Genomic DNA, 57,671 nt, shown 5'->3' on the forward strand with positions numbered 1-57,671 from the left:
CGCGATTTCGATCATTACGATCCGATTTGCGACCATCTTCTGGTGATCGACCATAGCCGCGGCGAAGGTGCCGATGGTGTTGTTGGCACCTATCGTTTGCTGCGCCAGTCTGTTGCCAATAAAAATGGCGGCTTTTACAGTGCAGATGAATATCAGATCGACTCGATGCTTTCGACGATCAAGTCGGGCGAGATCATGGAACTGGGCCGCTCCTGTGTTGAGGAAGGCTATCGCACGATGCCAACCTTGCAACTGTTGTGGCAAGGCATCGCCAAATACGTGTTTGAACATGATATCAAACTGATGTTTGGCTGTGCATCGTTTCACGGTACCGACCCTGATGCCTTTAGCGATGTTCTGACCTATTTGCATCATCATCACCTTGCCCCGGAAGCCATGCGTCCGCGTGCGGTTGCCGAGCGGTATGAAAGCATGGCGCGCGCCAGCATTGACGGGATTGATGCCCGCCAGGCCCTGCGCGACCTGCCGCCGCTGATCAAGGGATATTTGCGTTTGGGCGGCTATGTTGGCGACGGTGCGGTGGTGGACCATCAGTTTAACACCACCGATATCTGCATCGTCCTGCCGACCGAAAAAGTAACCGAGCGTTATTACAAGCATTATGAACGGACCGCGAGGGTATCGTGAGCTGCTATCCCTGTGCTGCCATCAGGCTGCTGATCTATGCATTGCTGACATTGACGCTGCTGCCGGTTCAAATGGTGGCGGTTGCCCTGCGTTTGAAGCTGGCGGATGACCTGCCACGATTTTATCATGGCCTGTGTCTGAAAATCATGCATATCGATGTGCAATATTCAGGTGAGCCGTTACTGGAAGGTGGCGGGATCATTGTTGCCAATCATGCGTCCTATCTTGATATTCCTGTTTTGGGCGCGATGACCAAGGGCAGTTTTATTGCCAAAAAGGAAGTGGCGAACTGGCCGGTCTTTGGTCTTTTGGCAAAGTTGCAGCGTTGCACCTTTATTGAACGTCGCCCGGTTCGGGCCCGCGAGCAAACCATCGAGATCAGTCAGCGGCTGGCCAACGGGCACAAGCTGATTTTGTTTCCCGAAGGAACCAGCAATGACGGCAACCGTGTTTTGCCGTTTAAGTCGACCCTGTTTGGTGTGGCTGAAACAGTTTTGCCCGATGGATCGCAGGTAAAAGTGCAGCCGGTTTCAATTGCGGCCACCCGCCTTGACGGTGCGCCAATGGGCCGGGATTTGCGGGCATTTTATTCGTGGTACGGGGATATGGACTTGGCGCCGCATTTGTGGCAGTTTCTCGCCCTCGGCAAGGTTACGGTGGAAGTAGTTGTTCATCCGCCAATGACGCTGGCACAGGCAGGATCGCGCAAGGATATGTCCCGTATTTGCGAGTCGCTGGTTGTTCAGGGGCATCAGGCTGCATTAACGGGCGCCAAGCAGGGTGCCGGTGTGTCGCTTCCTGACACCAGGCGGTCAGGTGATTTGATTGGATGTACCCCGTTGGCGGTTGTTTTTGAAGATTTTCGCCTGTTTGGCTAGAATTTCCAGCGCATCGCGATGATGGCTTTTTTTCCGTTTCGCCGAAAAACGGGTTGCACGAACGTAAAATTGTGCCACCTGATCTCAGATATCAAAGATGTTCGACAGGCGGTGTGAATTTCACGCCGCTTTCGACGTATGAAACGAGCGGAACGGATCATTAAAGTGAGCGCGACGAAAAAGCTTTTTGTTAAGACCTATGGCTGCCAGATGAATGTCTATGACAGCCAGCGGATGCAGGATGTTCTGGCACCGCTGGGTTATGAGCCGGTCGATGAGGCAGCCGGTGCGGATATGGTTATTCTTAATACCTGCCACATTCGCGAAAAGGCCGCCGAAAAGGTTTTTTCCGATCTGGGCCGGATCCGCAAACATAAAAAAGCCAAGGAAGAAAACGGAATCGATAAAATGATCGTCGCCGTCGCCGGGTGTGTTGCCCAGGCCGAGGGTGCCGAACTGATGCGTCGCGAACCGATTGTCGATATGGTTTTTGGTCCGCAAACCTATCATCGCCTGCCTGAAATGGTGGCGCGCGCCAACCGTGCCATTGGCAATGACCGTATCATTGATACCGACTTCCCGGTTGAGGAAAAGTTCGATCATTTGCCTGCGCAGGTGTCGCAGCAGGGATATTCCGCCTTTATCGCCATTCAGGAAGGGTGTGATAAATTTTGCACCTTTTGTGTGGTGCCTTATACCCGTGGTGCCGAATATTCGCGCCCCGGCATGGATATCATCACTGAAACCCGGCAGATTGTTGCCCATGGCACGCGTGAAATTACCCTTTTGGGCCAAAATGTGAATGCCTATCACGGCGCAGGCCCTGATGGTGATGAATGGACATTAGGCCGGTTGCTGCGCGAATTATCCGACATCGAAGGGCTGGAACGCATCCGTTATATTACATCGCACCCGCGTGATGTGGATGACGATCTGATTTTTGCCCATCGCGATTTGCCCAAGGTGATGCCGTTTTTGCATTTACCGGTTCAGTCCGGCTCTGATCGTGTGTTGCAGGCGATGAATCGCAAGCATGACCGTGAAACCTATTTTGATATTGTCAAACGTCTGCGCACGGCCCAGCCCGACCTGGCATTGTCGTCTGACTTTATTGTCGGTTTTCCTGGTGAGTCGGAAAAAGACTTTGAAGATACGCTGGATCTGGTGCGTCAGGTTGGCTTCATTCAGACCTTCAGCTTTAAATACAGCCCGCGCCCCGGCACCCCGGCATCTGCCATGGAATTGCAGGTTCCCGAGGAAGTAAAGGCCGAGCGTCTGGCCCGGTTGCAAGACTTGCTGGCTGAACAGCAAATGGTTTTTAACCAAAGTTGTGTCGGTCGTGAAATGGATGTGTTGCTGGACCGGACAGGCAAGTTTGAAGGCCAGCTTGTGGGGCGCAGCCCGTACATGCAGCCGGTCCATGTGAGTGGCCTGACCGAGGCAGATTTGGGTCGGATTGTGCGTTTGAAAATTACAGCTGCCAAACCGTTCTCTCTGGCGGGTGAACTGGTTGAAAGTGGCAGTTCGGAAAGGAATGTTGCGTGAGCGCTACCACTGAAAAGGCAAAAAGCCCGATCAAAAAACAAAAACAGACGCCACTTGATACGGATCAGATAGAATTTAACGATAATGCCTTGTCGCAGTTGCTTTATGGGCCCCAGGCGCAAAATTTATTGCGGCTGGCCGAAGGCACGGGCACGGAAATTTCCAGCCGGGGTTCTATCGTTGTTGTGCGCGGCGCGCCGCAAAAGGTTAGCCAGGCAAAGACGGTTCTGTCACAGCTTTATGCGCGGTTGCGCGATCAGGAAATTGACCGGGTTGACGTTGAAACGGTGGATGCCGCCATTCGTTTGTCTGAACCTGATGAAGGCAACCCGTGGGATGATCCGGCGGCCCCGAAAACCGGTATGTTTGGTGGATCGGAACTGGTGATCCAGACCAAAAAGCGCCGGATTTCGCCGCGATCGAAGCGCCAGAAAGATTATGTGAAGGCAATGCTGGAACATGAACTGGTGTTTGGTGTTGGTCCGGCGGGCACAGGCAAGACCTATCTTGCTGTGGCGATGGCTGTGCAGATGTTAACGCAAGGCCAGGTCGACCGGATTGTGTTGTCACGCCCGGCCGTTGAAGCCGGCGAGCATCTGGGCTTTTTGCCAGGTGATTTGAAAGATAAAGTCGATCCTTACCTGCGCCCGCTTTATGACGCGTTGCACGACACCTTGCCGGGTGACGTTGTGATCAAGCGTATGGAACGCGGCGAAATTGAAGTGGCTCCGCTGGCCTTTATGCGGGGGCGTACTCTTTCGCATGCGTTTGTTATTCTTGATGAGGCGCAAAACACCACACCGATGCAGATGAAAATGTTTCTGACCCGGCTGGGCGAAGGTTCGCGGATGGTGGTGACGGGTGACATTACCCAGATCGATTTGCCCTCCGGGGTGAAGTCGGGCCTGCGTGATGCGATGGAAACACTTGATAAGGTTGAAGGTGTTGGCCGGGTTAAGTTTGACCAGCGCGATGTGGTGCGCCATGCCATGGTAACCCGTATTGTGCAGGCCTATGACGAAGCTGATGCCCTGCGTGAACGCATTGGCAAAAGTTATAGCCAGGGGCACGGGGATCGCAAAGTACGAGAGAAAGCCGGTGATGACAGCGCAGCTTGATCTTGACGTTGTGATCGAGGCCGGTGACTGGCGCGATGACGAGCTGGTCGCGATTCGTTCTGCAGTTGAAGCGGCATTAAATGCTGCGGCACATGATGGTGCGCTGTGGGACGAGGATGACGAAAAATCGCTGTTAGATCAGGTGACGGTGATTGAAATCAGCGTTACCTTGTCTGATGATGCCAGTGTGCGTGTGCTTAATCGTGATTATCGGGGCAAGGATGCGCCGACCAATGTGCTGTCGTTTGCGGCACTGGAAAGCGACGAAGGTGCCAGCGAATTTGATCTGGCACCTGATATGCCCTTGATGCTGGGCGACATTATTATCGCCCGGGAAACCTGCCAGCGCGAATCAGACGACCAAAAAAAGCCGCTTTTGCACCATCTGTTACATTTATCGGTGCATGGCACACTTCATCTTGTCGGTTATGACCATATGGTTGATGATGAAGCCGAACATATGGAGCAACTGGAGCGCCATATTCTTGCCGGGATGGGAATAGATGATCCCTATGCCCCAATTGAAGATCAGGATGTCGAAACGGGACAATGAACGACCTCAGTGAACGCGACGAAGACAAGGACAGTATCACGCCCCGCCTTGGTGGGGAGTTACATGAAGAGGCAGATGGTGCCTCGTTTTGGGGGAATGTTGCCTCTGCCATGGGATTGCGCAAAACGCGATCACGCAATGGCGAAGCATCCCTGAGCGATACTTTGGAAGAACTGGCCGAGCGGACCGAGGAAGACGACGAGCCGGTATCTTTGCATGAACGTTCCCTGTTTGAAAATATCATCGCCTTGCGCGATATGACCGCCGAGGATGTGATGATCCCGCGGACAGACATTGTGGCTGTACCCAAAAAAATATCCCTGCCCGATCTGGTGAGTGAAATGGTGACCAAAGCCCATTCACGCCTGCCGGTTTACGGTGATACGCTCGATGATGTTGCCGGGATGGTTCATATCAAGGATGTGCTGGCCTGCCATGCAGCAGGACGGGAATACCGGCTTAGCGCCCTTTTACGACGGGTTCTGTTTGTGTCGCCAGCCATTCGGGTTCTGGATTTACTGTCAGAAATGCGGTTGTCGCGCACGCATATGGCGCTGGTCGTTGATGAATTTGGCGGTATTGATGGTTTGATCACCATCGAGGATCTGGTCGAGGAAATTGTAGGCGAGATCGATGATGAGCATGATGTTGACCAAACGCCGAAATTGATTCGCCTTTCCGATGGCTGTTTTGTTGCCGATGCCCGCTATGAGATTGAAGACCTGGAAGAAAAGCTGGGTTTTGGTCTGCTTGATGATGAAGAAGATGAAGACATTGATACGCTTGGCGGATTGGTGTTTTCCTTGGCGGGTCGGGTTCCGGCCCGTGGCGAGCTGATCGAACATCCGCTGGGGTTGCAGTTTGAAGTTCTTGATGCCGATCCGCGCCGGGTGCGCCGGTTGCGCATTCATTTACATCGTACAGATCCTTCCCTGCCGGGCGGGGAAATTGCGCAGGAAATGCCTAAATGATTGATCGCTTGGCCGGGCGTCTGGCCACCATGGATGGCTGGCCGCGCCGGTTGGTGTGGCTTTTATCGGGGGCGGCAGCCGTTCTGGCTTTGCCGCCTTTGTTTTTTATTCCTGCATTGCCATTGGGCTTTGCCGTTCTGCTTTGGACGCTGGATGGCGTTAAAAGCCGCAAAAGCGCGCTTGCCGCAGGCTGGTGGTTTGGTACCGGGCATTTTGCCGCCGGGTTTTACTGGATCGCGCATGCGTTTCTGGTGCAGCCGGAAATTTATGGCTGGATGATCCCCTTTGCCATTCTGGGCCTTGGCGGGGGGCTGGCGATTTTTCCGATGATTGCAGTCTGGGCCAGCTGGCGGTTGGGCAGCGGGCGGATTTCCCGTGCCTTTTTACTGGCGGCATTCTGGGCAATTGCCGAATTTGCCCGCGGCCATGTGCTAACCGGGTTTCCATGGAACCTGTTGGGCCATGTCTGGGCGATTGATCCGGCTCCGATGCAATTGGCATCCGTGATTGGCGTGTATGGCCTTAGTGCTGTTACAGCACTTTTTGCGACCCTTCCCTCACTTTGGGTAGCCGGGCGCACGGGGCGCTTGGTTTCGATCGGGGGGTTGCTGATTGCGGTGGTTCTGTGGGCGGGGGGGGCTGTGCATTTGGCAGGATTGCCGGCTGCTGATGTTGCGGTTGCCGATGCGCCGGCCGATGCACCGGTCCTGCAAATTGTTCAACCCAACATTCCCCAGTCTGAAAAATGGGATAAATCGCTTCAGGACCAGCATTTTCGTCAGTTGCTTGCCATGTCGCGCCGCCCGGCAGATTTGCCGGCGGGGCGCAAACGGGTTGTTATCTGGCCTGAAACGGCAGCGACCTTTTTTCTTGAAACCGATCCGGGTCGCCGGGCAATGATGGCGGATGTTTTAGCGCCGGGTGATGTGTTGATTACCGGGGCACCGCGCACCTTTCCGCGCGATAGCGATGAATTTCAGGTGTGGAATTCGGTCGAGGTTATTAATGATGAAGGCCGCATTGTTGCCAGCTTCGATAAATTTCATCTGGTGCCGTTTGGGGAATATGTTCCGTTTCGCTCTATCCTGCCATTTCCCAAGCTGACGGCGGGGCGAACCGATTTTTCATCCGGTCATGGTCCGGCAACTTTACATGTAAAAAACTTGCCGCCATTTTCGCCGTTGATATGTTATGAAATTATCTTTCCCGGTGCCGTTACCGATGATCACGACAGGCCGGAATGGTTGCTGAATGTGACCAATGACGGCTGGTTCGGGCATAGTGCCGGTCCCTATCAGCATTTGGCAGCTGCACGTTTTCGGGCAGTGGAGGAAGGGTTACCGTTGGTCCGCGCAGCCTATACGGGCGTATCGGCTGTTTTCGATTCTTATGGCCGAAACCAGAAGTCCCTATCCCTAACCAAACAGGGAATCCTGATATCCCCCCTTTTGGGTGATAAAAACCATACCACAGTATATTATTTGTGGCGCAATATACCATTTTACGGTATTGTGACACTAATCATCGTTCTCGTATTGGGATATCAGCGGTTTCGTAAATCCCCTGGAACGAAAAAATAGTTTACCGGACCGCCCAAAAAGTGTCCCCCATAAGAACAGGGCGGCAGGTCGGAGTGTGAGAAGGACAAGACGATGTCGCCGAAGGATGACAGTGTGATGATTGTAAAGAATACACGCGGTCGTGGCCGTGGCCGTACGGCCACAGGAAAACCGAACCCTGTGGATATCCATGTTGGTGCCCGTGTGCGTTTGCGCCGGACCCTGCTGGGTATGAGCCAGGAAAAGCTGGGTGAGGCCATTGGCCTGACTTTTCAGCAGGTTCAGAAATATGAACGGGGTGCAAACCGTGTGGGTGCATCGCGTCTGTATGATTTGTCCCGTGTACTTGAAGTGCCGGTTTCGTTCTTTTTTGATGATATGCCGGACGAGATTTCAGCGAAATCTGTTCATGAACGCCGCGAAATGTCGGAAAGCCCGGATCCGTTTGATAACGATCCGATGAACCGTCGCGAAACCCTGGAACTGGTGCGGGCTTATTATCGCATCACGGATCCGGTTCAGCGCAAACGTGTTTTTGAACTGGTCAAGGCAATGGGTGTTTTGCCGGCTGCCGATGGCAGTGACAGCAAATAAAAAGTTTAGCGTGACGTAACTACGTCTGGCGACGTTGAAACCTGCAATATTTTGAACGCATTCGGTGCCTGGCCCGAATGCGTTTTTTTGTCCAAGGTATTGCTTTTAGGGAAAAATCAGCCCAGTTTGTGAACAGCATTGTTGGGATGGGACGTTTTTACCGTGCTTTCAGGCGTAAAAGGCTTGGGTCATTTTCCCTGATGGGATATGACATGTTGATGACGTGGACGGATTTGGACCGCTTGCCACCACGCAAAAAAAGGCTAAGTGGGCGCTGATCGATACGTTCGTATCACGGCCCTCCGGTCCAGTTTTTGGAAACTCCCTTTTCACCGGAGAAGGTTTATATGTCTCATAAAGAATATCTCTTCACCAGCGAGTCTGTGTCAGAAGGTCATCCTGACAAGGTTTGTGATCGTATTTCCGACTCGATCGTTGATGCATTTCTGGCCGCCGATCCTGATGCCCGCGTGGCGGTGGAAACCCTGGCGACGACCAATCGTGTCGTTCTGGCGGGTGAAGTTCGTGGTCCGTCCAGTGTCGCCAATGACGAAACCATGATCGAAGCAGCGCGCGAAGCCATTCGGGCGATTGGTTACGATCAGGAAGGTTTCAGCTGGAAAACCGCCGATATTTCGTGCCATGTGCATGAGCAGTCAGTCGATATTGCCCAGGGTGTTGATTCCAAGGACAACAAAGACCTTGGCGCTGGCGACCAGGGCATTATGTTCGGTTATGCCTGTGATGAAACCGACGAATTGATGCCGGCTCCGATCCAGTTTTCACACCGGATTTTGCGCCACATGGCCGAAGACCGCCATTCAGGCAAATCTGACATCTTTGGTCCGGATGCCAAAAGCCAGGTGACCCTGCGTTATGTCGATGGCAAGCCGGTTGGGGCGACATCTGTTGTGGTTTCGACCCAGCATAATGAAGGTTTTAGCCAGGACGATGTGCGTGCAGCCGTGTTGCCTTATATCGCCCAGGCCCTTCCCGAAGGCTGGCTGCCGCCGGAAGATGAAATTTACATCAACCCGACGGGCCGCTTTGTCATTGGCGGACCGGACGGCGATGCCGGTGTAACCGGTCGCAAGATCATTGTGGATACCTATGGCGGGGCTGCCCCGCATGGTGGCGGTGCTTTTTCGGGCAAAGATCCGACGAAGGTTGACCGTTCGGCGGCGTATGCGGCGCGCTATCTGGCGAAAAACGTTGTGGCGGCTGGGCTTGCCAGCAAATGCACATTGCAGGTTGCCTATGCGATTGGCGTGTCAAAGCCGCTGGCACTGTATGTTAACACGCACGAAACCGGTGACGTTGACGAAGTGAAACTGGGCAAGGTTCTGCGTGAATTGATGGACCTGAGCCCGCGTGGCATTCGCGAACACCTTAATCTGTGTGCCCCGATTTACACGCCGACATCGGCTTATGGTCATTTTGGCCGCCAGCCGGAAGAAGGCGGGTTTTTCTCGTGGGAACAGACCGATCTGGTCGGCGAGCTTAAATCGGCCTTTGGTGCGTAAACTTGCCACAGTAGCCGGATAGGTGATTTGCCAAAGTCACCAGACATGTTATGAGGCGGGCGGCCCGGAAAGGCCGCCCGTTTTGCATTTTCAATTGCCAGATAAGTCATGCGTAGCAACAGACCGATTCCAACCCCAGACCGTCCGAATTTTTATGGCCGCCGTGGCAGCCGTCCGCCAAAGGCATCGCGTCAGACGTTGATGGATGATTTGTTGCCAAAACTGGCGATCGACTATCCAGAGCAGGGCGGTGTTGATCCGCAATCATATTTCACCCCGGATCGATCACAATTATGGCTGGAAATCGGTTTTGGGGGCGGCGAACATCTGGCGGGACAGGCCGAAGCCAACCCAGATGTTGGAATTATCGGCTGTGAACCTTATATGGATGGCGTTGGCAGTTTGATCCGGCATATTAGCGACCGTAACTTGCAAAATGTGCGCGTGGTACCCGATGATTCACGCCCGCTTTTGTATAAATTGCGCGATGCCTGTTTTGATCGGGTGTTTTTGCTGTTTCCGGATCCGTGGCCCAAAAAACGCCATGCTGAACGCCGGTTTGTCGGCCCTAAAAACCTGGCGTTGTTGGCGCGTCTGTTAAAGGATGGCGGTGAGTTTCGGGTTGCCAGTGATGATATGCAATATATTTCCTGGACCCTCCAGCATTTGCACAATCACCCCGATTTTGTATGGCTGGCCGAAACCCCGGATGACTGGCGCATTCCGCCAGAGGACTGGGTGAAAACCCGGTATGAGCAAAAAGCGCTACGCCAGGGTAAAAAGTGTAATTATTTGCGCTTTCGTCGTAAAAATCGCGTCTGATACATTCGGACGAAGCGTCCCGTTGGGCCACTTTAATATCACAGCCTTGTGCAAGGCCCTTTGTCATGGACAGAGGGCCTTTTGACTTTTGAGGGCATGTGCGATGTGGATCCGGTTTTGGGGCAATCATTGCCGAAGACTGCGAAAACGGTGGGTTTTTTGTGGAAAAACAACATTCCCGCATAGGCAGGATCAAGTTTTTATTGAGAATGAGTTTCATATGCGATATCTATTTTGTATTGCTGATATGACATTACCGCGTTGTTCCGGATTATAAAGCCGGAACGTTTGAACGTGGGTTCGTTTCAAAGGTCAGGCTTGTGACCCATTGGGATATCAACCAACTGTTTCGACAATATCAGGTGCGTTTGCGGCATTTTGTGCAGAAACGCAAGCTGGCCTGGTACACGGCAGATGACATTGTTCAGGACACGTTCCTGCGTGTTGTGACCACCCCGTCTTTGCCTGATGTTAAATATGCGCAGGCCTATTTGTATCGCACGGCGCAAAATCTAGTGATTGATCATTTCCGTCGCGAACGGATTTTACGCTTTGTTCCTGATTCTGAAAAAAGTCTGGAATTTGTTGCCAGCGATGCTCCCCTGCCCGACCAGATCGCGTGGTCGCGTCAGGAGTTGCGCCAATTACAAAAAACCCTGAATGCCTTGCCGCCCCCCTTGCGCGACGTTTTTATCCTCGCCCGGCTTGAGGGGCAAACCTATGTCGAGATCGGCGAGAAACTGGGTATTCCACCGCAAACAGCCTTTAGTCGCATGGTTCGTGCCTTAACCCTGATTAAGGAAGCGACAGATATGGACGAAAAAAACTGATTTTTTGATCAGATATCAGAGCAATCAGTTCGTCCTATAAAAAGGCCTGCTGCAGTTATGTGTCTGCACGGCAATTTCATGCGTTTATTTTGCAAAACGGAACAGCCAGATAATGGATTCAGGTGGCCCCATCGCGGAAAATCAATATGGGAGCAGTGCAGCCGAACAGGCAATTTACTGGTTCGCGCTGTTGCTTGATGGTACTGAGTCCGAGCATGATCGCGCGAATTTTGCACACTGGCTTGCCGCTGATCCGGCGCATCACCGTGCGTTTATGGAAATAGAGCATCTGTGGACCGGAACCTCCAGTCTGAATTTAGGCAATTTAAATTTGGATGGGCAGGGCAAGTCAGGGCGTCGGGCTTTTCTGGGGGCGGGGCTGGCTGCTGTCCTTGTCGGGGCAGCGGGCTGGTATGGGGATGTCATTCCCCATCATCCATTTGCCGATTTTCGAACGGTAAAAGGGGTACGTCGCAAAATCACATTGCTGGACGGGGTACAGGCCGAACTGGCAAGCCAGTCTTCTTTGTCCGTGATTACCGACGACAAAGGGGCAACCGGCATTGCCCTGTATAAAGGCGAGGTATTTTTTCAGCATGATGGCCGCCAGCGGGACTTTTTTGTCCGTGCAGCTAATGGCTTTGTCCGCCCGGTTGCCGCGGCCCGGTTTGATGTTACCTGTTATGACGGACAAAGCGAAATCATCACGCAAACCGGTTCCGTTGATGTTGAAACGGCTTTAAACACGCGTAATGTGACCCGCGGCGAGGGTGTTTCCTGTGATAATGGCGTGTTGGGCACACCTTATGATGTTGATCTGGCACTGCGGCTGGCGTGGCGTAAAGGCCGGTTGGTTTTCGTTGGCGATCCGCTGGAAAAAGTTGCGAATGTACTTCAGCGCTGGCATCCGGGGCGGATCATTGTTTTGGGCGATGCCTTAAAACAACGGCCGGTGACGCTGGTGGTTAACTTGAATCGTACATCCGATGTCTTGCCCCTTGTAGGCAAGGTGCTGTCGATCAATGTTGATCAGATTGGTGATTATCTGACCATTTTGCGCGATGCCTGATTGATCGGCAAGGCTGATGGATGAAGGTTTTGGCCAGATTATTTTCATGATAATAAAAATTATTCGCAAAAATTAATAAAGCCATCGGATATCCCCACCTCAGACCCGTCTTACTGAGTAGATCGCGATAATGCGATGCATTTGCATGATTTGCCTGGGAGACAACGAGAATGGATTTTGTGGGGGCCGGAGCAGTGCCGTCTTTATCTGGGGTAAAGGGCGTGCGCCGGAAAAAACAGTTTTCCTCAACCTGGATAGCAGCAACGGCTTTATCCGGATGTTTGATGGTTATCGCGCCAGCACCAGTGCAGGCGGGGTCAAATGAGGACGCTTTCGGAAACAAGCTGGTTGAGCTGGCACAAAGCGGTGATTTAAGCCGTGTTTATTATTTTGATATTCCGGCAGAAAATCTGGCGTCCGCGCTGGTCAAATATTCCCAGATTTCCGGGATTGATGTGGTGGTGGATGGCAGTTTGCCCGCTGGCCATTTGACAAACCCTTTTCAGGGCGAGATGAGCGCAGAACATGCTCTGGATCAGATTTTGGCCGGAAGTAGCCTGACGTGGCACGTGCTTGATGGCAACACTGTATCAATTGTTGCGGTAACACCCGATCAATCGTCATTTGGTGTGATGACAGCGCCGATTACGATTACATCATATGGCCGTAATGATTTTGGTACTGGCGATGATCCCGATGCTGTTTATGAAACGCCGGGTGGTGTTTCGATTATTACCCGTGAGAAAATGCAGCAAACACCGATTCGTGAAGCGCGTGACATTTTTGATCAGATGGCGGGTGTGGATATATCCAATGATGCCCGTGACCCTGGCTTGACGGTTAACGTGCGCGGTCAGCAGGAAATGGGTCGGGTAAACGTTAATATTGATGGTGCCAGACAAAACTATAATCAGGTAACGCATGGAACAACGTCACGTGTCTATCTGGACCCTGCGTTATTGGCGTCGGTAACGGTTGATAAAAGCAATCTGGATCAAAATGGTGGTGCGGGGGCCTCGGCAGGGATCGTGACCCTGCGGACTCTTAATACCGATGATATTCTTGACCCGGATGAAAATTGGGGTGGGAAGGTTAATCTGAGTCACGGGACAAATAATTATCAGTTTGCCGGGGATGCTTCTGTTGCCGGGCGTATATCGCCAAAATTTGATGTAGCAGCAGCCATGAGCCGAAAAGTCATTGGCAATTACCGGGCAGGAAGTCGTAATCCGGGTTTGTTTACGACGGGAAACGGCAACTATTATTCAACTGAAAATTCGCGACCTGAATATACTTATTCCCGTCAAACCTCGGGTTTGCTTAAGGCAAATGTCAGGCTGACAGATGATCAGGAACTGCATTTGGGATATGTGGGTAGCACAATCGATTATGCCAAAACCAGTGATGTAACCAATTCATTTGTGGATTTTAACGAGACGCAAACGCATACGCTGACAGCAAAGCATAATTGGAATCCGGTTTCTGATTTGATCAATCTCGATACCAATCTTTATTGGACCCGAACCCAGAATAATCAAAAACGTCCCGTGCGTTATACGAACGCGGGAGCTGTTTCGACAAATTCATTCGAAACGGACTATACCCTTGATACTGTTGGCGTTGATATTGCCAATGAAAGTCGCTGGCACCTTGATGACTTAAATGATGGCTTAAGCAGTGTGCGCCTGAATTACGGCACCGAGTTTTTCCAGGACAAGGGCACGACAGATTCTTCGACAGGGAATGAAGGGGGGGCTGGTGCCGGTTATCAGCTTGAAGGATCAACGCCGGGCGGTAAACGTGATGTCGCGGGAAGTTTTTTACGCGGGACATATGACTGGAACGACCGGTTCGAAGTCTATGGCGGTGTGCGCTATGACTATTATCAACTAGACGGTAATGCCTACTGGTGTGACGTCAGAAACACCTGCGCCAGCGGTGGTGTTCCTTATGATGTTGATCTTTCCGATCAAAAGCTTTCACCTTCTTTTGGTGCCAGTGTGACGCCGGTTCAGGGGATGCAGGTTTTTGCGAATTATCGCCAAAATATGCGAGCGCCCACCATTACCGAAACCATGATCAAGGGCGAACATATTGGTAATGTCGGAATTCCCTTTTATTCCAATGCCAATCTTAAGTCGGAAGAAAGCGAAACCAAGGAAATTGGCGTTAATTTCAAATATGATGATGTTGTGCAAAAGGGCGACAAGTTTCGTGCCAAACTGTCTTACTATCGTACAAAAGTCGAAAATTACATCACCTTGGGTTATGTGCCTCAGCCTGCGACAACTAATTCGGGGTTTGGGGCACTAACGAATCGGGCTGCTGCCATGGTGAACCTGTCTGATCCTGTTTATATTAACGGGACAGAATTGGAGTTAGGCTACGATGCACAGCGCTATTATCTTGGCGGTACCTTAAGTCTCAACGATATGGATCTTGAGGGAAATTATGATCCATTCGTTCTCAATACCACCTATGATCCATTGGCGAATTACAATAGCTCGTTTGGGACAGTAACAGGGTCTCTCTACGGTTCTGGGACGACGCTTTATGGTATTTATGCCACGCCAAAACGTAAAATCACGGTCGACGGTGGATTGCGGTTTTTCGATCAGGATCTGGTTGTGGGCATGTCGGCGACGTTTGTGCAGCCGCAGGACAATTTTGGAGATTCTGGTCTTTCCACAGTGGTTGGGAAGTACTTCAGCTACAGGGTTTTTGACTTCTATAGTTCCTACAAAATCAACGACAGTGTCAGCATCAGCTTTAATGTGAACAATCTGCTTGATGAAGCATACGTTCAGGGTTCTGGCGGAACATTTTCTCCGGCTCCGGGACGGACAGGTGTGCTGACTTTGAGGGGTAATTTCTAGCTTTTAAACTGCTTTTCGCACATTGAAACCGGTCAGGGCTTCCCTGACCGGCATGCCGCGCTGTTTCAGTTTAAATTATTGATTTAATTAGATATTTTTAAAAATTACTGTTGACGATAAATAATAATGAGAGTCATTATCAAATTCATCGACCCGTTGGTTGGGACGATGAACATCAACAGGAGACTTATGAAATGACGATTAATATCGACCTGAACGCAGACGCATCCGGAAATGGTGTTGACCTTCACGGCGTGATTGAAGATTTCAACAACAATTTCTCGCTGGGTTCGGGAAATCACGGTTATTTCTTTGACGATGGTAATCTTACGAGTGCGTATGGGGGCGATCAGTACTATGCGACTGATCTTGACAGCAGCAGCTCCTATACCGGCGGCGTGCTGGCAACTGCGGGCGCCAATGATTTTGCCTACGACATCTCAACGCATACCATTGGTGGCGATCTGGACGGTTTTTCGTTTGGTAGCACGCTTGCACAAACTGCCGATGCTTCGGCAGTTGAATTCACCGACTCATCTGTCGATATTTCCAATTTGGGCCTGTCGGGCACCGATACCAATGATGTGCTGGTCGATATTTATACCGGCAGCACCGATGCTCTTGAATCCGCCTTCGCGTCAGAAGGCGTCGCCATTAACGGCAGTGCTGGTGCAGATGTGATTGGTGGCTGGGCTGGTGATGACGTTCTGACCGGCAATGGCGGTGCGGACGTGTTTGAATTTGATGCCAGCGCCAGCTTTGGCAATGACACGATCACTGATTTTGCCGATGGCAGCGATCTGATCGATCTTGATTACAATGATGTCACCATTGCCGATGACGGGGCTGGCAATGCCCTGATTACGCATGCCAACGGCACCGTGACCCTGACCGGCGTTGATTTTGCCGATATTGACCAGAACGATTTTGTCTAAGGCAAAAGACGGCCCGTTCCGAGAGGGCTAATCGCGGAACGGGCGCATGGTCTTATTCCGGGTGCCGCAGCATTTTTCACATAATGCGGCACCCACCCTATTCTAGCGACAAACCAGCGGATAACCAATAGTCATGCTGTGGCGTGCCAGTGCTTCTGCGTATTCGTCTTCCTTATCCCCGGCTTCGTCCCCTGCTTCGCTTGGCGGTGTTATTGCATCGTTGCGCAAGGTGTTTGGCATTGTTGCTGCCCTAAGTGGTGTGTCCAATATTCTGATGCTGACGGGGCCGCTTTTTATGCTTCAGGTCTATGACCGGGTACTGGCCAGTCGCAGTGTACCGACATTGCTGGCACTGACCGGGCTGGTGCTGGGGCTTTATTTGTTTTTGGGCACAGTTGATGCCTTGCGTGCCCGAATGCTGGTGCGCATGGGCTGGCGGGTGGACGAACAAACCGGGCCGGTGGTGCTGCGCAGTGCTGTGTCGCTACCGCTTGATCAACCCGGATCAGATGCACGCCCGATGAACGACCTGGACCAGATCCGGCAGTTTCTGGGCAGTGCCGGGCCGGTGGCGATTTGTGATTTGCCTTGGATGCCGTTGTTTTTGGGCATCGTGTTTTTGTTGCATCCGTGGCTGGGGATGCTGGCATTAACGGGCGGGCTGGTGTTAGTGATTCTGACATTGATTAGCGAAACGTTGTCGCGCCGCCATGTTTCGCGCATGAACCGGCAGGCGGTGCGGCGCACTTCCTTGCTTGATGCCGGGCGGCGCAATGCTGAAGTATTGCGCGCCATGGGTATGGTCCCGGCCTTTGCTGGGCGCTGGGCCATGGTCAATGATCGTTATTTGCAAACCAACACCACGGCGGGCGATGTTACCTCTACCTTTTCAGCCTATATCAAGGTCATCCGTCTAGCTATGCAGTCGGGGGTTTTGGCCCTTGGTGCCTATTTGGCGATTTTGCAGGAAGTTTCGCCCGGGGCAATGGTGGCGGCATCGATATTAACCGCCCGCGCCCTGTCGCCGGTTGAGCAGGCAATTGGCAACTGGCGCGGGTTTGTTGCCGCGCGCCAGGCCTATGCCCGTTTGCGCCGGTTGCCTGATGCGGATGTTACGAATGTGCCGTTCCGGTCTTCGCCCCGGCTGGTGCTGCCTGCACCGTGCCAGAATATGACGGTGCAATCACTTGTGGTGCAAACCATGCCGCACCGTGCGCCGGGTCATCCTCATCGGCCCACTGCCAGGCCGGCATCGGGGCGGACATTGTTGAAAATCGCCCAGCTTGAATTGCGTGCGGGCGATGGCCTGGGGGTGATTGGCCCCAGCGGGTCGGGAAAATCGACCTTTGCCCGTGCCCTGGTTGGTATTGGTCATTATGCGCAAGGAAGCATTCGCCTGGACGGGGCTGAACTTTCGCATTGGTCGCGCGATGATCTGGGCCAGTATGTGGGGTATTTACCGCAGGATGTGGAACTGTTTGACGATACAGTTGCGCGCAATATTGCCCGGCTTCAGGCAAGGCCTGATGCAAAAAAGGTGATCGCAGCGGCGAAACAGGCCGGAGTCCACGACCTGATTCAGTCCCTTCCCGGCGGGTATGATACGCAAATTGGTCCCGGTGGTGTGGTATTATCGGGCGGGCAGCGTCAGCGTATTGGTCTGGCCCGGGCAATGTTTGATGATCCGTTTCTGGTGGTTCTTGATGAACCGAATGCCAGTCTGGATAGCGATGGCGAACAGGCCCTGCTAAAGGCCGTCGCTGGTTTGCGTGAGCGCGGGGCAATCGTGGTTATGATCGCGCACCGGCCCAATATCCTTGCCTGCGTGAACCGGGCGATGGTTATTCAGAACGGGCAGCAGGTTGCCCTGGGATCGCGGGACGATATTTTGCGCAAAACCCTGCGTCAGGTCGGAGAAAGCGCATGATCAACCCGTTGGAAAAACTTGCTTTGGCGGGGCATTCTGTTGTGCCATCCGCCGGCCCGGATGAGGCAGATAATATGCAGGGCAGTCTGGCCCTGCACTCGCTTCGGCGGCACATTCTGTTTGGCGCGGTAACGGTTCTGGTGTTGTTTGGTGCTATGGCAGGTTGGCTGGCTTTTGCCAGTTTATCGGGCGCGGTGGTGGCCAGTGGCACCATGGTGGTCGAAAGCAATGCCAAGGTGGTGCAGCACCCTGATGGCGGTATCGTTGGCAAAATTTTTGTCCGCGATGGGGACCATGTTCATGCGGGCGATATGTTGGTGCAGCTTGATGCGACACAGGCACGTGCCAGCCTGGGTATAGTTGAAAGCCAGATTGATGCCCTAAGTGCCACCGAAATGCGGCTGGTTGCCGAACGTGATGACGCGGCTGCGCCCGTGTTGCCGCAAAATTTGGCGGCACGGATTAATCAGCCCGATATTGCCGCCCTGATTCATGCGCAAAACCGGTTGTTTACCGCCCGTCAAACCAGCCTGATTGGTGAAAAACAGCAATTGGCGCAAAAACGCAGCCAGTTGCATGAACGCGTTGGCGGGTTAAACGCACAAAAAACTGCCAATGTTGAACAGCACCGCCATATCATAGACGAGCTGACCGGGCTGGAAATGCTGTTTGCCAAGCAACTGGTGCCAATTACACGGGTTGCAGCCCTGCGCCGGGAAAAAGCCCGCCTTGAAGGTCAGCGCGGCGAGTTAAGTGCCGAAATTGCCGCGGCGCAAATGCAAATTGCCGAAACAGAAATGGCGATATTGCAGCTCGAACGCGATCGCCAGACCGAGGTGCTTACCGATCTTGCCGATATTGATCGCCAATTGGCCGAATTGAAACAAAAACAGATCGCACTGGTGGACCAGCTGCGCCGTACCGATATTCGCGCCCCTTACGATGGCACCATTTATCAGATGCAGGTGCACAGCGAAGGCGGTGTGATTGGTGCGGGTGAGAAAATTATGGGAATTGTCCCCGATCAGGATGCGCTGGTGATTGAGGCACGTATCCGCCCGGAGGATGTGGATAAAATACATCCCGGACAAAAGGCCGCTTTGCGTTTTACAGCCTTTAACCGCCGGACCACCCCCGAACTGGCGGGGACGGTTGATTTTGTGGCGGCTGATTTGTCACGGGACGAGGTGACGGGGGAAAATTTTTATCCGGTGCGGATGCATATTACCCAAGGCGAGCTTTCGCGGCTGGGGGATCACGCGTTAATCCCCGGTATGCCCGTCGAAACCTTTATCGCCACGGGTGAACGCACAGCCCTGAGCTATTTTGCCAAACCGCTGAGCGACCAGTTTGCCCGCGCCTTTCGCGAGGAATAGCACGAAAACAGCCATCAATGCCAGATTAATTGGGCAGGGTTTCGGATATTGCACGGGCTGGTTCGTACTGAATAACAAAGGGGCACATGTGATGTGCCCGCAGGAAAAGTTTCAGGACCGTATATATAAGGGTGCCCTACAATGACATCGGATACCGCAACGCGGATAACACAGGAAACACCGACCCGGCTGGAGCGGATAAAGGCAAATACCCGTGATGATCATCAGCAGATTGACGATATGGTCATGGCGATGAAGCCGTTTGACAACCGGGAAAATTATGGTCGTTTTCTGGCTTTGCAATATTGCTTTCATGCCGTGATGGCGCCGCTTTACCATGCTGATGACCTTAATGCGCTTATCCCCGGTCTGGCAGACCGCAGCCGGTTTGACAGCGTTTGTGCCGATCTTGGTGATTTGGGTTTGCCGCTTCCTGCCCATGAGGGGGCGGTAACGGCACCGCAAAGTGGCCCGGCGCGGCTGGGATGGCTTTATGTGTGCGAGGGGTCAAATCTGGGGGCGGCCTTTTTGTTAAAGGCAGCGGCGCGGCTTGATCTGAATGAAGGGTTTGGTGCCCGGCATTTGCGCGCCCATGACGACGGACGAGGCAAACACTGGCGGCAATTTGTGACGCAGCTTAACAGTTTGGTGCTTGGCGCGGAGGATGAAATTGCCCTGCAACAGGGTGCCCATGACGCGTTTGACTTTTTTTACAATCTTCTCATTACAGATCGCAAGCTGGCAGCCTAGGCGGGCAAAACGGCCTATCCCTTGGTTGAATGCGGTTTGCAGGCAGGATCGTGACTTGATTTCTGCTTAAACTGGCGTTATAAAGCGCGCAAGCTTTTTGTAAAACGTAACAAAGAGTGGGCCTCGGCCCGCTCTTTTGTGCATTCTGGGGTATGGCATTCTATATGGCTGAACTGATCGGACAGCAGTTGAAAGACCCGCTTTTGTCGCGGATCGCGGAAATTATTGCACCGTCGATAGAGGCACTGGGGTTTGAACTGGTACGTGTGTCCATGATGGGCAAGGACAGCCAGATCCTGCAGATTATGGCGGATCGCCCCGAAGGAAACGGCAGTATTACCGTTGAGAACTGTGTTGAAATCAGTCGGACTGTTTCAGCGCTGCTTGACGTTGATGACCCCATTTCCGGAGCTTATCATCTTGAAGTCAGTTCGCCCGGCATTGACCGGCCGCTGACCCGGCGCAAGGATTTTGATATTTGGCGCAGTTTTGATGCCAAGGTCGAATTGGTGGTGGCTGTTGCCGGTCGCCGCCGTTTCAGCGGAAAGCTGGATGGACTCGAAGACGATGCGGTCGCCCTGATAGTGGATGGCGAACGTGAATTGTTGCCGTTAGCCGATATCGCAAAGGCGAAACTCGTGCTGACGGATGAATTGATCGCGCATGTCACCGGCCAGCGCCGGTCTGACGACAACGCAGAATAGAGGTTGGATATGGAAGCAACTTCGGGAATGCCGCGGCCAGAGCTTTTGCAGGTCGCTGATGCTGTCGCCCGCGAAAAAGGCATTGATCGTGACGAGGTTCTTGGCGCGATGGAGCAGGCCATTCAAAAGGCTGGTCGCTCCCGTTATGGCCATGAACATGACATTCGGGCCCATATCGACCGCAAAACCGGCGAAATCCGGCTGGCGCGTTTTATTGAAGTCACCGATGACATCGAAAATGATTTTACCCAGATGTCACTGGAACAGGCCCGGATTCGTGACGAGAATATCGAGCTTGGCGAATTTCTGATTGATCCGCTGCCACCAATTGATTTTGGCCGTATTGCCGCACAGACCGCAAAGCAGGTTATTGTCCAGAAGGTTCGTGATGCTGAACGGGAACGTCAGTATAACGAATATCAGGATCGTATGGGCGAAGTGGTTAACGGAGCCGTCAAACGGGTTGAATTTGGTAATGTTCTGGTCGATCTGGGCCGGACTGAAGCCATTTTGCGCCGTGAGGAACTGATCCCGCGTGAAACCATGCGCCAGGGCGACCGTGTTCGTGCCCTGATCCTGGATGTGCGTCGGGAACAGCGCGGCCCGCAGATTTTTCTGTCGCGTACCCATCCGACCTTCATGGCAAAGCTGTTTGCCCAGGAAGTGCCGGAAATTTACGACAACATTATCGAGATTAAATCGGTTGCCCGTGACCCCGGGTCGCGCGCAAAAATTTCGGTGCAGTCTTCGGACAGCTCGATTGACCCGGTCGGGGCCTGTGTCGGTATGCGCGGTTCGCGTGTTCAGGCTGTTGTCGCCGAATTGCAGGGCGAAAAAATCGATATCATTCAGTGGTCTGAAGACCCGGCAACCTTTGTTGTGAACGCTTTGGCTCCGGCTGAAGTTACCAAGGTTGTGATTGATGAAGAATCGAACCGCATTGAAGTGGTTGTTCCTGATGACCAGTTAAGTCTGGCAATTGGCCGTCGTGGCCAGAATGTACGGCTTGCATCGCAGTTAACCGGGTGGGATATTGATATCCTGACCGAGGAAGACGAAAGTGAACGTCGTCAGGAAGAAGGGCGCAAGCGGGCAGAAATGTTCATCAAGGCCCTTGATGTCGATGAAGTTATCGCCCATCTCCTTGTCGCGGAAGGTTTCACCTCTATTGAGGAAGTCGGTTATGTGCCTTTGGCCGAACTGGCGGAAATCGAAGGATTCGGAGAAGAGCTTGCTGAAGAACTTCGGGGACGTGCGCGGAGCTTCCTTGCGGAAGAAGCCGACCGTCTTCAGGCGCGTCGTGATGAACTTGGCGTTGCTGATGATTTGATTGAATTCCCGGGAATTTCTTTGGCAGTTGCCGTGCAGCTTGGCGAGAATGGCGTTAAAAATCTTGAAGATTTTGCCGATCTGGCCAGTGACGAACTGATTGAATTTGCCGGTGCAACTGAAACTATTACCCTTGATCAGGCAAACGACATGATCATGGAAGCCCGCCGTCGTCTGGGTTGGTTTGATGACCTGGAAGAAGAAACCGGCGATGCCGGGGCGGAAGGCGAAGACGCCTGATCGCTGATCGGAGGGGACCATGTCGCATCGCAAAGGCGGCAAGGAACGAGAAGTTCCGGAGCGCCGGTGCATTGTCACCGGCGAGGTCCGGGAGAAGGAAGATCTTATAAGATTTGTGATCGGCCCGGATAACAGTGTCGTTCCAGATCTTGATGAACGGTTGCCCGGACGGGGATTATGGTTGTGCCCGTCGCGGGATGTGGTAAATACCGCCTGTGCAAAAAATGCCTTTGCCCGGGCGGCCCGACAAAAAGTCGTGGTGGATCCGGCGCTGGCAGACAGAATCGAGGCTATGCTGTCTCAAAAATGCGTCGATCTACTGTCGCTGGCGCGTCGTGCCGGACAGGCTGTTGCCGGGTTTGAGAAAGTTCGCGCCCAGATTGATGACGGCGCAGAACTGATTTTGGCGGCACGTGACGGTGCTGCGGACGGAAAAGCACGGATCGCGACAAAAGCCGCCGATCTTCAGGTTTTTTCCGTTCTGAATGCTGCCGAGATTGCCGCGGCTTTTGGCCGCGATCACGCAGTACATGCGGCAGTTGCGCCAGGTGGTCTGGCGCAACGCCTAAGCCGGGCACTACAGCGGCTTGAAGGATTCCGCGCAGCCTGAAGGCAGGCCGCGCCGTACGGAAGAACAGGATTGGCCGCCAGGCGACTGATCCCGCAGGAAATGAGGAAGTTGGACGGATAATGAGTGATCGCGATCAGGAGAAGAAGCCGCTAAGCCTTAATCGATCAAAGCTTGAATTACGCAAGACGGTCGAGGCTGGGCAGGTGCGTCAAAGCTTCTCGCACGGACGGTCCAAATCTGTGGCCGTCGAGGTGCGCAAGAAGCGTACTTTTGAACAGAACGAATCCGGCCGCTTCCGCGAAGTGAACAAGGATAAAGTTGCCGAGGGCGAAAATGCTGCCCCGGCGGCACCTGCCGCACCCGCAGCTTCGGCCCCGGCAGCAGCGCCGGCCCCGGCCCCGAAAAAACCGGCCCCGGCCCCGTCAAAGCCCGCCCCGGCCCAGCGCCACAAGCCGAAGCCTGCACAGCAGCGCCCGCGCGCCAATGAGGAACAGGGCAACCTGACCCAGGGCGAACGTGCTGTTCGTATGGCGGCATTGAAAGCTGCCGAGGAACGCCGCAAGCAGGAAGAAGCTGCCGCTGCCGAGCAGGCCCGCAAGGATGCTGCGCGCAAGGTCGAGGAAGAAGCTGCACGCAAAAAAGCTGAAGCCGAAGAAGCGGCACGCGTTGCCAAAGAACAGGCTGAAGCGGCGGCCTCTGCCGCTGCTGCACCGGCATCGGCGCCTGCTGACAAGGCAAAAACCGCTGATGCCGAACCTGCCCGTGATGCAAATGCACCGCGTGCGAAATTGCAGCCGCGTCCGAAACCGGAAGTTCGTAAAAAGGCCGCCGAGGAAATTACCCCCGGTGCCCCGGCTGAGCCGCTGGTCCCCGAGGAACGTCGCCGTTCTGCGCCTTCGGCCTCCAAGCCGAAAAGCCGCAAGGAACTCGACGAGGAAGAAGTGCGTTCAGCTGCTGCACGCAAGCGGGCTGAAGAAGCCGAAGCTGCGGGCCGTGGTGCGCGGACGAAAACCGAAGATAGCAGCCGTCGCCGTGGCAAACTGTCGATCAACACCGCAATGACCGGTGATGAAGGTGGCCGTCGTCGTTCGATGGCTTCAATCAAGCGCCAGCAGGCCAAAGCCAAAGCCCGTAATCAGGGCCAGCAGAAGCCGAAAGAAAAGATCATTCGGGAAGTTATCGTTCCGGACGTTATTACCGTTCAGGAACTGGCGAACCGTATGGCCGAACGTGCGGCTGACGTGATTAAATCGCTGATGGGTATGGGCGTTATGGCCACCATCAACCAGAGCCTTGACCCCGATACCGCCCAGTTGGTGGTTGAAGAATTCGGTCATAACATGAAGCGTGTTTCTGACGCCGATGTTGAAGAAGCCCTGGTTGTGGCCGATGACACCGACGAACAGCTGATTTCGCGTCCGCCCGTCGTGACCGTTATGGGCCACGTTGACCATGGTAAAACATCCCTGCTTGATGCGTTGCGTAAAACCGACGTGGTCAGTGGTGAGGCCGGTGGTATTACCCAGCATATCGGCGCCTATCAGGTGACGATGGCAAACGGGTCCAAGATCACCTTTATCGATACCCCGGGCCACGCGGCATTTACCGAAATGCGTTCACGCGGTGCCAAGGTAACCGATATTGTGGTTCTGGTGGTTGCAGCTGACGACTCGGTCATGCCGCAAACGATCGAAGCCATCAACCATGCCAAGGCTGCCAATGTCCCCATGATCGTTGCGATCAATAAAATGGACAAGCCGGGTGCCGATGCAAACCGGGTTAAAACCGCCCTTCTGCAATACGAAGTTGTTGTTGAAGAAATGGGTGGTGATGTTCAGACCATCGAAGTTTCGGCGAAGGCCGGAACCGGTTTGACCGACCTTGAAGAAGCAATTCTGTTGCAGGCCGAAGTTCTGGACCTCAAAGCCAACCCCAACCGTGTTGCTGACGGCGTTGTCGTTGAAGCACGTATGGAAAAGGGCCGTGGCCCGGTGGCGACTGTTCTGGTTCAGCGCGGTACGCTCAATACCGGTGATATCTTTGTGACCGGCCCTGAATGGGGTCGTGTCCGGGCCCTGATCGACGATCACGGATCGCGTATCCAGACCGCCCTTCCGGGGATGCCGGTTGAGGTCAACGGCCTTAACGGTGTTCCGTCGGCCGGTGATGACTTTGTTGTTGTCGAAACCGAAGCCAAGGCCCGTGAAGTTTCTGATTTCCGTCAGCGTCGCATCCGCGAAACGCAGGCGGCAGCGATGAAAAAATCGGCGCTTGAAAACATGTTCACCACCAATGGCGGCAGCAAGGAATTGCCGATCGTTATCAAGGGTGACGTGCAGGGTTCGGTCGAAGCACTTATTGGTACCTTGCAGAAACTGGGCAATGAAGAAGTCAGCGTCCGTGTGTTGCATAGTGGTGTTGGCGGGATTAACGAATCCGACGTTACGCTGGCGCGTGCCTCGAATGCGTTGATCATTGGCTTTAACGTGCGTGCCAACCAGCAGGCCCGTGACCAGGCCCGTCGTGACAATGTCGATATTCGTTACTATTCGATTATTTACGATGTTGCCGATGATACCAAGGCAATGCTCAGCGGTATGCTGTCACCCGAAGTTCGCGAAAAATTCCTGGGTTACGCCCAGATCCGCGAAGTCTTTACCATTTCGGGCAACAAGATTGCGGGCTGCATGATCACCGAAGGGACCGTGAAACGCGGTGCCGGTGTTCGTTTGCTGCGCGACAACGTTGTTATTCATACCGGCGAACTTTCGACGCTGCGTCGCTTCAAGGACGAAGTCAAGGAAGTGCGCGAAGGGTACGAATGCGGGATGTCATTTGCGAAATACAATGACATTGTCGCAGGCGACGTTATCGAATGCTTCGAGCAGGAGGAAATCGCCGTCCAGCTTTAAGGAGGCGATGAAACGATATGCCGAAGCAACCTGCCAAAGGACCAAGTCAGCGACAGTTACGCGTGGCGGAGGAAATCCGCCAGGCGTTGTCGCGCGCTCTTGAACGTGGTGACATTTACGACCCGGAACTGACCCGCCGCCCGGTTACTGTGACCAAGGTGGATTTAAGCCCGGATATGCGTAATGCGATGGTGTCGGTAACACCCCTTGGCGGGGGTGATGCCAAACCGACCCTGGATGCGTTAAAACGCCAAAAGGGTGTTTTGCGCAGCCATGTTGCCAATAGCGTACATATGAAATATGTCCCGGCATTGCGGTTCCTCGAAGATACCAGCTTTGATATTGCTGATAATATTGGCGCTTTGTTGCGCGATCCGCATGTGGCCCAGGACCTGTCGTCTGATGAAGACGCGGACGATTACGATAAAGAGGACGACTGATGGCGCGTCGGCGTCGCGGCAAAATTATCAGCGGCTGGCTTGCCGTCGACAAACCCCTTGAGATCACGTCGTCAACCGTGGTTAATCAGGTGCGTCGTCTGCTTGATGCAGCCAAAGCCGGGCATGGCGGGACATTGGACCCGCTGGCAACCGGCGTCCTGCCCATTGCATTTGGCGAAGCGACCAAAACGGTTGCCTATGTCATGGATGGCAGCAAAAGTTATCGCGTTACCCTGAAATTCGGGGAAGCACGCAGCACCGATGATGCCGAAGGCGAGGTTGTTGCCACGTCGGACCATCGGCCAAGCCCCGCGGAAATCGAGGCTGTGCTGGGTGAATTTACCGGTGAAATTCAGCAGGTACCGCCAAAATTTTCGGCGATCAAGGTAAATGGCAAGCGTGCCTATGATCTTGCCCGCCGCGATGAAGACGTGGTTTTAAAAGCGCGTCCGATTTTGATAAAAGATCTTCGACTGGTTGACATGCCTGACCGCGACCATGCCGTGTTCGATGTAATATCGGGCAAAGGGGCATATATGCGGTCATTGGCGCGCGATATTGCGTTGCGCCTTGGCTCTGTCGGCCACATTTCCGCGCTCCGCCGGACATCGGCGGGGCCTTTTGCAGAAGGGGACTCCATTCCGTTGCAAACCTTGCTCGAAATGGACCCCGAGGCGGTAATGGAAAAACTGCTTCCGGTCGAGACCGCGCTGGACGACATCCCGGCGCTGGCCCTGACCGAAGTCGAGGCGCAACGACTTGCCAGTGGGCAGCCTGTCGGGCTGCTGGCTGTTGCCAAGCGGAGCGATCTCGGAACTCCCGTCGCCCAGGACGGAATCGTCTGTGCCATGCTTAACGACCGCGCTGTTGCGCTGGCCGAGATTCATGGCGGCGAAATCCGCCCGGTGCGTGTATTTAATCTTTAAAGGCGAAAGGATGCCTGATGTCGATTACTGCTGAACGTAAAACTGACCTGATCAAAGAATTCGGCCAGAAAGAAGGCGATACCGGTTCCCCCGAGGTCCAGGTTGCTATTCTGACCGAACGGATCAAAAACCTGACCGAACACATGAAAGAGCACAAACACGACTTCCATAGCCGTCGTGGTCTTTTGATGATGGTTGGTCAGCGTCGTCGGTTGCTGAAATACTTGCAGCGCAAAAATACTGAACGTTATGAAGCGATTATCGCTACTCTCGGTATTCGCCGCTAATTTTGACGTGCGGCGGAGTGGTTTTACCCTCCGCCGTCGTTTTTTATTGTCCCGCGGATCGGGATATACGGGAGGGCCCGCCAGAAAGGCTGGTTATGCTCGGATTGTCCGGACCCATTAATTATGCCGCTTGACTTAAAAGCCTCATAATTAATGTGTTCGGATCTCGTGTAAAAATTACTTGGTCCGCAAGTAGGTTTGGAAGGAAGTAAAATGTTTAATGTCGTCCGTAAGGAAATGCAGTGGGGTAATGCCAAGCTGGTTCTGGAAACCGGCAAGGTTGCCCGCCAGGCAGATGGCGCGGTTATGGTCACCTATGGTGAAACCGTGGTTCTGTGTACTGCTGTCGGCGCCAAGTCGCCGCGCCCGGACATCGATTTTTTCCCGCTGACTGTGAATTACCAGGAAAAGGCATTTGCCGCTGGTAAAATTCCGGGTGGTTTTTTCAAGCGTGAAGGCCGTCCTTCGGAAAAGGAAACCCTGGTTTCCCGCCTGATCGACCGTCCGATCCGCCCGCTGTTTCATCCGCAATATCGCAATGAAACCCAGGTCGTTTGTACCGTTCTGTCGCATGACATGGAAAACGACCCTGACGTCGTTGCCATGATCGGTGCATCGGCTGCTCTGACCATTTCGGGCCTGCCGTTCCTCGGCCCGATCGGTGCAGCCCGCGTTGGTTACAACGATGGTGAATATGTTCTGAACCCGGCCACCGAAACCGTTAAGGGTTCGGCTTTGGACCTGGTGGTTGCCGGTACACGCGAAGGCGTGATGATGGTTGAATCCGAAGCATCAGAGCTGTCGGAAGAAATCATGCTCGGCGCTGTTAAATTTGGCCATGAACAATTCCAGGCCGTGATCGACCTGATCATTGATCTTGCCGAAGACGCCGCCAAAGACCCCCGTGACATTGCCGGTCTGCCGGAAGGTTATGATGCGCTGGTCGAAAAAATTGCAGCACTTGGCACCGATAGCCTGACCGCTGCTTATGGCCATGTTGTCAAACAGGACCGTTCAGCTGCTGTTTCAGCTGCCAAGGAAGAAATCCTTGCGAAGCTGGCAGAAGAAGAAATCGCTGATGCCCTGAAGGGCAAGGTTTCCTCGATCCTGAAAAATCTGGAAAAAGACATCGTTCGTGGTGCCATTCTGAAAACCGGCAAGCGTATCGATGGCCGTAGCGGTTCTGATGTTCGTCCGATTTTGGGTGAAGTTTCGGTTCTGCCGCGCGCACACGGTTCGGCCCTGTTTACCCGTGGTGAAACCCAGGCGCTGGCAGTTGCCACCCTTGGTACCGGCCAGGACGAACAGATCGTTGATGCCCTGGACGGTGAATACCGTGAAGGCTTCATGCTGCATTACAACTTCCCGCCCTACTCGGTTGGTGAAGCTGGCCGTATGGGCTCGCCGGGACGTCGTGAAATCGGCCATGGTAAACTGGCATGGCGCGCCATTCATCCGTTGATGCCGGCCAAGGATGCGTTTCCTTATACCGTGCGTATCGTTTCGGAAGTGACCGAATCGAACGGTTCGTCCTCGATGGCGACTGTTTGCGCAACCTCGCTTGCGATGATGGATGGTGGTGTTCCGCTGGTACGCCCTGTTGCCGGTATCGCAATGGGCCTGATCAAGGAAGCCGACGAATTTGCCATTCTGTCCGACATCATGGGTGATGAAGATCACCTTGGTGACATGGACTTCAAGGTTGCCGGTACCGAAGTTGGTATTACATCCTTGCAGATGGACATCAAGATTACCTCTGTGACCGCAGAAATCATGCAGATCGCCCTGGGCCAGGCCCGTGATGGCCGTTTGCATATTCTTGGTGAAATGTCCAAGGCCCTGCCGGAAGCCCGTGGTGAAGTTTCGGGCAATGCCCCGACCATCACCCAGTTCAGCATTCCGCGCGACAAGATCCGTGACGTTATCGGTTCTGGCGGTAAGGTTATTCGTGAAATTTGCGAAGAAACCGGTGCCAAGGTTGATATCGAAGACGATGGCTCGATCACTGTTGCACATACCGATGGTGCAAAAGGCAAGCAGGCTGTCGACTGGATCAAATCGATTGTTGCAGAACCTGAATTGAACCATATCTATGATGGTAAGGTTGTTAAGGCTGTCGATTTCGGCGCATTCGTGAACTTCTTTGGTGCGCGTGACGGCCTGGTTCACATTTCGGAACTGGCACAGGAACGTGTCAAACAGGTTTCCGATGTGGTGAAAGAAGGCGATCAGGTCAAGGTCAAGGTCATTGGTTTCGATGACCGCGGCAAGATCAAGTTGTCGATGAAGCGCGTCGATCAGGAAACCGGCGCGGACCTTGACGCTGCTGAAGCCTGATTAAAGGTATGTGAGAGCGGGCGGCAATAATAATAATATGCTGCCGCCCCTTCTTCACATGCATTCGGATGACCCGCTCATCTGAAAAGCCGAATGGGAGAGACGAATTTGAAAGCCCTTAAACCGCTCGTCATGTCGGGAAAAGAGGTTCTACCTTTGGTCGAAGGTGGAAAAGGCATCTCTGTTTCGACAGGTCAAAGCTCAGGCGCATGGGCCGCGGCCGGTGGTATTGGCACTTTTTCTGCTGTCAACGCCGACACATTTGATGCGGACGGCAATGTTGTGCCGATGACATATGAAGGCAAAACCCGTGGTGACCGCCACCACGAGCTTGTTTCATATGGTATTGCGGGTGGTATCGCCCAGGCCCAGATCGCCCATGAAACCCGCAACGGCGAAGGCCGTTTGCACATGAATGTGCTGTGGGAAATGGGGGGCGCTGAAGAAATTCTTGAAGGTGTCCTTGAGGGCACAAAGGGCCTGGTTCATGGCGTTACCTGTGGTGCAGGCATGCCCTACCGGGTTTCAACAATTGCGGCATCGTTCGGGGTTTATTATTACCCGATCGTGTCTTCTGCCCGGGCGTTTCGCGCGCTTTGGCTGCGGGCCTATAAAAAGGTTCCCGAATGGCTGGGTGGCGTGGTTTATGAAGACCCGTGGCTTGCGGGTGGTCATAACGGTTTGTCAAATTCCGAAGACCCGCTGATCCCCGAAGATCCGTTTCCACGTGTTCGTGCCTTGCGTGAATTCATGAATTCCGTTGGTCTTAATGATGTTCCGATCATTATGGCAGGCGGGGTCTGGTATCTGCGCGATTACGAAGACTGGATCGATAATCCTGAAGTGGCTCCGGTGGCGTTTCAGTATGGTACACGCCCGCTTCTGACCCAGGAAAGCCCGATTTCCGACGAATGGAAAAAGCGGCTTGTTACCTTGCAGAACGGCGATGTCTCGCTGCATAAATTTAGCCCGACCGGCTTCTACAGCTCGGCTGTGCGTAATGCCTTCCTTGAGGACCTGCATCAGCGTTCGGATCGTCAGGTTCGCTATTCGCGAACTGCCGAGGCCGATTTGCATGTGGGGATTCCACTGGGGCGTCGCGGGCGACCGATTTATGTGCGTGAAGACGATGCCGACAAGGTGCGCAGCTGGCTTGCTGCCGGTTACAGCGAAGGCATGCCAACCCCGGATGACACCATGGTTTTTGTCACCCCGGAAAGCGCGCTTGAAATCAAAAAAGACCAGATCGATTGCATGGGCTGTCTGTCCCAGTGCCAGTTTTCCAACTGGCAACAGGGCGAAGGCACGACCGGAAAACGCGCCGATCCACGGTCTTTTTGCATTCAGAAAACCCTGCAAAATATTGCACATGGGTCACCTGTAGAGCATGAATTGATGTTTGCTGGCCACAATGCCTATAAATTTGGTCAGGATCCGTTTTATGCCAACGGTTTTGTTCCGACGGTCAAACAGCTTGTTGATCGCATTGCGACCGGCGACTAACCCGGTTTGCACGGAGCAACCCCGCGTTGCATATTAAAATGAAAGGGCTGGTCATTGACCGGCCCTTTTTTTATGCGTTATCGCCGTTAATGATCCTAACAATGATTATAGTTGATCAAAATCAAAGAAAACGCCTTTAAGGTTCGCCTAATATAGCCTCGAAATCAAAGGGCAGTTGTCTTTCAACCGCCGGTTCGAAACTTCATCGAAGGGGCACCATCATGACCATCCAGCGGCCTTATACCCACGCGCTGAACCGCCTTAAAGAAGCCGGTCTGCGTCCGACCCGCCAGCGCCTTGCACTGGCCCGTTTCCTGTTTGACGCTGGTCCCCGGCATGTGACCGCCGAACAGCTTCATTCCGAAGCCATGGCACAGCATGTGAAGGTTTCACTGGCCACGGTCTATAACACCCTGCATCAGTTCACCGATGCTGGTTTGATCCGTGAAATCATTGTTGATTCCGGCCGGTCCTATTTCGATACCAATGTTGCCCCGCATTACCATTTTTATTGCGAAGATGATGGCAGCCTGGTCGATATTCCCGCCGATGCTGTGCATTTGGCGCGTATTCCCAATATGCCACGTGGCACTGAATTATCATCGGTTGATCTGGTGTTTCGTCTGCGTCGCCAGCAGGAACGTCACGTCGCGGCCTAACGCCCTGCCAAATGCGGTGACACCGGGTTTTCATCCCCGATGCGAAGCCGATGGTTATCTGGCGGTGTAATGACCTGATCCGGGCGGCATGTTATTTGCCACTCAAGCCGGGTTGTTGCTGTGACAGGGGGATGAAAATGAACCGGCGCGTTGCCAAACGCCCCTTTGGTTCTTGACGCGCATCGATATTGGCACAAATAGAAGGACGGCAATGCGGGTTTCGCGTGCCGTCCTTTTCTGGTTTTGAACCCATTGATGTGATCGGCGGGTAATTTGCGACAACGATCACGTTTTCGGGGGCGATCCTGATCCTACGTTCTAGTCCAATAAGAAACAGGGGGCCCATGTGGCGCTAAAGGGAACACGTACCGAGGAAAACCTGCGCGAAGCCTTTGCGGCCGAGGCAGCAGGGAACCGGCGTTATCTTTATTTTGCCCAGCAGGCGGATATTGAAGGGTTGACCCAGCTTGCCGAGCTGTTTCGTAGCGCGGCCGAAGCAGAAACCGGCCATGCCTTTGGTCATCTGGAATTTCTGGAGCAATGCGGCGACCCGCAAACCGGTTTGCCAATTGGCAATAGCCGTAAAAACCTGCGCGCGGCCCTGATGGCGGAACGTGACGAGGGTGAAAACTCCTATCCGGCAATGGCACAGATCGCCCGTGACGAGGGTCTTGACGATATTGCCGCGTGGTTTGAAACGTTGGGGCGGGTTGAAAACCAGCATGCAAGCAGGTTTGAACGCGCACTGCGCGAACTGGGCGAAACGATTGAGGATGATGACACAATAACCGGCGCAACAAAGACGACAGACCCGGCCTGAGATAAATTCGATTGGTACGGGTTAAATTTAACCCCGTTACGCAGCCCATTTCCGGATAATTTTGCAAATGTTCATTGTAAACCTGACTTATCTTGTCGATCTGGCAAAAGTTGATGCTGTTCTCGCTGATCATGTCGAGTGGCTAAAGCAATGTTACGGCACAGGCATTTTCATCGCATCAGGCCCCAAAAAGCCACGCGATGGCGGGGTTATTGTTGCCCGTGGTCCCCGTGAAAAACTTGACGACTGCCTGCAAGCTGACCCCTTTTGGCAAAAGGGATATGCCCGTTACGACATCATTGAATTTGAACCGGCCATGATGGCCAGCGGGTTTGAAAAACTGCTGGCAAAATAGCTTTCAAACCCGCTTTTGACACTGCCAAGGTTTCAACCTTGGCCAGTGCTTTACGAGGCCCGGTGGGCGACGGCGATTAATTCGGGGCTGTTGTCGTGCACCGGTTCGCCGTCCCAGTTGCCTCGCCATGTGACGGTGCTAAAACCTGCATTGGCAAGCAAGTTTGCGATGCTTTCCTGATTTTGAAAACGCAATGTGCTTTGATTGATCAGGGGCGAGGCTGTTGATGTCCCGGGGAAATAATGCCGGGTTTCAAATGTGACATATTCCCCCTGCACCGATTGCAGGTCGTGCTCAACAGTTACATCGCCAATATTGGTAATCGAAACTGTTTTCCGGGTTTTTTCCGGTATCCAGTTTTTCCAGCCACAAACTTTGGGGTTTCGGCTGTCAAATACCAGTTTTCCACCGGGGCAAAGATGATTAAAGGCTGTGGTAAGGGCGGCCAGGGCATCTTCATTGCTTTGAAACACCTGAAACACATGCCCGGTCATGATCACCAGGTCAAATTTGCGACCAAGCTGTAAGCTGGTGGCATCGTTCTGGTGCCAGGTTACCAGTTCTCCTGCCGGGCGCTGGCGGGCAATGGCAAGCATTTCAGCAGCCGGGTCTATGCCGATTACATCTTTGCCCTGTTGTGCCAAACGCGCGGTTAGCAGGCCGGTGCCACAGCCGATATCCAGTACCGATCGGGCATCTTTGGCCATATTTTCATAAAATGCGGTGTCGGCACCCGCCGGGTTAAGGGCGTCATAAAGGGCGACCAGATCGCGGTTTTGATAAATGGCATCAAGTTTCATGGTGGCTTTCGGGTATAATATTTTACAGAAATATTGTGGTGTTAACTGTGCAAGATTATCATTACCGTCGATAAAACCAACAGTTTCAAGGTGGAAATATGAAACGCCATCATCTTGTTCTGCAGGCGATTACATCGCAGGACCGCCACCTTGTCGCGCGCCAGATACAGGATGCCCTGACCCTTACGCAGGGATGGGTAGAGGATGCCCGGTTTTATTCAAATAAAATGACAACAATCCGGTTTACCCTTGTTGCCCGCGAGGTACCTGTTTTTGTGGCCAAATTGCACGAATGCGGACTAGCGATAGACGATTTGACCCGCGAAGGAGGCGGACTTTCGACGATATCGGCACAAGGTGATGTCGAAATTTCAGGGTCGATCCAGATTACCTTTCTTCATAATGACCCTGACTTGAAACAGATTATTCCGGCCGTGCCGGGGTAAGGTTTTCGGGCTGTTCTGCGTGATCAGAAGGCAGGGGGTGTGCCGGTTCTTCGCTGGTGGCCAAGGGCGATGATTTGCCAAATCCGGCGCGGGCCAGTATCGCCCGGCTTTTGTCCCGGGCGCTAATCATCGGCGTGTCGGCGACAGGGGGGTCGGAGGTGGCAATGTCGGCTGTCGTGTTTTCGCGTGCATCCGATATTTCGAGCGGTGGCGCAGAAACCGGGAGTTCGGCCTCATCGGCCCGGGCGACAAACTCCATAACCAGATCAACGGCTCCGGCAATATCCTCGTTTAAAATGCCGTGGCGGTCAGATGGCAGCATTTTTACGGTTTTATTTTGCGTGCCGGTTAAACGCCGGGCAATCATATTGGCACTGGCCGGGTCAACAACCTGATCATTATCGGCCTGCATAACCAGCACCGGCACATCAATATGGGCCAGTTTTTCGTTCATTTCGGCAACGGCGCGGCGCAAATGATACAGGCCGTTAATGGGAATATGCCGGTAGTTGGTTTCGGGATGTTCAGACTGGTTGGGGCGGAACCCCAGCATTTCGCCGGCATTTGGCACCCAGCCCATTAATTTGTTGGCCCCATAAAGCAGCGGCACAAACATCAGGTTGCGATTGCGAAATTTTAACGGCGAACTGGCCATGACCATGCCCGCCAGCCTTTCAGGGTGGCGGGCCGCGTAAATAGCGCCAAGTGCCGCCCCGGTTGAAAAGCCAACTATCACAACCTTGTCGCAAAAGGCCGAAAGGATGTCATAGCCGCGCTCCACCGATGCCAGCCAGTCCTGCCAGCTACGGGTTTGCAAGTCATGCGGCGATGTTCCGTGCCCGGACAAGCGCACACCCAGCACCGCATGGCCTTTGGCGGCAAGGGCGTCGCCCACATTGCGAAGCTCCGCCGGAGAGGCTAAAAACCCATGCACCATCAAAATCCCGGTTTTACTGTGTCGGGCGGGTTGAGGTAAATGCAAATAGGGTTCGCCCGACAGCGATGCCGTTTCCTGATCGTTGATAGCGGCAAATTGCGGACGGTGAAACTTTTGCCAGTTCCACTTCCAGATGCGTATTTCATCGTCAAACCGCAGGCGGGCATAGTCGGCAGGCTGATTTTTGTCGATTTGTTTGCGCGCGGCTTTCAGGGCATCCCAGGCCGGTTGGATCGGGGCCATTTCATTGGCATAGACCATGACCGGGTTGTCCATACGGATTTGGTCAAAGCCGGCTTCGGCCTGCAATTTGGGTAAAAAGCAATATTTGCCATCACACCGTTCGATCAGGCCCAATTGCACAGCACTGTCAATAAACTGGCGGATTTGCGGACAGTTGAGGTTGAAGATGCCGATATAGGTCGATGGATTGCGAATGCCGCGATGCAAATGGACATTGGCAGCCTGCTGCACATTTTTGATCGCCAGATAAATGATTTTATCAAACCGGTCGATATCAACACTGGTTTCCCCGTCGGCCAGCATCATTTTCATTAAACGTGCAGCCAGATGGCTGACATTCAGGGTGATGTTGGAATACATCACCGCCATGCACTGGTCGCGTAACGGATGCACATGCCGGGTTATGGTATTTTGAATAACCCGGTCGCCCAGACGAGGCAGGTCCTTTGCCGGGCGAAAAAGATCGTCGATGGTTTTGGCATGGCGTACGACACGCGCCAGCAAACGATGATCCAGCCAGTTAAACCTGTCATGGGGGGAAACCGGTGCCCCAAGGCGAATATCCATGTCGGTTTCCCTAAGGATCAGGTTGCCCTCGATAATCAGTTCCTCGGCCATTTTCGGGCTTAACCCGCCTGTAAACATTTCCGCTCCGCGTGCCAGCAAGTTCTGATCTACGCGTAGCGGGTGAAAGGTAATATTGGCGGGGAACATCAGGGTGGGTTTAATGATGGCAGCGTGAAGCTGTTCGGGGGTAACGCCGATAATATCGGCCCAGCGGACGGCCTCGTCGGGGCAGCCATGATTAATCAGCCAGTTTAACCCGGTTTTAAAGCCATCAAGGCCCAATGCCAGCACGGCAGCGCCGGTATGGTGGGCGCGACGTTGATCGGCCGAGCGCGAATAAATGCTGTAGTCGGGTTTGCGGCCAATATAAGGGCTATCATCGGTCATGACACGGCGGTCCTTGACCATACCCCCTTCGGGGAAAATGACCACTTTGCCGCCCCGTAATATTTCTTCGGCCAGAAACGGCAATAACCGGGCATAATTGTTGGGCACTCCGCCCAGCGCACGCAGATATTTTGACAGCGCGTTATCTTCGACAAAAAATTCGGCCGATGCCACCGAGCGGCAATAAATCCCGGTTTCAAGAGCAATCAGATATTGCGGAATAAAGGTTTCGAACCGGGCGAAATGGTTGAACATGAAAATGTCGCCCTGGGCGATATGGTCACGATCACCATGCAGCTTGATATTGATGTCCACCCGGTTGCGCAGCACGCTCATGGCGCGCATCGTCCATTCGCAGGCTGCGGGATGAATGGCGAACTGTTCGCGTTCAAGCTGGTTGAAATCGGGTGTCATGCAGGGTGGTTCCTTGCGGTTTGGTTGCACAAGGCGGCAAGATATAAATCTGATGTTATCCCTAATATGTGGGGAAAACATGGCGTTGCCAAGGACCGCTGCCCGACAATCGGGATGGCAACCGGTGCCGGTCATGGTTATAGTGTTTTTGCTGACCGGTTATCGGGCCTTTGCCCCCGTATTTACAGCCCTATTTCCTGCCAGCGTTGTGTATACCGCCCCGTGATGTCGGCATTTTTGCCCTTTTATTGCCCGACATCAGCCACCTCACTGGAACCATTTTGACCGCGCACGCCCCCGGCCCGTCCATTTTTCGCGACCGAAATTTTATACTGTTCCTGACGGGACAGGCGATTAGCACGCAAGGTTTATGGATCGAAAAAATAGCCATGTCCTGGCTGGCCTGGTCTTTAACCGGGTCGGCCTTTTGGACAGGATTAATTGCCGCGCTGCATTTTGCCCCCGCGTTTTTTTTCGGACCGGTTTTTGGCGTGATTACCGACCGGGTTGATTTGCGTCGGGCTGCCATTTTTTTAAATTTACTGATGGCCTGCACATCGTTTTTTCTGATGGGGCTGTCTTATAGCGGGCATGTCACGCTGGGCTGGATGGTGGTGATTGCGACCTGCAACGGCATTTTGGCCAGTGCGACAACACCGGTACGTTTGTCTTTGGTGCCTGCAATTGTGCCGCGCGAATATATGAGCCGGGCCGTAACATATGCGGCGATGAATTTTAACCTGTCCCGTCTGGTTGGGCCGGCCATTGGCGGGCTGGTGATTGCATGGTTTGATGTCGGGACGGCGTTTTTGCTTAATGCCATCAGTTATCTGCCCTTCATTGTCGCGATGATGCTGGTTCGTATTAACAGCGTAAGCGGGGCACAAATACCTCATCGCCGAATCTGGGCTGCCTTAATCGATGGTGCGCGTTATGCGATCGGTGATCCGATGATCCGCGCCATGCTTTTGCTGTCTTGTGTAATTGCAATTGTTGGTCGAGGGATGCTGGAACTGATGCCGGTTTTTGCCGAAGCCGCCTATGATAGTGGTGTTACCGGGCTGGGTGTTTTGTCGTCTGCCGGGGGCTTGGGTGCGGTTATTTCCACATTTATTTTGTCGCGCACCAAATCAGACCCGCAAAGTTTTCAAAGGGTTGCCGTTTTAGGCGCTTTTTTATCCGGGGCGGCCATGCTGGCGTTATGTTTTTGCCCGTGGTTTGAACTGGCCGTCTTTTTGGTCGGGGTGGCCGGGTTTGGTCTTACGGCGGTGGGGGTGGGGTCGCAAACGGCATTGCAATTGACTGTCGACAACACCCTGCGAGGCCGTGTAATGAGCTTCTGGAGCGCCACCAGTTTTGGTGGCGTTGCGTTGGGTGGCACCGTTCTGGGGGCGATCTCGCAATGGACCGACATCCGTGTAACTGCGGGTGGGGCCGGTTTGTTGATTATGCTGGTGGCATTGGTGGCGATCTGGCGGTTAGGCCGGGCGGCTTCGCCGGAAATGTCGGCGGCGGAATAACTTAATTCTGTATCATAAGGTTGATGCAGAAGTGACTGTGTAAACACTTGTTTAAACATCGATAGGGTATGGTGGAATGCAGTTATTTGGGGGTCGTGGAATGCGTCAGCTTGCGATTGTCTGTCTGAGTTTGGTTTTAGCCGGGTGTTTTTCTACCGCCAATAGTGCGACCGGTGTGTCTGTTCAGCCCGATTTGGATCGCGATGCGCGTGTTACCCAGGTTGCCCATGTATCTTTGCCATCAGCACGGTTAAACAGTTTCCCCCCTACCGACGAATTTTTGCAATGTGTGCCCTATGCCCGGGCGGTTTCGGGCATTGAAATTTATGGCGATGCCTGGACCTGGTGGGGTAAAGCCAAAAACCAGTTCAAACGTGGCAATACGCCGGTTGTCGGGTCGGTTCTGGCGTTCAAAAAAACCAAACGCTTGCGATATGGTCATGTTGCTGTGGTTGCTGCTGTTCTTGATAAACGTCATATTCTGGTTAACCAGGCCAATTGGGGCAGTGATTCCCGTACGCGCGGCAAAGTGCATTTGCGCCAGCCGGTCGAGGATGTTTCGCCCAAAAACGACTGGACCCAGTTACGCCTGATGAACACGATTGGCACATTTGGCCGAATTTACCCGTCGCACGGGTTTATCTATCAGCCCAGTGAAACAGCCGAGGCCAACTAGATTACTGCCGTTCCATTCGGCCTCTTTGCCTGGTCTTTACCTTGAATACACTATCGCCCGCCTGTGTTTTATCATTGGCGGGTTTTGTGTTTTAAGGGCGCAGTTGCTGTTGCTTGCGGGTTTAACGGGCGGTGTGCTGTGCCATTTGGTGTCGGCTGATCTCTCTTCATCTTGTCGACCCCCGTCCGATTTGCTCTCGGATCAGTCTGCTTGCCGGCCCTGGCTCCGCCTCGCCCGCCCCGTCTGATTTTAAAGTCGTTCCGCCCTGCTTAACCCGAATTGGCGCTTATAATAAGGGGTTAGATGCTGCTGAAAATTGCCCGTGATTTTGCTGAAAGAAGGTCAAATTTGATGTGTTTTTCTGTTTGCAGGTTATGATCATAAAAAAGACCAAATAACAGGCGCTTATATAAACTTCCGCATGATTTACTTCAAAAATTGAAATAATTTCGGGTACACGCAAACAATACTGCTCAGCTTTTTCCTGCTATGATTTTTGTCAGAAATTGACTTTTTCAGAACAACGAATCTGGCGTAAAAAATTTGTGGCTGACTGAAAGTGTCGCCCTTGATATAGGAAAATTATACTTTTTTATCAAAATACTATCCTGTTGGTCTGATTTGATGCTTTAACATTTTTAAATTGATTTAAAAGTTAAAGTAGTTTCTGAGTTTTTTCAGATAGCGATCTGGCATGGATTTGTCCGTATCCCCGAATTGGACAGCGTGTTGTGGGATCGTTTTGATAAAATTTGCACTTGAAGGCTGTTTCATCGTTTTTTGCGTACTGCTCGTTGGTTTTTCGAACGTTTTGATGAGAAAAATGGTTCAATTTTCATCGTATTTTCAAAGCACTGATCCTGATTTTTAATCAATTGGATTTTAAAATTTCCCCGTGACGTTTGATTTCTCTCAAAGTTTTATCTGCGGGTGGGGCGCATAGTTCTGCCTTCGATCTGTTGTTTACGGAAACCATGCCATGTCAGATGATCTGGAAGGGCGGGACAACAATCACTCTCGCCATCGTGCTGCTCCCTCCTCTGCTCCTGCCCCGATACCTCCTAAAAAGTCTTCCTCCACCTCCGCTTCTGGCCCTGGCACTTCTGCCTCATCCGGGCCGCTTGAAAACCCGACCGATATTCAGACCGGCCTTGCCACGGCGGATGCCCAAAACCGCCTCGCCAGCGATGGTCCCAATGTTATTGCCGAACAGACGCAAAATGTCTGGTGGAAGCTGTTGTCCTATTTTTGGGGACCAATCCCCTGGATGATCGAGGTTGCGGCCATTTTATCGGCTGCGGTTCAGCATTGGGCCGACTTCGCCATTATCCTGATCATGCTTTTGTTAAATGCGGGTGTCGGCTTTTGGCAGGAATTCAAGGCGGATAATGCCATTGCGGCATTGAAAAACCAGCTGGCCCTGAATGCCCGTGTGTTGCGTGATGGCAAATGGCGGGAAATACCGGCGCGTGATCTGGTGTGCGGTGATATCGTTTCGCTGCGACTGGGCAATATTATTCCTGCCGATGCCCGCCTGGTGGGCGGTGATTATCTGGCTGTGGATCAGTCCGCGTTAACGGGGGAATCGTTGCCGGTTGATAAAAAAGCCGGCGATGATGTCTATTCAGGTTCGATTGCGAAAATGGGCGAAATGACAGCCCAGATTACGGCGACGGGCATGAATACCTATTTTGGCAAAACCGCAAGGCTGGTGCAAAACGCCGGCAATATTTCGCATTTTCAAAAAGCGGTGATGCGGATTGGCAATTTTTTGATTTTGTCGACCCTTGGCCTTGTTGCCATCATTTTAACCGTGGCACTGTTTCGCGGTGACCCGTGGTTTGAAACCGTTTTGTTTGCGTTGATCCTGACAGTGGCGGCGATCCCGGTTGCCCTGCCGGCTGTATTATCGGTAACCATGGCGGTGGGTGCGGAAAAACTGGCCCGTCTTAAAGCCATTGTGTCGCGCCTTGTTGCGATCGAGGAACTGGCCGGGATCGACATTTTATGTTCGGATAAAACCGGCACCCTTACCCAGAACCGGTTAACCCTGGGGGAGCCGATAATATTGGCAGCAAAAGACAGGGATGATCTTTTGCTGGCGGCGGCATTGGCCTCGCGTCCCGAAGGGGGCGATGCGATTGATCAGGCGGTGATAGGCGGCCTTAACGGCCAGGCGATTTCGCCTTCCTGTCAAACGACCGCTTTTCATCCGTTCGACCCGGTATCCAAACGTGCAGAAGCAACTGTTATCTGTGACGGAAAGCCGTTTCAGGTCGCCAAGGGGGCGCCACAGGTTATTTTAAAGCTGGTTTCGCCAGATGCCGCCATTGTTAAAACAGTGAGTGATGCGGTTGATGATATGGCGGCACGCGGGTATCGCACCATTGGTGTGGCACGTCGTGTGGTGGCAGAAACATCAACAGGGATGGATGCGAAAGATGCCGGGGCATGGCAATTTTTGGGCCTGTTGCCCTTGTTTGACCCGCCCCGCGAGGATGCCGCCCAAACCGTGCGGGAAGCCGCAGCGATGGGGGTGGATATTAAAATGGTTACCGGCGACCACGAAGCCATCGCCCGGCAAATTGCCACTTCTTTGGGTATGGGACACAATATCCTGCCTGCCGATCAGGCCTTTGGGGATGGCATACCGGCAATTAGTGCGGCTGCCATTGAACAGGCAGATGGCTATGCCCGGGTATTTCCCGAACATAAATACGCCATCGTCAAGGAATTGCAGGATCGTGGGCATATTATTGGTATGACCGGTGATGGCGTCAATGATGCCCCTGCCCTAAAGCAGGCCGATGTTGGCATTGCGGTAAGTGGTGCCACCGACGCGGCACGGGCGGCAGCTGATCTGGTGTTAACGGCACCGGGCCTGTCGGTGATTACCACCGCAATAGAAGAAGCACGGCGGATATTTGAACGCATGGGCAGTTATGCCACCTATCGGATATCGGAGACGATCCGGGTGTTGCTGTTCATGACGATATCGATTTTGGTGTTTAATTTCTACCCCGTGACTGCCGTCATGATCGTGTTGCTGGCCCTGCTAAACGATTTTCCGATCATGATGATTGCCTATGATAATGCGCCGGTATCCCCCCGTCCGGTGCGGTGGGATATGGCGACGACGCTGACCATGTCGTGCATGTTGGGTGTTTTGGGCGTTGTGGCATCGTTCCTGTTGTTCTGGATTTGTGAACAATATCTGCATCTTGACCGTGGGTTAATTCAGTCGCTGATTTTCCTGAAATTGCTGGTGGCTGGCCATTTAACGATTTATCTGACCCGTAACAAAGGTGCTATCTGGCATAAACCGTGGCCTAGCCTGAAGCTGTTTATCGCCACTGAAATTACCCAGATTGTTGGCACACTGGCGGCCGTCTATGGCTGGTTCATTACCCCGGTTGGCTGGAAATATGCCTTGTTGATCTGGGCTTATGCGCTGATCTGGTTTGTGATCAATAGTGGCTTTAAAATTATGGCTTATCGCTTGCTGGCGTATCGTGAAGCCCGTCAGGCCCGCCATATTGCCCGTATGACCGATGTGTTTCATTCACATTGATGCGGCCTGATCAAACATAACAAAAAGCGACCCGGATTTTCACGGGCCGCTTTTTTTTCCGGGCCATCGTCGGATGTGGAAAAATGGCGAAGGCCCGCTGACAGGCACTTCGCCAGAATGAACCTTGCGCGGGTGGGGTGCGCAGGTTCGGGGGAGTGAGTGATGATCAGGCCGTTGTAACCGACACCGGAACAGGGCCGAGAGCAGCAAAAAGGGCCGTATCGCAATCTTCTTCCGGGTTTGGTGTGGTCAGAAGTTTTTCACCGTAAAACACCGAATTGGCCCCGGCCATTAGGCACATGATTTGGGCCTCGCGACCAAGATCAGTCCGCCCTGCCGACAGGCGCAAGGTGGATTTTGGCATGGTGATGCGCGCGGTTGCGATCATGCGGACCAGTTCCAGGGCATCGACGGGCGCGCGATGGGCAAGTGGCGTTCCCGCCACGGGGACCAGCGCGTTAATCGGCACACTTTCAGGATGGGGGGCAAACCCGGCCAGAACATGGAGCATCGATGCCCGGTCACGGATACTTTCGCCCATGCCAATAATCCCGCCACAGCAAAGATCAATCCCGGCGCCGCGTACGGCGGCAAGGGTATCAAGCCGGTCCTGATAGGTTCGGGTCGAGATGATCTGGCTGTAATATTCCGGGCTGGTATCAAGGTTATGGTTATAGGCCGTTAACCCGGCCGCAGCCAGGCGTTCGGCGTGCCGGGTTTCAAGCATGCCAAGGGTCACGCAGGCTTCCATGCCAAGATCGCGCACACCGCGAACCATGTCGATTACCGCGTCAAAAGCGGCCCCGTCGCGCACGCGGCGCCACGCGGCCCCCATGCAAAAACGGTCTGCCCCGGCGGCTTTGGCGCGGGCTGCCATTTTTAAAACGATCCCGGGGTCCATTAACTGTTCCTTGCCCAGTGTGACCTCGCGGTGGTGGGCCGATTGCGGGCAATAGGCGCAATCTTCGGGGCAGCCGCCGGTTTTGATCGACAGCAGGCTGGCCTTTTGCACGGCATTCGGGTCGTGATGGGCCCGATGGACCGCGCTGGCGCGGCCCATCAGTTCCAGCAGGGGCAGGCGATAGATCGCCTCGATCTCGTCCACGCTCCAGTCATGGCGGATGGTTTGATCGATTGCCGGGTTTTGGGTGGGATGGCTGTCCATTATGCGTTGCCATCCTGATTGCGGTTGGCAAAGCGGGTGCAGGCCGCACTGCCAAAGGCAACAAGAGCAATTTTCAGGGTGTCGCCGAGAAGGAACGGCGTGAAGCCGTATTGGGCAACCTTTTCAAGCGGAACGAAAACCGCAAGCCATGCCAGACCCAGAACATAGACCGGGATCATGCCGACCATCATGATGCCAAAACGGGCCAATGTGCCGCGCCCCTGTGCAAGACTTCCGACCAGCCATGATGCCATCAGGTAACCCAACAGATAGCCGCCGGTTGGCCCGACAATATAGGAAAGCCCGATACCGCGTTCCGGTGTGCCGGCAAAAACAGGCAAACCAACGGCCCCCGCAGCTAGATAAGCAAGAAAGGTTGCGCTGGCAACGCGGGGTCCGGTCGCCAGCGCAATTGCCATAACCGCCATGGTTTGCAGGGTCATCGGCACCGGCCAGAAAGGAACGGTTATTTTGGCACTTGCGGTCAGCACGGCGATACCGGCCAGAATCATCAGGCTGTATTTCAGGCCCGTTTTTGTTTCCGGTTTTGATTCTGTCACGATGCGGGTTTCTGCCGGTTTGGACACGGTGTTGTTCATGGTGATTTGATCCTTCTGTGGAGCGTTCTTAAAATTATAGATAAAAACGAATCTGATCTATTAATTACGCCGTGACAGAAGGGTAAAATCAATCGAAAAATAGATAATGAGAGCGTTCATGTGGGTTTTTGGAAGAATTAATGAGTATCTTACTGATTTAATGAGTTTATTTTTATCTATAAAATAATAAGTGGGCGCACAAATATGCACCCGCAATGCTCAAAGGCAGGCAGGTTTGTCATCCGGGACAGAATTTCAGGGGCAAAAAGACGTTCAGGAAAGGGTTTTCAGGCGAGGTTTGGCACCCGGTTTGGCACCAATCCATTTGACGTGACGGGCAAGGGTGGCGGCGGCGACGTCAAATTGCCGGTCGCGCAGGGCTTTCAGGATGGCGCGGTGATCCTGATCAGTCGGGGCCCCCCATTCCATGCGAAAGCCGGAAAACAGGAAGCGGGCACTGGCGGCGTGCAGGTCGTCAATCGTTGTTAGCAAACGTGGCATGCCACACGGGGTCAGGATCAGGCGGTGAAAGGCGCGATTGGTTTCTTCCCATGCCCGGACATCAGCGGCATTTTCTCCGGCGCGGTTAATTGCCTCGGCCTCGTCCAGAATGGCGGTGGTTAAATGCGGGGCTGCGTGGCGCAGGGCCAGAACTTCAAGCGATGCGCGCATTTCGGCGACTTCGCGAACTTCGGCAATATCAAAACTTGCCACCCGCACACCCCGGCGTGGTTCACTTACCACCAGTCCCTGTGCTTCGAGGCGGCGAAAGGCTTCGCGCACGGGGACATGGCTTGCGCCGAATTCCTCGGCGAAGTGATCCTGCCTTAATTTGCTGCCCGGTGCGATATGCCCGGCGATGATCCGGTCGGCCAATGCGCGCGTGATCTTGCCGGTAATCGTATTGTCTTTGTCGCTTGTCATAATTTTATAGATAATTTGCGCGCCCGAACTTGTCGAGCGCGCATATCGCTATCGGGTAAATTAGGTCATTTTCGAATGATATGTTTAACAATCCGGTGCGCAATGTTCGTCAGGCATATCGGAGAATGCCTTTCGCAACGCCTGGGACCAGGCATCAGACAGTGCTTTGAAACCGGTATCTTCGGCTTCGATGCGACGCCGTTCGGAAAATGCACATTTACCTTCGGGTAACACTGCCAGATCCAGCGGCATTCCGACCGATAAATTGGACCGCAGGGTCGAATCCATCGATAAAAGGGCAGCTTTCACGCCCTCTTCAATCGGTGTTTCCTGGGTAATGACCCGGTCGAGAATGGGTTTGCCGTATTTGTGTTCGCCAATTTGCAGGTAAGGCGTGTCTTCAGTGGCTTCGATAAAGTTGCCCGCAGCATAAATCAGAAACAGGCGTTGTGCGCCGCCTGCCCGTTGGCCGCCCAATATAATACTGGCACCGGAGCTTTCCTTGCGTTGTTCCAGTGTGTCCTGGTATTTGTGCTGAACCGACTGCATGGCTTCACCCACCAGTTCGGCCACGCGAAACATGGTCGGTGCAGTCAGTAAATTATCGCCTTCGGGTGTATCGGGGTCGTCGATGGCTTCGCGCAAAACGCTGACGACGGCTTGTGTGATGGCAAGGTTTCCTGCCGTCAGCATCACAATGGCGCGTTCACCAGGAACTTCCCAGGTAAACATTTTGCGATAGCGCGAAATATTATCAAGGCCTGCATTGGTGCGGGTGTCAGACAGGAAAACCAGCCCTTCATCAAGCATCAGGCCCACGCAATAGGTCATTTTTTCTTACGTCCAGCTATTGTTGTGACTGCGCGACGATGACGGTTACATCCAGATCCTCGTCGGCACCACCAGAATGTATGCCACGTATAGGTGAGGCGTCTCTGGCGTCAAGTCCAGACCCCAGGCGAACATAAAAATCTGTTGGGCAACAGCGATTGGCAGGATCAAACCCGACCCAGCCAATATCATTAATGTAAAGTTCGGCCCAGGCGTGGGCGGCCTCGTGCGGGACTCCTTCGGAATCGGCAAACAGATAACCCGATACATAACGGGCCGGAATATCCATAAGGCGGGCTGCAGTCAGCAAAACATGGGCGTGGTCCTGGCAAACACCCTGCCCGGCAGCCAGGGCATCGGCCGCAGTCGTATGGGCGTGGGTGGAGCCAGGGACGTAGTCAATCTCGTCGCGCACGGCGGCGGCCAGGGCATGGGCCGTTTCAAGCAGGCTTGCCGTGTCGCCAACTGATTTTGCCACCGATTTTGTCAGTTTGCGAATGGCGGCGCTGGGTTTGGTAATGGCAGTGGCGCGTAAAAATACCTGTGGCGATGCTTTTTCACGGTGATTAACAAGTACCCCGGCCATATCGGTCGTTTCGATCAGACCGCGCACTATAATTTCAACTTCATCGACAGGGCCATTGCAGGTAAGCGTACTGACGGTGTCGCCGTAACCATCAACAAATTCTGACGTGATGGCACAGTTTTCTGCCGTGATCGACCAGTCGACAATGCGTTGCCCGTCAAACAGGGATGGGGTCAGTTTCAGACTTTGGGTGACGTAGCGCGCAGAAGGCGCATAACGATAGCGGGTTCTGTGTTCAATTGTCAGGCGCATGTTACTGCCCCCCGAAATAATAGGTTTCGGCAATTGCCGAGGACAAAGCCTGATAACGCCGCAGGCAGTCGCTTAAAAATTCGTGCAGGCCGTGGCTGAAGATTTCGTCCATGTCTCCCTGTGTCAGGATGGCATAGGTATCGACCGCCAGACTGTGAACCGCCTGACGCTGGCCATATTGGCGGGCCAACCGTTCGAGGTGGCTGGTGATATTTTCCACACAATGGGCCAGCGATCGGGGGCTGAACGGGTTGAGAATCAGGAAATGGGCAATGCGCCACGGTGAATAATCATCACGGTAAACCCAGTGAAAAGCCCGCATCGATGATGCTGCCCGTAAAACCGTGGTCCATTGATAGTTATCAACCCCGTCGCCGACCATGCTGGTTTCGGGTAGCAGCACGTAATATTTCACATCGAGCAGGCGTGCCGTATTATCGGCCCGTTCCAAAAATGTGCCCAGACGGATGAAATCATAGCCGTCATTGCGCAGGATGGTAGAATCGGTCGCACCGCGAAACAGCGCGCCCTGGCTTTTGACCCAGTCGATAAAACCGGGCAAATCGGTTTTGGCCAGGTTGCGCATGGCCGTGCGGCGCAGTTCCATTAAGGCGCCATTTAACGCTTCCCACATTTCCTGGGTGATAGCGGTGCGCATGGCGCGGGCATTGGCGCGGGCATATTCAAAACAATTGATAATGGATGACGGGTTATCACGGTTAAATATCAGGTAATCCGATACCGTGGCCTGGGTTAGTTCTGTGGTATCGGTGTTGGCGGAATCAAATCCTTCGGCACAACCTGCCGCAGACAGAACAGATCGCCATTCCGAGCGATTCCCGTCACCGGCTGCCGGCATTAAGGCCATGCGATAGCCCATTTCCAGCAGGCGGGCCATGTTTTCTGCACGTTCGACATAGCGCGACAGCCAGAACAGATTTTCAGCAGTACGACTTAGCATGGTCTGTTCTCCCTTATTCCGCCATGATCCAGGTGTCTTTAACACCGCCACCCTGCGACGAATTGACCACAAGGGACCCTTCGCGCAGTGCCACACGGGTCAAGCCGCCCGGTGTCAGGCGAATGTCATCGCCAACCAGGCAAAATGGCCGAAAATCGACATGGCGCGGGGCAATCCCACTTTCAACAAAGGTTGGGCAGGCTGAAAGCGACAGGGTGGGCTGGGCAATAAAATCTGACGGGTTGGCTTTAATGCGTTCGGCATAGGTTGCGCATTCTTCTTTGGTCGATGCCGGACCGACCAGCATGCCATACCCGCCCGAACCATGAACTTCCTTCACTACCAGTTCAGGCAGATGTTCCAGCACATATTTCAGGTCGTCCTGGCGGGCGCATTTCCAGGTGGGAACATTATTCAGGATCGGTTCCTGACCCAGATAAAACCGGATCATGTCGGGGACATAGGTATAAATCGCCTTGTCATCGGCCACACCGGCCCCGGGGGCCGAACAAATGGCAACCCCGCCGGAACGATACACATTCATCAGACCCGGAACACCCAATACGGAATCGGGGCGGAAACACAGGGGATCAATGAAATCGTCATCGATACGCCGGTAAATGACATCCACCCGTTCCGGCCCGCGGGTTGTGCGCATGTAAACCCGGCCTTCGGACACAAACAGATCCTGCCCTTCCACCAGTTCAACGCCCATCTGGTCGGCCAGAAAGGAATGTTCGTAATAGGCGCTGTTCATGGCACCCGGGGTCAGCACGACAATATTGGGGTCGTTTTCACATTTGCGCGGTGCGATGCTTTTTAACGTTTTCAAAAGCTGGTCGGGGTAACTGTCGACCGGTTCGATCCGCAATTTGGAAAACAGTTCGGGAAACATCCGCATCATGATTTCGCGGTTTTCCAGCATATAGGAAACGCCCGATGGTGTGCGGCAGTTATCTTCCAGCACATAAAATTCATCGGGGCTGACACGCACCACATCGACACCAACAATATGGCTGTAAACCCGGCGGGGCGGGTCGATGCCGATGACGGCGGGTTCAAAGGCGGCGTTGCGGTAAACCAGATCGGCGGGGACGATCCCGGCACGAATGATTTCGGCATTGTGGTAAACGTCATATAAAAATGTATTGAGCGCTCGTGCCCGTTGTTTGACACCGCGTTCAAGTTTGCGCCATTCGGCGGCGGTAAAAATACGCGGGATCAAATCAAACGGAATAAGTCGTTCCGGGTCGCCGCCTTCGCCGTAAACGGCAAAGGTAATGCCGATTTTGCGAAACAGCGTTTCGGCTTCCAACCGCTTCTGGGCCAGGACATCCGGCCCTGTGGCATCCATCCAGTCAACCAGCGCGCGATAGGGTTCGCGCACCTGATCGTTCATTTTCATCTCGTTGAACATGCGCCATTCCCTTTCTGTCCGGGTCGTTTTCCGACCTTGGTATAGATTAAAGGCAGCGGAACAGGCAGGGGTCAAGGATGTTCGGGTAGAAAGTGAATGTTTTTTATACGGATTGACCGGTTGATGAAAATTTATGCTGCGTCTGCGAAAACTCTGGGCAAAAACCGGGAGTTATTATTCGGCCGCCGGTTTTTTCGGGCGCAGCACATGGTGATGATCGGCGGCATAAAGCCGGGAATCGGTGAAATCGCGCCGGCCAAAAACCTCGCCCACCATGATCAGGGCGGTGCGGGTGATGCCGCTGCCTTTGACCTTGGCGCGGATATCGCCAAGCGTTCCGTAAAGGTAACGGGCATCGGGCCAGGTGGCACGATAGGCAATCACAACTGGGCAATCTTCGCCATAATGCGGCACCAGGTCGCGCACCACATTTGCAAGGTTATTGATCGATAAATGAACCGCCAGAGTTGCCCGTGATTTGCCCAGTTCCGCCAGGCTTTCACCATCGGGCATGGAGGAGGACCGCATTGCGGTACGGGTCAGAATGACGGTTTGCGAAATATCGGGCAATGTCAGTTCCGCACCGATTTCGGCGGCAACGGCCGCATAGGCCGACACGCCCGGCGTGATGTCATAGGGAATATCAAGGTCTTCAAGGCGGCGAATCTGTTCGGCAATCGCACCGTAAATGGACGGATCGCCCGAATGCACCCGGGCCACATCCTGCCCGGCTTCGTGTGCGGTTTTCATTTCGGCGATGATTTCATCCAAATTCATCGGGGCGGTATCTATCACGCGGGCATCGGCTGGCGCGCTGGCAACAATTTCCTCGGGCACCAGCGACCCTGCATAAAGGCAAACCGGGCATTTTTCGATCAGGCGTAAGCCGCGGACCGTGATCAGGTCGGGGGCACCGGGACCAGCCCCAATGAAATGAACCGTCATGATTTAGTCTTTCTTTGTCGTCGTGCTTTGGGCGGAATGGCTGCTATGAACCGGGGCCTTGGCGGCATCGGCCCCTTTTTTGGCATAGCCACGCGGGGTGTAAACCCATTCGCCCATGCCCCGGATGATATGTTTGCTGTTGCTGGACCCGACCAGAACGGTGGTCAGCATATCGACCATATCGACCTCAAGTTTCGATAACGGAACGACCGTTATTTCCTGGTCCGAGCGGCCTAACTGGCGGCCCAGCACCACCGGCGTATCCGCCGGGCGGTTATCAAGCAGCATGTCACGCGCGGTTGCCAGCAAATCGCGGCGGCGTTTGGAAACCGGGTTATAAAACGCGATAACAAAATCGCCCGCCGCCGCGGCGGCGATACGGCGCAAAATATCTTCACGCGGAGTGAGCAGGTCGGACAGGGAGATGGCGCAAAAATCATGACCCAGCGGCGCACCAATGCGTGCGGCGGCGGCTTGCAGGGCTGAAATACCCGGCGATACCTGTATGGCAACCCGGTTCCAGGCGGCCTTGTCTTCGCGGTCCAGCAATTCAAATACCAGGGTTGCCAGGGCATAAATGCCAGCATCGCCCGATCCGATCAGGGCGACATCGCGCCCCTCGGCGGCCAGTTCCAGGGCATGGCGGGCGCGGGCCTCTTCTGCCCCCAGGTCGGAATGGTGCAATTCCTTGCCGGTAATCAGGTCACCCAACAGGTCCAGATACATCTGATAGCCCACAATATCGCTGGCCTGCGCGATCAGGGTGCTGGCTTCGGGGCTGCGCCAGCTTGCCTGGCCCGGGCCGATGCCCACAATTGATAAACGCCCCTGCCCGCGTCCGGTTTTTTGCGGCGAAATATCCGCTGGCGACAGGCCAATGGCACAGGTGGCGCGTTTTGATTTCTGTTTCGCAACGATCAATGTGCCATCGTTGCCAACTGTGGCAAGGGCCGCCCCCTCGGCCACACCGTGGCAGCCGGTTTCGGCAAAGACGATGTCCGATGGGGTTTGCAGGCGTGGGGCCTGTTCTTCCAGTTCGTTTGCGGTAAAAAAGCGGGCCGGAACGCCCAAATGTGTTGCCAGGGCATGAACGGCAGGTTCGTCGGCCTTAAGGTCGATCGAGGTGACACAGGCAACGGCCTTGGCACTTAACCCGGCATCGGCCAGGGTTTTTTCGGCAAGCGCGATCAGCTCGGCTGGGTCGCAATTGCGTTCGCACCCGACGCCTAGCGCCAGCACAGGCGGGTGAAACGTGACGGGGGCCAAATCGCCGCTTTGATCGGCAAGAATGCCGGTTTCGGCGCGCGCGGTAACATGCAGGGCCACGGTGCCGTGCTCATCCTGGGGGATGGCACTGTTGGTCAGCCAGGCGGCTGAGCCGGCATCAATGGTGATTTTGGCACTGGCCCCGGCCAACAGGGCGGCGGTGGCGGGTTTGACGGCGGCTTTATCCGCCAGTTTCCAGCCCGCAGGCGGTTCGTCCAGTGCCAGGCCCAGGGCGGCATCGCCCGGTGTGGTAATGGCGGCACGCGCGCCCAGCTTTTCGGCCAGATCACGCGCCAGTTTGTTGCCCCCATGATGCCCGCCCAACAGCGGAATAAAGGTTTCACCGGCTTCATCCACCGCAATTACGGCGGCATCCTGCCATTTACCGGCCAAAAGCGGGGCCAGCGCGCGGATCAGAATGCCGCTGGCACAGACACCGATAATCACATGGTCGGCGGCAAAGGTTTGTTGCAGATGTGCAATGGTATCGTCAAAGGCGACATCCACTTCCCGGGTGGAAACCCGGGTGCGCAACCCGTGCAGGCTGGCCCCTTGCAGGGATGATGCAATGCGCTTTGCCGTGGGCAGGGCGCGCTGGGTTAAGCAAATAACCGCGATGGGGGCAATCGGATCAGTTGGCAGCGGTGATGGGATGGGGCTGTTCATTTCCATGCGTCTCCGCGACGGTGGATCAGGATCATTGAAAAATAAGGTGCGGTGGCATCATCGGGCAAGTCTGCCAGTGGCACCATTTTTTGGCTGTCCAGTGTTGCCCGTTCGATATAACGCGCCCGGTCCGTCAGGCCCAGTTCGTTAATCACCTGTCGCACCTTGGCAAAATGGCGGCCCAGCTTGATGATGGCGGCGGCATCAGTATCGGCCAGTTGTGATTTCAGGCGGTCGGCAGGCAAGGGGCCGGGAATGACCTGCAAAACATCGTTTTTGGCGGCTAGCGGTGCGCCCAGTTGTGCCGCACAGGCCATCATGGAGCTGACCCCCGGCACGGTGTGTACGGGGAAGCCCGCTTCGGCCAGACGACCATATAAATACATAAAGCTGCCATAGAAAAACGGGTCGCCTTCACACAACACCGCCACCGTGCGCCCGGCGCGCAAATGTTCGCCAATCTCAAGGGCGGCGGCATCGTAAATACGATCGGCCGGTTGGCCCATGGGAATGCGAATGGCAATTTCGGTGCGGCCTTCCGGCATATGCGGGGCGATAATTTGCCGGGCCAAACTGGCACCGTCTTCCAGTGCCGGATAGGCAATGACGTCGGCTTCCTGCAAAATTTTATAGGCTTTTAGCGTGATCAGGTCGGCTTCGCCCGGCCCAATGCCCAACCCATAGGCGGTGCCTTTGCGTGTGACGGTCGCATTTGTGTTTGCGCTCGCGGTCATGATTTAACTCCGACATAGTGGGTGACCGGGGCAAGATTGTGCCAGCCGGTAAAATTGCCACGTGCGGCCAAACGTGAAATCGTTAACCGCGATAGCGTGCCGCCAAATTTATTGTAAAATCGAAACAATTCCTGTTCGCCTTCCAGCGTCACCGTATTTGCCACCAGTCGCCCGTGGGTCGATAACAGGTTCCAGCAGTGTTCCATCAGGTCGGGTGTGGTGATGCCTCCGCCAATAAAAATGGCATCAGGTGCCGGGAAGCGATGTGGATCAGAGGCTGTTTTTGCCATATCCAGGGCATGGCCGATGCTGGCATGATGCAAAATCAAATCCGGGGTGCCCAGCCGGGTGGCATTTTTACCGATCATGTCACAGCGGTTGCCATCGCGTTCAATGGCAACGGCACATCCGCCCAGGCGCATCCATTCGATGGAAATGCTACCGCATCCTGCCCCGATATCCCACAACACGGCCCCTTTCCACGGACCAAGCGAGGATATGGTTTGGGCGCGTATTTCGGATTTCGTGATCATGCCGTCATGAATAAAGGCATCGTCGGGCAAGCCGGGGCCAAGCGGCAAGATGGTTGCGGTGGCATCGGCAACCAGATCGATCAGGATAACATTAAGCGGGTCGATCAAATTATCGGGATCATGGCCTACGGCCTTATGTTGCCATTCGCGCGCAGTTTTGGTGGTGATTTTTTCGTGTTCGCCGCCCAGCCGTTCGCAAACCGTGATGTTGCTGTCGCCATATCCGGCATCATAAAGCATTACGGCGGCCAGGGCCGGGGTGGTGGCATCATGTGACAGGGCAATAATTTTGCCGCGCGGTCGTAAACAGGCGCGCAAATTTTCAGGGCGGCGGCCATGTAACGTGATCACATCGCACTCTGCCAGCGGCCAGCCCGTGCGGGCACATGCAAGGTTGATCGACGAAGGCGCAGGAAAAATCGATATGTTTTCGAATCCGAAATGATCAGCCAGCGTGTTGCCAACGCCAAAATACATCGGGTCGCCACTGGCAAGGATGACCGGGTTTTGCGCCAATGCATCGGCGATGAGGGGCATATTGTCGTAAAACGGGCTGATCCACGGGGATTGCCGGGCTGAAACATCGTCAGGCAGCATTGCCAAATGCCGTTTGCCGCCAAAAATTATGCTGGCCTGTTTTATGACCTGGCAGGCGGCAGGTGACAGGCCTGAAAACCCGTCTTCGCCAATGCCGATAACTGTAATTTTGCCGTTTTGCGCCGGGGTTTTATCGGTGTGTGCAGGTTCAGTCATGGGCGATTTTTCCGTCCTTGGTCATGACGGGTGTGGTGCCATCGGCGTTTTCGGCGGGTTTGGCGATGCGGGCCAACGCATTTACCGTGGCTGCAGTAACGGCGCTGCCGCCAAAGCGCCCGCGCAGGGTGACAAAGGGAATACCGGCATCCTGTGCATGATTGATCAGGGCTTCCTTGCTTTCAGCTGCGCCGACAAATCCCACCGGCATGCCAATGATCAGGGCGGGTTTGGGCAAGTGGCCCGATATGACGGCATCAAGAACATGAAACAGGGCGGTTGGGGCATTGCCAATAGCGATAACTGCGCCGGCGATGTCGTTGGTCCAGGTTTCAACGGCGGCGGCCGACCGGGTGGTCCCGGTCATGGCGGCAAGGGCGGGAATGTTATCGTCATTTAATCGGCAAATGACCGTGTTTTGCGCCGGAAGCAAGCGCGTAATAATGCCATTTCGGACCATTTCGGCATCAACCAGTATCGGCTTGCCCGCCAGCAAGGCCCTGGTGCCTGCATTGATGGCGTCGGGGCCAAAAACAATGTTGTCGGCCATTTCAACCATGCCGCAGGCATGAATGATACGTATGGCAACGGGCCGTTCTTCCGGCGAAAAACGGGCGAGGTTGGCTTCGGCTTCGATGGTGGCGAAACTTTGCCGGTATATGGCCTGCGGATCGCGCAGATAATCAAACATAACCCCGCCCTTTGGCGCTTGTTCTGGCAGCTTTATTTGCCGGTTTTGTCTATGGCGCTGTGGTCATGATTATGATCGTGTTGATGGTCATGTGCGTGTGAATGACCGTGATCATGGCTGTGACCGTGCGAATGCCCGTGGCTATGACCATGACCATGGGAATGTCCGTGGCTGTGCCCGTCGGTGCCAATACCCATCACATGGTGATGGTGGCCAACCTGCGGGGTGGCAACATCGCTTTCATAGCCAATGATCTGTTCGCGGTATTTGCACAGCTGACAGTTCATGTTGTTGTCGCCGGTATCAATTTCGGCCAGCCGTTCGGCAAAACTTTCCAGAACCAGCGGGTGATCAGCCAGATACGACGCCTTGATAAATTCGATATCGGGGAATTCGGCGGAAACTTCATCTGTATGGGCATAAATACGGTCGATCAGAATGCCGACAAACAGGAAATACGGAAAGACAACAACCCGTTTATAACCCAGCTTCATTGCTTCGCGCAGTCCGGCATTCACACGCGGATGCGCCACGCCGGAATAGCTGACTTCTACCCGGCCAAATCCCATGCCTTCTTGCAACATGCGCGCCACTTTATAGACATTTGAATTGGCGTCGGGATCGTTGGTACCACGACCAACCACCATGAGCAGGGTATCTTTGCGCGCAACACTGTGATCGGCGGTTGCCAGTGCTTCTTCGATGCGGTCCGCGCTGGCACGCAGTAATTTCGGGTCAATCGCCAGATCGCGGCCGAACTTTACCGTAATATCGGGGTTTTCATGGTCAAAATTATTGACCTCGCTGGGCAGGTCATTTTTGACGTGGCCCGCGGCAAACAACATGCCTGGCAGCGCGTAGATCTTTTTGTGGCCCAGGGCTTTCAGCTTTTCAAACCCGTCGCGTAAAATCGGATGGGCGAATTCCAGAAAGCCGCTTTCGACATCGTAATCGGCGAAATGGGTCTGTTTCATCTGTTCAACCATGTTGTTGAACTGTGAAACGGCACGTTCGTCGCGTGAACCGTGACCGCAAATCATGACCGCACCTTTGGGGGACATAAAGGCTGCTCCTTTTTCTCTCTCTCGCCAATGCGGTCTGAACCTGTCCTTATGGACATGGTGCCGCTCGATGTTCCTCACGTTTTCCCTGATTGAACACCCGATTGCAAGCAGCAGCTTTGGAAATTGTACTTTTGACTGTGCAGGCCTGTTACAGGATGCTGGCTAAGTTATGAAGAATATTGAAAAATTATGAAAATGGTTAAAGGTGTGATCAGCAAAGTCATATTGACGTGATCTCGCAAGCGCCGCATCTTGCGGTGATGGAACAGGCATTTTTCGATTTTTTTGTCCCGATACCGGGCATTTATGGCTTTGGCGTTGCCGTGATCATTCTGGGTTTGGCTCTGGATGGGGTGGCGGGCGATATGCCGTGGCTGTTTTCGCGCATTTCGCATCCGGTAGTCTGGATCGGCAAGCTGATTTCCTTTTTTGAAAAACGTCTGAACCGTCCGGAACGCAGTGACGGGGACCGGTTGTTTCGCGGTGTCATTACCGTATTGATCGTGTTGGCTGTTGCGGGATGCATGGGGGGGCTGGTGCAGTTCTGGGCACAACAGGCCCCCTCGGGCATTGTGGCGGAAATTTTCCTGCTGGGTGTGCTGATTGCGCAAAAAGGTTTGTATCAGCATGTCGCAATTGTCGCTGACACGCTGGAGCATGACGGGCTTGCGGCCGGGCGCACCGCGGTTTCCATGATTGTCGGGCGCGACCCGGCCAGTCTGGACCATGCAGGGGTCAGCCGGGCAGCGATTGAAAGCTGTTCGGAAAATTTCTCCGACGGGGTGGTGGCACCATTGTTCTGGTTTGCCGTTGCCGGGCCGATTGGCCTTTGTCTTTACAAGGCGATTAATACCCTGGATTCCATGATCGGCCATCGTAACCGGCGTTATCTTTATTTTGGCCGTTTCGCTGCCCGGCTTGACGATGTGGTTAATTTTATTCCCGCCCGGCTGGCCGGTGGGCTTGTGTGTTTGGCGGTGCTGATTTCACAAGGGATGATGGCAGGTGCACGTGCCTGGCACACCATGTGGCGCGATGCACGTAAGCATAAATCGCCCAATGCCGGTTGGCAGGAAGCGGCAATGGCGGGGGGATTGGGCCTGTCGCTGGCCGGTCCACGCCAATATGGCCATGAAATTGTCCATGATCCCTATATTGGGGACGGACGGCGCAATGCCTCGCCCGATGACATTCGCGCGGCTTTGCGGGTGTTTGTGCTGGCGTGTGTGCTAAACGGCTTGTGGCCGGTTCTGGTTTGGATGGCCCTGAACCGTTAGGTTTCGTCACGGGAGGCGGTGGCAAAATGCAGGATATTGAAACCCGTTTTTTGGCAATGGTACGCCAGAACCCGCATAATGATGCGATTCTGAACCGGATGGCGATATTTGGGTTGGCAGACTGGTGGTTAACCGCTGGCTGCCTGGCGCAAACGGTGTGGAATCTTCAGGCCGGGTTTGCAGTCGATGCCCATATTGCCGACTATGACCTGTTTTATTTCGATAGTGATACATCGTTTGAGGCAGAAGACCGGATGATTGCGCAAATCGCTGATGTGTTTGACGATTTACCGGTTCGGGTTGAAGTTCGCAATCAGGCGCGGGTACCGATCTGGTACGAACCAAAATTTGGCTTTCCCTATGGGCCGGTTACGTGTGCCGCCGATGGC

Annotated in this window: 50 protein-coding genes (2 of these 50 only partly in view); 35 read left to right on the forward strand and 15 right to left on the reverse strand. The window is 54.0% G+C overall.

Features of this window, described 5'->3' with window-relative positions:
- The 29 genes from THS27_RS02195 to THS27_RS02340 form a co-directional block, all read left to right on the forward strand.
- Positions 1-648, forward strand: partial view of a GNAT family N-acetyltransferase gene (locus THS27_RS02195; protein WP_085587428.1) — the 3' portion only. The gene continues 141 nt to the left of window position 1, outside the view; the window shows 648 of its 789 coding nt (coding positions 142-789); its start codon lies beyond the left edge, outside the window; the stop codon is at positions 646-648.
- Positions 645-1,526 carry a 1-acyl-sn-glycerol-3-phosphate acyltransferase gene (locus THS27_RS02200; RefSeq protein ID WP_085587430.1) on the forward strand — a complete coding sequence of 294 codons (882 nt, stop codon included), beginning with the start codon at positions 645-647 and terminating at the stop codon, positions 1,524-1,526. Before THS27_RS02195 ends, THS27_RS02200 begins: the two co-directional genes overlap by 4 nt.
- 138 nt (positions 1,527-1,664) lie before the next feature.
- A complete protein-coding gene (miaB, locus tag THS27_RS02205; RefSeq protein WP_085587432.1) occupies positions 1,665-3,071 on the forward strand; it encodes a tRNA (N6-isopentenyl adenosine(37)-C2)-methylthiotransferase MiaB in 1,407 nt (468 codons plus the stop codon).
- On the forward strand, positions 3,068-4,189 hold the full coding sequence (locus tag THS27_RS02210) for a PhoH family protein (RefSeq protein ID WP_085587434.1): 1,122 nt from the start codon (positions 3,068-3,070) through the stop codon (positions 4,187-4,189). The genes miaB and THS27_RS02210 overlap by 4 nt, the downstream gene beginning before the upstream one ends.
- Entirely contained in the window at positions 4,173-4,742 is a 570-nt protein-coding gene (gene ybeY / locus THS27_RS02215; protein WP_085587436.1) for an rRNA maturation RNase YbeY, read from the forward strand. Before THS27_RS02210 ends, ybeY begins: the two co-directional genes overlap by 17 nt.
- Positions 4,739-5,713, forward strand: a complete 975-nt coding sequence (locus THS27_RS02220) for a hemolysin family protein (RefSeq protein WP_085587438.1) — start codon at positions 4,739-4,741, stop codon at positions 5,711-5,713. Before ybeY ends, THS27_RS02220 begins: the two co-directional genes overlap by 4 nt.
- The gene (lnt, locus tag THS27_RS02225) at positions 5,710-7,293 is read left to right on the forward strand and encodes an apolipoprotein N-acyltransferase (RefSeq protein WP_085587440.1); all 1,584 of its coding nucleotides are present in this window, start codon (positions 5,710-5,712) and stop codon (positions 7,291-7,293) included. Before THS27_RS02220 ends, lnt begins: the two co-directional genes overlap by 4 nt.
- A gap of 72 nt (positions 7,294-7,365) precedes the next feature.
- Positions 7,366-7,866 carry a helix-turn-helix domain-containing protein gene (locus THS27_RS02230; RefSeq protein ID WP_371454951.1) on the forward strand — a complete coding sequence of 167 codons (501 nt, stop codon included), beginning with the start codon at positions 7,366-7,368 and terminating at the stop codon, positions 7,864-7,866.
- Between the two features lie 347 nt (positions 7,867-8,213).
- Positions 8,214-9,389, forward strand: coding sequence for a methionine adenosyltransferase (gene metK, locus THS27_RS02235; protein ID WP_085587441.1), 1,176 nt, complete (start codon positions 8,214-8,216; stop codon positions 9,387-9,389).
- 108 nt (positions 9,390-9,497) lie between these two features.
- Positions 9,498-10,211, forward strand: coding sequence for a tRNA (guanosine(46)-N7)-methyltransferase TrmB (trmB, locus tag THS27_RS02240; RefSeq protein ID WP_085587443.1), 714 nt, complete (start codon positions 9,498-9,500; stop codon positions 10,209-10,211).
- A gap of 320 nt (positions 10,212-10,531) precedes the next feature.
- The gene (locus tag THS27_RS02245) at positions 10,532-11,041 is read left to right on the forward strand and encodes an RNA polymerase sigma factor (protein ID WP_246832804.1); all 510 of its coding nucleotides are present in this window, start codon (positions 10,532-10,534) and stop codon (positions 11,039-11,041) included.
- A gap of 112 nt (positions 11,042-11,153) precedes the next feature.
- On the forward strand, positions 11,154-12,110 hold the full coding sequence (locus tag THS27_RS02250; protein WP_085587445.1) for a DUF4880 domain-containing protein: 957 nt from the start codon (positions 11,154-11,156) through the stop codon (positions 12,108-12,110).
- A 284-nt stretch (positions 12,111-12,394) separates the two neighbouring features.
- Positions 12,395-14,986, forward strand: a complete 2,592-nt coding sequence (locus THS27_RS02255) for a TonB-dependent receptor (protein WP_139835445.1) — start codon at positions 12,395-12,397, stop codon at positions 14,984-14,986.
- A gap of 194 nt (positions 14,987-15,180) precedes the next feature.
- On the forward strand, positions 15,181-15,921 hold the full coding sequence (locus tag THS27_RS02260; RefSeq protein WP_085587447.1) for a calcium-binding protein: 741 nt from the start codon (positions 15,181-15,183) through the stop codon (positions 15,919-15,921).
- Between the two features lie 133 nt (positions 15,922-16,054).
- Positions 16,055-17,848, forward strand: a complete 1,794-nt coding sequence (locus tag THS27_RS02265) for a type I secretion system permease/ATPase (protein ID WP_085587449.1) — start codon at positions 16,055-16,057, stop codon at positions 17,846-17,848.
- Complete coding sequence (locus tag THS27_RS02270) at positions 17,845-19,224, forward strand: HlyD family type I secretion periplasmic adaptor subunit (protein ID WP_085587451.1); 1,380 nt, start codon at positions 17,845-17,847, stop codon at positions 19,222-19,224. The genes THS27_RS02265 and THS27_RS02270 overlap by 4 nt, the downstream gene beginning before the upstream one ends.
- Positions 19,225-19,365: 141 nt before the next feature.
- On the forward strand, positions 19,366-19,974 hold the full coding sequence (locus THS27_RS02275; RefSeq protein WP_085587453.1) for a biliverdin-producing heme oxygenase: 609 nt from the start codon (positions 19,366-19,368) through the stop codon (positions 19,972-19,974).
- A gap of 164 nt (positions 19,975-20,138) precedes the next feature.
- Positions 20,139-20,678, forward strand: coding sequence for a ribosome maturation factor RimP (rimP, locus tag THS27_RS02280; RefSeq protein WP_085587455.1), 540 nt, complete (start codon positions 20,139-20,141; stop codon positions 20,676-20,678).
- A 9-nt stretch (positions 20,679-20,687) separates the two neighbouring features.
- Positions 20,688-22,247, forward strand: a complete 1,560-nt coding sequence (gene nusA, locus THS27_RS02285) for a transcription termination factor NusA (protein WP_085587457.1) — start codon at positions 20,688-20,690, stop codon at positions 22,245-22,247.
- Positions 22,248-22,266: 19 nt separating this feature from the next.
- The gene (locus tag THS27_RS02290; protein ID WP_085587459.1) at positions 22,267-22,857 is read left to right on the forward strand and encodes an RNA-binding protein; all 591 of its coding nucleotides are present in this window, start codon (positions 22,267-22,269) and stop codon (positions 22,855-22,857) included.
- Positions 22,858-22,937: 80 nt separating this feature from the next.
- Positions 22,938-25,730 carry a translation initiation factor IF-2 gene (gene infB / locus THS27_RS02295; RefSeq protein ID WP_085587461.1) on the forward strand — a complete coding sequence of 931 codons (2,793 nt, stop codon included), beginning with the start codon at positions 22,938-22,940 and terminating at the stop codon, positions 25,728-25,730.
- Between the two features lie 17 nt (positions 25,731-25,747).
- On the forward strand, positions 25,748-26,170 hold the full coding sequence (gene rbfA, locus THS27_RS02300) for a 30S ribosome-binding factor RbfA (RefSeq protein ID WP_085587463.1): 423 nt from the start codon (positions 25,748-25,750) through the stop codon (positions 26,168-26,170).
- Positions 26,170-27,096, forward strand: a complete 927-nt coding sequence (gene truB, locus THS27_RS02305) for a tRNA pseudouridine(55) synthase TruB (protein WP_085587465.1) — start codon at positions 26,170-26,172, stop codon at positions 27,094-27,096. Before rbfA ends, truB begins: the two co-directional genes overlap by 1 nt.
- Positions 27,097-27,113: 17 nt before the next feature.
- Positions 27,114-27,383, forward strand: a complete 270-nt coding sequence (gene rpsO, locus THS27_RS02310) for a 30S ribosomal protein S15 (protein ID WP_085578370.1) — start codon at positions 27,114-27,116, stop codon at positions 27,381-27,383.
- 213 nt (positions 27,384-27,596) lie between these two features.
- On the forward strand, positions 27,597-29,720 hold the full coding sequence (gene pnp / locus THS27_RS02315) for a polyribonucleotide nucleotidyltransferase (protein WP_085587467.1): 2,124 nt from the start codon (positions 27,597-27,599) through the stop codon (positions 29,718-29,720).
- 108 nt (positions 29,721-29,828) lie between these two features.
- Positions 29,829-31,223, forward strand: a complete 1,395-nt coding sequence (locus THS27_RS02320) for a nitronate monooxygenase family protein (RefSeq protein WP_085587469.1) — start codon at positions 29,829-29,831, stop codon at positions 31,221-31,223.
- A 221-nt stretch (positions 31,224-31,444) separates the two neighbouring features.
- Entirely contained in the window at positions 31,445-31,882 is a 438-nt protein-coding gene (gene irrA / locus THS27_RS02325; RefSeq protein WP_085587471.1) for an iron response transcriptional regulator IrrA, read from the forward strand.
- 346 nt (positions 31,883-32,228) lie between these two features.
- Entirely contained in the window at positions 32,229-32,702 is a 474-nt protein-coding gene (locus THS27_RS02335) for a rubrerythrin family protein (protein WP_085587475.1), read from the forward strand.
- A 67-nt stretch (positions 32,703-32,769) separates the two neighbouring features.
- Positions 32,770-33,057, forward strand: coding sequence for a YciI family protein (locus THS27_RS02340; protein ID WP_085587477.1), 288 nt, complete (start codon positions 32,770-32,772; stop codon positions 33,055-33,057).
- A 50-nt stretch (positions 33,058-33,107) separates the two neighbouring features.
- Here THS27_RS02340 and THS27_RS02345 read toward each other — a convergent pair whose 3' ends face one another.
- Positions 33,108-33,857 (reverse strand): bifunctional 2-polyprenyl-6-hydroxyphenol methylase/3-demethylubiquinol 3-O-methyltransferase UbiG, encoded by a 750-nt coding sequence (locus tag THS27_RS02345; protein WP_085587479.1) that lies wholly within the window; start codon positions 33,855-33,857, stop codon positions 33,108-33,110.
- Between the two features lie 98 nt (positions 33,858-33,955).
- Here THS27_RS02345 and THS27_RS02350 point away from each other — a divergent pair, with 98 nt between their 5' ends.
- Positions 33,956-34,303 carry a hypothetical protein gene (locus tag THS27_RS02350; RefSeq protein ID WP_085587481.1) on the forward strand — a complete coding sequence of 116 codons (348 nt, stop codon included), beginning with the start codon at positions 33,956-33,958 and terminating at the stop codon, positions 34,301-34,303.
- Here the strand turns inward: THS27_RS02350 and THS27_RS02355 are convergent.
- Positions 34,281-36,851, reverse strand: coding sequence for an alpha/beta fold hydrolase (locus tag THS27_RS02355; RefSeq protein WP_085587483.1), 2,571 nt, complete (start codon positions 36,849-36,851; stop codon positions 34,281-34,283). The genes THS27_RS02350 and THS27_RS02355 overlap by 23 nt on opposite strands.
- 281 nt (positions 36,852-37,132) lie before the next feature.
- On the opposite strand from THS27_RS02355, the gene THS27_RS02360 reads away from it, so the two are divergent.
- From THS27_RS02360 to THS27_RS02370, 3 genes are all read left to right on the forward strand, one after another.
- The gene (locus tag THS27_RS02360; RefSeq protein ID WP_246832806.1) at positions 37,133-38,371 is read left to right on the forward strand and encodes an MFS transporter; all 1,239 of its coding nucleotides are present in this window, start codon (positions 37,133-37,135) and stop codon (positions 38,369-38,371) included.
- A 76-nt stretch (positions 38,372-38,447) separates the two neighbouring features.
- Entirely contained in the window at positions 38,448-39,047 is a 600-nt protein-coding gene (locus THS27_RS02365) for a CHAP domain-containing protein (protein ID WP_246832807.1), read from the forward strand.
- Between the two features lie 979 nt (positions 39,048-40,026).
- The gene (locus THS27_RS02370; protein WP_085587487.1) at positions 40,027-42,618 is read left to right on the forward strand and encodes a plasma-membrane proton-efflux P-type ATPase; all 2,592 of its coding nucleotides are present in this window, start codon (positions 40,027-40,029) and stop codon (positions 42,616-42,618) included.
- A 166-nt stretch (positions 42,619-42,784) separates the two neighbouring features.
- Here the strand turns inward: THS27_RS02370 and bioB are convergent, their stop codons facing one another.
- The 13 genes from bioB to THS27_RS02435 all read right to left on the reverse strand — a co-directional run bounded on the left by bioB (position 42,785) and on the right by THS27_RS02435 (position 56,002).
- Positions 42,785-43,783, reverse strand: a complete 999-nt coding sequence (gene bioB / locus THS27_RS02375) for a biotin synthase BioB (RefSeq protein WP_085587489.1) — start codon at positions 43,781-43,783, stop codon at positions 42,785-42,787.
- Positions 43,783-44,382, reverse strand: coding sequence for a biotin transporter BioY (locus THS27_RS02380; RefSeq protein ID WP_085587491.1), 600 nt, complete (start codon positions 44,380-44,382; stop codon positions 43,783-43,785). Before THS27_RS02380 ends, bioB begins: the two co-directional genes overlap by 1 nt.
- Positions 44,383-44,655: 273 nt before the next feature.
- Positions 44,656-45,306: a GntR family transcriptional regulator gene (locus THS27_RS02385; protein WP_085587492.1), complete on the reverse strand. Its 651-nt coding sequence runs from the start codon at positions 45,304-45,306 to the stop codon at positions 44,656-44,658.
- Between the two features lie 84 nt (positions 45,307-45,390).
- Positions 45,391-46,137, reverse strand: a complete 747-nt coding sequence (locus THS27_RS02390) for a proteasome-type protease (protein WP_085587494.1) — start codon at positions 46,135-46,137, stop codon at positions 45,391-45,393.
- A gap of 16 nt (positions 46,138-46,153) precedes the next feature.
- Complete coding sequence (locus THS27_RS02395; protein WP_085587496.1) at positions 46,154-46,975, reverse strand: transglutaminase family protein; 822 nt, start codon at positions 46,973-46,975, stop codon at positions 46,154-46,156.
- Position 46,976: 1 nt separating this feature from the next.
- Complete coding sequence (locus THS27_RS02400) at positions 46,977-47,936, reverse strand: alpha-E domain-containing protein (protein WP_085587498.1); 960 nt, start codon at positions 47,934-47,936, stop codon at positions 46,977-46,979.
- A 13-nt stretch (positions 47,937-47,949) separates the two neighbouring features.
- Positions 47,950-49,353, reverse strand: coding sequence for a circularly permuted type 2 ATP-grasp protein (locus THS27_RS02405; protein WP_085587500.1), 1,404 nt, complete (start codon positions 49,351-49,353; stop codon positions 47,950-47,952).
- A gap of 174 nt (positions 49,354-49,527) precedes the next feature.
- Positions 49,528-50,298, reverse strand: a complete 771-nt coding sequence (gene cobM / locus THS27_RS02410; protein WP_085587502.1) for a precorrin-4 C(11)-methyltransferase — start codon at positions 50,296-50,298, stop codon at positions 49,528-49,530.
- Between the two features lie 3 nt (positions 50,299-50,301).
- The gene (gene cobJ / locus THS27_RS02415) at positions 50,302-52,230 is read right to left on the reverse strand and encodes a precorrin-3B C(17)-methyltransferase (protein WP_168184801.1); all 1,929 of its coding nucleotides are present in this window, start codon (positions 52,228-52,230) and stop codon (positions 50,302-50,304) included.
- A complete protein-coding gene (cobI, locus tag THS27_RS02420; RefSeq protein WP_085587506.1) occupies positions 52,227-52,964 on the reverse strand; it encodes a precorrin-2 C(20)-methyltransferase in 738 nt (245 codons plus the stop codon). Before cobI ends, cobJ begins: the two co-directional genes overlap by 4 nt.
- Positions 52,961-54,250: a precorrin-6y C5,15-methyltransferase (decarboxylating) subunit CbiE gene (gene cbiE, locus THS27_RS02425; RefSeq protein WP_085587508.1), complete on the reverse strand. Its 1,290-nt coding sequence runs from the start codon at positions 54,248-54,250 to the stop codon at positions 52,961-52,963. Before cbiE ends, cobI begins: the two co-directional genes overlap by 4 nt.
- The gene (locus THS27_RS02430; protein WP_085587510.1) at positions 54,243-54,941 is read right to left on the reverse strand and encodes a precorrin-8X methylmutase; all 699 of its coding nucleotides are present in this window, start codon (positions 54,939-54,941) and stop codon (positions 54,243-54,245) included. Before THS27_RS02430 ends, cbiE begins: the two co-directional genes overlap by 8 nt.
- A gap of 32 nt (positions 54,942-54,973) precedes the next feature.
- The gene (locus THS27_RS02435) at positions 54,974-56,002 is read right to left on the reverse strand and encodes a sirohydrochlorin chelatase (protein WP_085587512.1); all 1,029 of its coding nucleotides are present in this window, start codon (positions 56,000-56,002) and stop codon (positions 54,974-54,976) included.
- Positions 56,003-56,235: 233 nt separating this feature from the next.
- On the opposite strand from THS27_RS02435, the gene cbiB reads away from it, so the two are divergent.
- Complete coding sequence (cbiB, locus tag THS27_RS02440; RefSeq protein WP_246832808.1) at positions 56,236-57,282, forward strand: adenosylcobinamide-phosphate synthase CbiB; 1,047 nt, start codon at positions 56,236-56,238, stop codon at positions 57,280-57,282.
- A gap of 26 nt (positions 57,283-57,308) precedes the next feature.
- Positions 57,309-57,671, forward strand: the 5' portion of a protein-coding gene (locus THS27_RS02445; RefSeq protein WP_085587514.1) for a nucleotidyltransferase family protein. The gene runs 216 nt beyond the window's last position; 363 of the gene's 579 nt are visible here — the first part of the coding sequence; the start codon lies at positions 57,309-57,311; the stop codon falls past the right edge of the window.

The sequence above is a fragment of the Thalassospira sp. MCCC 1A01428 genome (assembly GCF_002115825.1).
Lineage (GTDB): Bacteria > Pseudomonadota > Alphaproteobacteria > Rhodospirillales > Thalassospiraceae > Thalassospira.

Bases quoted from the DNA above. Each gene is read 5' to 3' on its own strand.
- miaB (WP_085587432.1), top strand. From the start codon at position 1,665: ATGAAACGAGCGGAACGGATCATTAAAGTGAGCGCGACGAAAAAGCTT.
- ybeY (WP_085587436.1), top strand. From the start codon at position 4,173: ATGACAGCGCAGCTTGATCTTGACGTTGTGATCGAGGCCGGTGACTGG.
- THS27_RS02220 (WP_085587438.1), top strand. From the start codon at position 4,739: ATGAACGACCTCAGTGAACGCGACGAAGACAAGGACAGTATCACGCCC.
- lnt (WP_085587440.1), top strand. From the start codon at position 5,710: ATGATTGATCGCTTGGCCGGGCGTCTGGCCACCATGGATGGCTGGCCG.
- THS27_RS02230 (WP_371454951.1), top strand. From the start codon at position 7,366: ATGTCGCCGAAGGATGACAGTGTGATGATTGTAAAGAATACACGCGGT.
- metK (WP_085587441.1), top strand. From the start codon at position 8,214: ATGTCTCATAAAGAATATCTCTTCACCAGCGAGTCTGTGTCAGAAGGT.
- trmB (WP_085587443.1), top strand. From the start codon at position 9,498: ATGCGTAGCAACAGACCGATTCCAACCCCAGACCGTCCGAATTTTTAT.
- THS27_RS02250 (WP_085587445.1), top strand. From the start codon at position 11,154: ATGGATTCAGGTGGCCCCATCGCGGAAAATCAATATGGGAGCAGTGCA.
- THS27_RS02255 (WP_139835445.1), top strand. From the start codon at position 12,395: ATGGTTATCGCGCCAGCACCAGTGCAGGCGGGGTCAAATGAGGACGCT.
- THS27_RS02260 (WP_085587447.1), top strand. From the start codon at position 15,181: ATGACGATTAATATCGACCTGAACGCAGACGCATCCGGAAATGGTGTT.
- THS27_RS02265 (WP_085587449.1), top strand. From the start codon at position 16,055: ATGCTGTGGCGTGCCAGTGCTTCTGCGTATTCGTCTTCCTTATCCCCG.
- THS27_RS02270 (WP_085587451.1), top strand. From the start codon at position 17,845: ATGATCAACCCGTTGGAAAAACTTGCTTTGGCGGGGCATTCTGTTGTG.
- THS27_RS02275 (WP_085587453.1), top strand. From the start codon at position 19,366: ATGACATCGGATACCGCAACGCGGATAACACAGGAAACACCGACCCGG.
- rimP (WP_085587455.1), top strand. From the start codon at position 20,139: ATGGCTGAACTGATCGGACAGCAGTTGAAAGACCCGCTTTTGTCGCGG.
- nusA (WP_085587457.1), top strand. From the start codon at position 20,688: ATGGAAGCAACTTCGGGAATGCCGCGGCCAGAGCTTTTGCAGGTCGCT.
- THS27_RS02290 (WP_085587459.1), top strand. From the start codon at position 22,267: ATGTCGCATCGCAAAGGCGGCAAGGAACGAGAAGTTCCGGAGCGCCGG.
- infB (WP_085587461.1), top strand. From the start codon at position 22,938: ATGAGTGATCGCGATCAGGAGAAGAAGCCGCTAAGCCTTAATCGATCA.
- rbfA (WP_085587463.1), top strand. From the start codon at position 25,748: ATGCCGAAGCAACCTGCCAAAGGACCAAGTCAGCGACAGTTACGCGTG.
- truB (WP_085587465.1), top strand. From the start codon at position 26,170: ATGGCGCGTCGGCGTCGCGGCAAAATTATCAGCGGCTGGCTTGCCGTC.
- rpsO (WP_085578370.1), top strand. From the start codon at position 27,114: ATGTCGATTACTGCTGAACGTAAAACTGACCTGATCAAAGAATTCGGC.
- pnp (WP_085587467.1), top strand. From the start codon at position 27,597: ATGTTTAATGTCGTCCGTAAGGAAATGCAGTGGGGTAATGCCAAGCTG.
- irrA (WP_085587471.1), top strand. From the start codon at position 31,445: ATGACCATCCAGCGGCCTTATACCCACGCGCTGAACCGCCTTAAAGAA.
- THS27_RS02340 (WP_085587477.1), top strand. From the start codon at position 32,770: ATGTTCATTGTAAACCTGACTTATCTTGTCGATCTGGCAAAAGTTGAT.
- THS27_RS02345 (WP_085587479.1), bottom strand. From the start codon at position 33,857: ATGAAACTTGATGCCATTTATCAAAACCGCGATCTGGTCGCCCTTTAT.
- THS27_RS02350 (WP_085587481.1), top strand. From the start codon at position 33,956: ATGAAACGCCATCATCTTGTTCTGCAGGCGATTACATCGCAGGACCGC.
- THS27_RS02355 (WP_085587483.1), bottom strand. From the start codon at position 36,851: ATGACACCCGATTTCAACCAGCTTGAACGCGAACAGTTCGCCATTCAT.
- THS27_RS02365 (WP_246832807.1), top strand. From the start codon at position 38,448: ATGCAGTTATTTGGGGGTCGTGGAATGCGTCAGCTTGCGATTGTCTGT.
- THS27_RS02370 (WP_085587487.1), top strand. From the start codon at position 40,027: ATGTCAGATGATCTGGAAGGGCGGGACAACAATCACTCTCGCCATCGT.
- bioB (WP_085587489.1), bottom strand. From the start codon at position 43,783: ATGGACAGCCATCCCACCCAAAACCCGGCAATCGATCAAACCATCCGC.
- THS27_RS02380 (WP_085587491.1), bottom strand. From the start codon at position 44,382: ATGAACAACACCGTGTCCAAACCGGCAGAAACCCGCATCGTGACAGAA.
- THS27_RS02385 (WP_085587492.1), bottom strand. From the start codon at position 45,306: ATGACAAGCGACAAAGACAATACGATTACCGGCAAGATCACGCGCGCA.
- THS27_RS02390 (WP_085587494.1), bottom strand. From the start codon at position 46,137: ATGACCTATTGCGTGGGCCTGATGCTTGATGAAGGGCTGGTTTTCCTG.
- THS27_RS02395 (WP_085587496.1), bottom strand. From the start codon at position 46,975: ATGCGCCTGACAATTGAACACAGAACCCGCTATCGTTATGCGCCTTCT.
- THS27_RS02400 (WP_085587498.1), bottom strand. From the start codon at position 47,936: ATGCTAAGTCGTACTGCTGAAAATCTGTTCTGGCTGTCGCGCTATGTC.
- THS27_RS02405 (WP_085587500.1), bottom strand. From the start codon at position 49,353: ATGTTCAACGAGATGAAAATGAACGATCAGGTGCGCGAACCCTATCGC.
- cobM (WP_085587502.1), bottom strand. From the start codon at position 50,298: ATGACGGTTCATTTCATTGGGGCTGGTCCCGGTGCCCCCGACCTGATC.
- cobJ (WP_168184801.1), bottom strand. From the start codon at position 52,230: ATGAACAGCCCCATCCCATCACCGCTGCCAACTGATCCGATTGCCCCC.
- cobI (WP_085587506.1), bottom strand. From the start codon at position 52,964: ATGACCGCGAGCGCAAACACAAATGCGACCGTCACACGCAAAGGCACC.
- cbiE (WP_085587508.1), bottom strand. From the start codon at position 54,250: ATGACTGAACCTGCACACACCGATAAAACCCCGGCGCAAAACGGCAAA.
- THS27_RS02430 (WP_085587510.1), bottom strand. From the start codon at position 54,941: ATGTTTGATTATCTGCGCGATCCGCAGGCCATATACCGGCAAAGTTTC.
- THS27_RS02435 (WP_085587512.1), bottom strand. From the start codon at position 56,002: ATGTCCCCCAAAGGTGCGGTCATGATTTGCGGTCACGGTTCACGCGAC.